Origin of the sequence: Streptomyces microflavus, from assembly GCF_014650075.1 — a bacterium.
GTDB classification, from domain to species: Bacteria; Actinomycetota; Actinomycetes; order Streptomycetales; family Streptomycetaceae; genus Streptomyces; species Streptomyces microflavus.
Genome location: NZ_BMUG01000012.1, coordinates 114,723 through 167,448, shown reverse-complemented (window position 1 = coordinate 167,448; position 52,726 = coordinate 114,723). Strand labels below are relative to the sequence as shown.

Sequence of the window (52,726 nt, the reverse complement as noted above, 5' to 3'; positions counted from 1 at the left end):
CCGGCCCCACTCCGTCTACCGCAAGTTCGGCCTGTGCCGCGTGTGCCTTCGTGAGATGGCTCACCGTGGCGAGCTGCCGGGCGTGACCAAGAGCTCCTGGTAACTCCCCTCTGCCCTCGGGCAAAGGGAAGTTCCGGAGACTCTCGGTAAGTATCTGGTCGGCAGGAGCCCCTCCTTTCATGCCGTAGGCTTGAAGGGTTGGGCGCCTGCCGCCCAAGACCGACTTACTACGCCGTAGGTCCCCGCACCGCACCCGTCCCGCCACTGAGTGGGGAGAGGGATGGCGCATACAGGAAACCCCGGCGAGAGAGGCCGAAGGCCAACTCATGACCATGACTGATCCCATCGCAGACATGCTCACGCGTCTGCGTAACGCGAACTCGGCATATCACGACGATGTCTCGATGCCGCACAGCAAGATCAAGTCGCACATCGCGGAGATCCTCCAGCAGGAGGGCTTCATCACCGGCTGGAAGGTCGAGGACGCCGAGGTCGGCAAGAACCTCGTCCTCGAGCTGAAGTTCGGCCCGAACCGCGAGCGCTCGATCGCCGGCATCAAGCGGATTTCGAAGCCGGGTCTGCGTGTATACGCAAAGTCCACCAACCTGCCGAAGGTCCTCGGCGGTCTGGGCGTGGCGATCATCTCCACGTCCCACGGCCTCCTGACCGGCCAGCAGGCAGGCAAGAAGGGCGTAGGTGGGGAAGTCCTCGCCTACGTCTGGTAGTCGGGAAAGGAAGGAAAGCTCATGTCGCGAATCGGCAAGCTCCCCATCCAGGTTCCCGCCGGTGTGGACGTCACCATCGATGGCCGTACGGTCGCCGTGAAGGGCCCCAAGGGTTCCCTCACGCACACCGTTGCCGCGCCGATCGAGGTCTCCAAGGGTGAGGACGGCGTGCTCAACGTCTCCCGCCCGAACGACGAGCGTCAGAACAAGGCCCTCCACGGCCTGTCCCGCACGCTGGTGGCGAACATGATCACCGGTGTGACCACGGGTTACAGCAAGGCGCTCGAGATCAGCGGTGTCGGTTACCGCGTCCAGGCGAAGGGCTCCAACCTGGAGTTCGCCCTGGGCTACAGCCACCCGATCCTCATCGAGGCTCCGGATGGCATCACCTTCAAGGTCGAGTCGCCCACGAAGCTCAGCGTCGAGGGCATCGACAAGCAGAAGGTCGGCGAGGTAGCCGCCAACATCCGCAAGCTGCGGAAGCCCGACCCGTACAAGGCCAAGGGCGTCAAGTACGCGGGCGAGGTCATCCGCCGCAAGGTCGGAAAGGCTGGTAAGTAGCCATGGCATACGGTGTGAAGATCGCCAAGGGCGACGCGTACAAGCGTGCCGCTCTCAAGCGCCGCCACATCCGCGTCCGCAAGCACATCTCCGGTTCGCCGGAGCGTCCCCGCTTGGTCGTGACGCGTTCCAACCGCCACATCGTGGCCCAGGTCATCGACGACATCGCGGGCCACACGCTCGCGTCGGCGTCGACCCTGGACACCTCGATCCGTGGTGGCGAGGGTGACAAGAGCGCTCAGGCCCAGCAGGTCGGCGCCCTGGTCGCCGAGCGTGCCAAGGCCGCAGGCGTCGAGGCCGTCGTGTTTGACCGCGGTGGTAACCAGTACGCCGGGCGGATTGCCGCTCTGGCTGACGCCGCCCGTGAAGCCGGGCTGAAGTTCTAAGCCCCGGTTCCTACGCACAGCGGACGTAACAGAGAGAGGTAAATCCAATGGCTGGACCCCAGCGCCGCGGAAGCGGTGCCGGTGGCGGCGAGCGGCGGGACCGGAAGGGCCGTGACGGTGGCGCCAGCGCCGCCGAGAAGACCGCGTACGTCGAGCGCGTCGTCGCGATCAACCGCGTCGCCAAGGTTGTGAAGGGTGGTCGTCGCTTCAGCTTCACCGCGCTGGTCGTGGTGGGCGATGGTGACGGCACCGTCGGTGTCGGATACGGCAAGGCCAAGGAAGTTCCCGCGGCCATCGCCAAGGGCGTCGAAGAGGCCAAGAAGAGCTTCTTCAAGGTTCCGCGTATCCAGGGCACCATCCCTCACCCGATCACGGGCGAGAAGGCTGCGGGCGTCGTCCTGCTCAAGCCGGCTTCCCCCGGTACCGGCGTTATCGCCGGTGGCCCGGTGCGCGCCGTTCTGGAGTGCGCCGGCGTTCACGACATCCTGTCGAAGTCGCTTGGCTCGTCCAACGCGATCAACATCGTGCACGCGACCGTGGCGGCCCTTCAGGGCCTGCAGCGTCCCGAGGAGATCGCGGCCCGCCGCGGTCTGCCCCTCGAGGACGTCGCCCCCGCGGCTCTGCTCCGTGCTCGCGCGGCAGGTGTGTGATGGCTCGCCTCAAGATCACGCAGACGAAGTCGTACATCGGCAGCAAGCAGAACCACCGCGACACCCTGCGTTCGCTCGGGCTCAAGCGCCTGAACGACTCGGTTGTCAAGGAGGACCGCCCCGAGTTCCGCGGAATGGCCAACACCGTCCGCCACCTCGTGACGGTTGAGGAGGTTGACTGACATGGCGGAGAACAGCCCGCTGAAGGCCCACAACCTCCGGCCTGCCCCGGGCGCCAAGACCGCCAAGACCCGTGTGGGTCGTGGTGAGGCGTCCAAGGGTAAGACCGCAGGCCGTGGTACCAAGGGTACGAAGGCTCGTTACCAGGTTCCGGAGCGCTTCGAGGGTGGCCAGATGCCCCTCCACATGCGTCTCCCGAAGCTCAAGGGCTTCAAGAACCCGTTCCGCACGGAGTACCAGGTCGTGAACCTGGACAAGCTCTCGACGCTCTACCCCGAGGGTGGAGAGGTCACGGTGGCCGACCTGGTCGCCAAGGGCGCTGTGCGCAACAACCACCTCGTCAAGGTCCTCGGACAGGGCGAGATCTCCGTAGCGCTGCAGGTTTCGGTTGACGCCGTCTCCGGCTCCGCCAAGGAGAAGATCACCGCCGCCGGCGGTACGGTCACCGAGCTCGTCTGAGCCGCGGGACAGAACTGAGCCTGGCCGGCTGCCTCTTCGGAGGTGGCCGGCCAGGCTTTTTCGTGTTTGTGGCGCTGTACGGGAACCGTAAAGGCTCGGGAAAGGTTGAACGGGTGTCCACCGCACCGGCGGTGGGGGAGCCGAGGGGCTTTCACGTCCTAAATGGTGTGGCTTGGCCGGTCTTTCACGGCGTGGGGCGGGGAGTGGGCGTTGCACCGGTGTGCAGTGCGTGTTTCCTGCTCAGTCCCGGGCCGGGTAGGGTGGCGCCGTTAATCTTTTGTGGCCTCCTTACGATGTAGGGCTGCCTTGTATCCGATCCCATCCAGTCCCATCCAGACCCGTCGCCTCTGACGCATAGCGCGGGGGTCGCAGGAGGCACCGTGTTCACCGCGTTCGCCCGAGCGTTCAAGACGCCCGACCTGCGCAAGAAGCTGCTCTTCACGCTCGGCATCATCGTGCTCTACCGGCTCGGGGCTCACATCCCGGCGCCCGGAGTCGACTACGCGAAGGTCCAGCAGTGCATCGACCAGGCCGATTCGGGTGGCCTGCTCGGTCTGATGCAGATGTTCAGCGGTGGCGCCCTGTTGCAGATCACCATCTTCGCGCTCGGCATCATGCCGTACATCACGGCCAGCATCATTCTTCAGCTGCTGACCGTGGTGATCCCCCGACTGGAAGCCCTCAAGAAGGAGGGACAGTCCGGCACGGCCAAGATCACGCAGTACACGCGTTATCTGACCGTCGCGCTGGCCATCCTCCAGGGCACCGGCCTCGTCGCGACCGCCCGGAGCGGGGCGCTGTTCCAGAACTGCTCCGTCGGCGACCAGATCGTGGCCGACAAGTCCATCTTCACGACCCTGGTCATGGTCATCACCATGACCGCCGGTACCGCCGCCGTCATGTGGCTCGGTGAGCTCATCACCGACCGAGGCATCGGCAACGGCATGTCGATCCTCATGTTCATCTCGATCGCCGCCACGTTCCCCGGTGCCCTGTGGGCCATCAAGGAGAGCGGCAAGCTGGCCGACGGCTGGATCGAGTTCGGCACGGTCATCCTCATCGGCTTCGTCATGGTCGCCCTCGTCGTCTTCGTCGAGCAGGCCCAGCGCCGGATCCCGGTCCAGTACGCGAAGCGCATGATCGGTCGCCGGTCCTACGGCGGTACGTCCACGTACATCCCGCTGAAGGTGAACCAGGCGGGTGTGATTCCCGTCATCTTCGCCTCGTCGCTGCTCTTCATCCCGTCACTGATCGTCCAGTTCTCCGGCTCCACCGCGGGCTGGGCCACCTGGATCCAGGACCACTTCGTGACGGGTGACCACCCGTATTACATCGCGGTGTACTTCGTACTCATCGTGTTCTTCGCCTTCTTCTACGTGGCCATTTCGTTCAACCCCGACGAAGTCGCCGACAACATGAAGAAGTATGGTGGCTTCATCCCGGGCATCCGGGCAGGTCGACCTACTGCCGAGTACCTGAGCTACGTGCTCAACAGGATCACTTGGCCGGGCTCGCTGTACCTGGGCCTGATCGCTCTTGTGCCGACGATGGCGTTGGCAGGCTTCGGCGGTGCGAACCAGAACTTCCCGTTCGGCGGGACGAGCATCCTCATCATCGTGGGTGTCGGTCTGGAAACCGTGAAGCAGATCGAGAGTCAGCTCCAGCAGCGCAATTACGAAGGGTTCCTCCGCTGATGCGAATCGTCCTCGTCGGGCCTCCGGGTGCCGGCAAGGGAACGCAGGCTGCGTACCTTGCCAAGAACCTGTCGATTCCGCACATCTCCACGGGCGACCTCTTCCGCGCCAACATCAGCCAGGGCACCGACCTTGGCAAGCAGGCCCGCGCCTACATGGACGCAGGCCAGCTGGTGCCGGACGAAGTCACCATCGGGATGGCCAAGGACCGCATGGCCCAGTCGGACGCCGTGAACGGCTTCCTGCTGGACGGCTTCCCGCGGAATGTGGGCCAGGCCGAAGCCCTTGACGTGATGCTCAAGGACGAGGGCGTGAAGCTCGACGCGGTCCTCGATCTCGAGGTCCCCGAGGAAGAGGTCGTGAAGCGGATCGCGGGTCGCCGCATCTGCCGCAGCGACAGCGCGCACGTCTTCCACGTGACGTACAACCCGCCGAAGACCGAGGGCGTCTGCGACGCCTGCGGCGGCGAGCTGTACCAGCGGGACGACGACAGCGAGGAGACGGTCCGGACCCGGCTGGAGGTCTACCACACGCAGACCGAGCCGATCATCGACTACTACCGGGCCCAGGGCCTGGTGGTGACCATCTCCGCGCTCGGCAAGGTCACCGAGGTGACCGCCCGCGCCATGGAGGCGCTGAAGTCCGACGAGGGCTGAGCCCCACCCCGTACCACCGCTGTGCAGTCGGCCGCGGCGCCCCAGGGCGCCGCGGCCGACTGCTTGCGCCCGTATCGTTGAGTGGGCCCGCAGCGGACCCGTAACCCGTCACCGTCACCCGTCGATGCAGAGAGGCGCCGAGCAATGGTGCAGATCAAGACCCCCGAGCAGATCGCGAAGATGCGCGAGGCCGGGCTGGTGGTCGCTGCCATTCACGCGGCCACCCGTGAGGCGGCCGTGCCCGGCGCCACCACGAAGGACCTGGACCAGGTCGCCCGCAAGGTGATCGCCGACCACGGAGCGAAGTCGAACTTCCTCGGTTACGGCGGGTTCCCCGCGACCATCTGCACCTCGGTCAACGAGGTGGTCGTCCACGGCATCCCGGACGACAAGACGGTCCTCAAGGACGGCGACATCATCTCGATCGACGCCGGCGCGATCGTGGACGGCTGGCACGGCGACGCCGCGTACACCGCCTTCGTGGGCACCGGTCACGCTCCGGAGCTGGTCGAGCTCTCCCGGGTGACGGAGGAGTCGATGTGGGCCGGGATCGCCGCGATGAAGGTGAACAACCGCCTCGTCGACATCTCCAAGGCGATCGAGTCCTACATCCGCCGCCAGCCCCGCCCGGCCACCGGTAAGTACGGGATCATCGAGGACTACGGCGGCCACGGCATCGGTACCGAGATGCACATGGACCCGCACCTGCTGAACTACGTCTCCCGCAAGCGCGGCAAGGGCATCAAGCTGGTCCCGGGCGTCTGCCTGGCGATCGAGCCCATGGTCTCGCTGGGTACGGCGCAGACGGAGGTCCTGAGCGACGACTGGACGGTCCTGACGACGGACGGCACCTGGTCCTCGCACTGGGAGCACTCCATCGCGCTCACCGAGCAGGGCCCGCTGGTCCTGACCGCCCCGGACTGCGGCCGGGCGAAGCTCGCGGAGTACGGCATCGAGGCGGCGCCCGACCCGCTGGCCTGAGCCCGGATGGCCTGATGCAACCCTTCCGGTAGGTCTAAGGATCACCGGTAGTGGGCAAACTTGACGGATTCGTCTTTTGGAGTCCGCTGACGTAGACTGACTCGTCGGCTCTGGTGCATCCGTGTGTCTGCATGCAATCACATGTACGGCACAAGATCGCAAGAGCCGATCAAGGTAGCCGATTCGAAAGGCGAAGCGTGGCCAAGAAGCAAGGTGCCATCGAGATTGAGGGCACCGTGATCGAGTCCCTCCCGAACGCAATGTTCAAGGTGGAGCTCCAGAACGGTCACAAGGTCCTGGCGCACATCAGCGGCAAGATGCGGATGCACTACATCCGTATTCTCCCGGATGACCGGGTCGTGGTGGAGCTCTCTCCGTACGACCTGACGCGTGGCCGGATCGTCTACCGATACAAGTAGATCTTGCCGGCACCCCGTTTCGGCGGGTGATGGCACTGACCCGGAGAACCTGACATCCCATGAAGGTCAAGCCGAGCGTCAAGAAGATCTGCGACAAGTGCAAGGTGATCCGCCGTCACGGTCGGGTCATGGTCATCTGCGACAACCTGCGCCACAAGCAGCGCCAGGGCTGACGCACGACCGCCTGCATCTCGCAGTTCTTCGCGCGACGCACGTAATACGTACATACGCAGTGCCCGTCCAAGCCACGGCTGACGACACCTCCGGCGGGGGCCGGAGACCCGGGCGTACCACCTCTCCCAGTGAGCGGTCGGCGGTCGGGAGTGGCATTGCGGAAGACCCCCGAAATAACAACTGGAGCCATTGAATGGCACGCGTTTCAGGTGTTGACATCCCGCGCGAAAAGCGCGTGGAGGTTGCCCTCACCTACGTCTTCGGTATCGGGCGCACCCGGTCCAAGGAGATCCTCGCCAGCACCGGCGTGAACCCGGACGCCCGCGTTCGCGACCTTGCCGAGGAAGACCTCGTCAAGATCCGCGAGTACGTGGACGCCAACCTCCGCACCGAGGGTGACCTCCGCCGCGAGGTCCAGGGCGACATTCGCCGCAAGATCGAGATCGGCTGCTACCAGGGCATTCGTCACCGCCGTGGTCTGCCGGTCCACGGTCAGCGCACCAGCACGAACGCGCGTACCCGCAAGGGCCCGCGTCGCGCCATCGCCGGTAAGAAGAAGCCGGGCAAGAAGTAGTCCTCAGCGGACGCACTGCGCAATCCGGGTTTCCGGACCACCGCAGCATCCAGCGGTCTTCGCTGTAGGACCGATCACCTCCCCTCTCCATCTGGAGTCAAGACATGCCCCCCAAGGGTCGTCAGGGCGCAGCCAAGAAGGTGCGTCGCAAGGAAAAGAAGAACGTCGCTCACGGGCACGCGCACATCAAGAGCACGTTCAACAACACCATCGTCTCGATCACGGACCCCTCGGGCAACGTGATCTCCTGGGCCTCCGCCGGCCACGTCGGCTTCAAGGGCTCGCGCAAGTCCACCCCCTTCGCCGCGCAGATGGCCGCCGAGTCGGCCGCCCGCCGCGCGCAGGAGCACGGCATGCGCAAGGTCGACGTCTTCGTCAAGGGTCCCGGCTCCGGCCGTGAGACCGCGATCCGCTCCCTCCAGGCCACGGGCCTCGAGGTCGGTTCGATCCAGGACGTCACCCCGACGCCGCACAACGGCTGCCGTCCGCCGAAGCGTCGCCGCGTCTGATGCGCCGCGGCCGGTGACGGCCGTGCGTCAGTAGCGCCGGGTCCGGGCGGTACGCCTCATATGGGGCGTACCGCCCGTACCCTTGTTACATCTGTCGGGCATCAAATAGTGGGTGCCCCTGACTGAAGGATCACCACATGCTTATCGCTCAGCGTCCGTCGCTGACCGAAGAGGTCGTCGACGAATTCCGCTCCCGGTTCGTGATCGAGCCGCTGGAGCCGGGCTTCGGTTACACCCTCGGCAACTCCCTCCGCCGTACCCTCCTCTCCTCGATCCCCGGTGCCGCTGTCACCAGCATCCGGATCGACGGGGTCCTGCACGAGTTCACCACCGTGCCGGGCGTCAAGGAGGACGTCACCGACCTCATCCTCAACATCAAGCAGCTGGTCGTCTCCTCGGAGCACGACGAGCCCGTCGTGATGTACCTGCGCAAGCAGGGCCCGGGTCTGGTCACCGCCGCCGACATCGCGCCCCCGGCCGGTGTCGAGGTGCACAACCCCGACCTCGTTCTCGCCACGCTCAACGGCAAGGGCAAGCTGGAGATGGAGCTGACCGTCGAGCGCGGTCGCGGCTACGTCTCCGCCGTCCAGAACAAGCAGGTCGGCCAGGAGATCGGCCGGATCCCGGTCGACTCGATCTACTCGCCGGTGCTCAAGGTCACGTACAAGGTCGAGGCGACCCGTGTCGAGCAGCGCACCGACTTCGACAAGCTGATCGTCGACGTCGAGACCAAGCAGGCCATGCGTCCCCGTGACGCCATGGCGTCGGCCGGTAAGACCCTGGTCGAGCTGTTCGGTCTGGCGCGCGAGCTCAACATCGACGCCGAGGGCATCGACATGGGCCCGTCCCCGACGGACGCCGCTCTCGCCGCCGATCTGGCTCTGCCGATCGAGGAGCTGGAGCTCACGGTCCGCTCGTACAACTGCCTCAAGCGCGAGGGCATCCACTCCGTGGGTGAGCTCGTGGCCCGTTCCGAGGCGGACCTGCTCGACATCCGCAACTTCGGTGCGAAGTCGATCGACGAGGTCAAGGCGAAGCTGGCCGGTATGGGCCTCGCGCTGAAGGACTCGCCTCCCGGCTTCGACCCGACCGCCGCGGCGGACGCCTTCGGCGCCGATGACGATGCGGATGCGGGTTTCGTGGAGACCGAGCAGTACTGATCGCCTCCGGCGGGGGGTGCCCGGTTTTGAGGGTGCCCCCGTGCCGGGATGAGGCTTTGTCCTCAATCGCCGGACGGGCTTGAATTTGGCTGATGTCCGGCAGCTATGACTTCCGTGAGGCGTCCGCTTCACGGGAACTGACACCGGTACCTGATACGGCCGGTGCAGCACACAAGGAGAATCACCATGCCGCGTCCCGCAAAGGGTGCCCGTCTGGGCGGCAGCGCCGCGCACGAGCGTCTGCTCCTCGCCAACCTGGCGAAGTCGCTGTTCGAGCACGGCCGCATCACGACGACCGAGGCCAAGGCCCGCCGCCTGCGTCCGGTCGCCGAGCGCCTCGTCACCAAGGCGAAGAAGGGCGACATCCACAACCGTCGCCTGGTGCTGCAGACGATCACGGACAAGAGCATCGTGCACACGCTCTTCACCGAGATCGCCCCCCGCTACGAGAACCGCCCCGGTGGTTACACGCGTATCACCAAGATCGGCAACCGTCGTGGCGACAACGCCCCGATGGCGGTCATCGAGCTGGTCGAGGCGCTGACCGTGGCCCAGCAGGCCACCGGTGAGGCCGAGGCAGCGACGAAGCGCGCGGTCAAGGAAGACACCCTCAAGAAGGACGAGGCCCCCGCGGCCGAGTCCGAGGTCGTCGAGGACGCCAAGCCGGTCGAGAAGGCCGACGAGGAGTCCAAGGACGCCTGAGCGTCTTAAGGACCACGGGACGGGCCCGCATCACCCTTCGGGGCGGTGCGGGCCCGTTCTGCTGACCGGACGGGATAAGGAGATACGGGTGAGTGACGAGGCGGAGCCCGGGTTCGTACGGGTGCGGCTGGACCTGGCCTACGACGGCAAGGACTTCTCCGGCTGGGCGAAGCAGACCAGCCGGCGCACGGTGCAGGGCGAGATCGAGGACGCGCTGCGGACCGTGACCCGGTCGGCCGTGACGTACGACCTGACGGTGGCGGGGCGCACGGACGCCGGGGTGCACGCGCGGGGTCAGGTGGCGCATGTGGACCTGCCGGAGGCGGTGTGGGCGGAGCACGAGGAGAAGCTGCTGCGGCGGCTGGCGGGGCGGCTTCCGCTGGATGTACGGATCTGGCGAGCGGCCCCCGCCCCGGCCGGGTTCAACGCCCGCTTCTCCGCGCTCTGGAGGCGCTACGCCTACCGAGTCGGTGACCGGCCGGGCGGGGTGGACCCGCTGACGCGCGGTCATGTGCTGTGGCACGACCGGCCGTTGGACGTGGACGCGATGAACGAGGCGGCCGCGCTGATGGTGGGGGAGCACGACTTCGCCGCGTACTGCAAGAAGCGCGAGGGCGCGACCACCATCCGCACGCTCCAGAAGCTGAGTTGGGTACGGGATCCGGCTTCGGGTGTCCTCACCGCGACCGTGCAGGCCGACGCGTTCTGCCACAACATGGTGCGGGCGCTGATCGGGGCGGCGTTGTTCGTGGGGGACGGGCGCCGGCCGGCCGCCTGGCCCGCCGAGGTGCTCGCGGCGAAGGTGCGCGACCCCGGGGTGCACGTGGTGCGGCCGCACGGGCTGACGCTGGAGGAAGTGGCGTACCCGGCCGACGAGTTGCTCGCCGCGCGTGCCGCGGAGGCCCGTAACGTCAGGACGCTGCCGGGGGCCGGGTGCTGCTGAGGCCGGGGGTGTTCAACTGCTCCGGCTGCGGCGGCACTCGGCCCTGAAGTGGCGGGCGAAGGCGATGACGCCCCACACGATCAGGACGTTGAGCAGCGCCCCGGCGCCGTGGAACAGGGGGGCGAGGAGGCTGAACCCGGCCTCCTCGGTGCCCGGCCCGTCGCCGGTCAGCGGCGCCGACAGGTACAGCAGGACGAGCAGCGCGATCCCGCCCGGGAAGGTGGCCAGGGTCAGCGGTATCCGGCCGCCCTCCGGCTGTCCGGCGATCTCTTGGGCCAGGGCGGCGGCCGTGACCAGGCCGATGTAGCCGGCGGCGAGGAGGCGGGCCCTGCGGGGGCCGGGGGTGCTCATGGAGTCGTCCTTCGGGCGGTGAGGACGTGCGCCCACGGCTCGTCGACGTCGGCCAGGCCCAGCACGGCGACCACGTTGTCGAGCATCCCGGCACCGAACCAGCGCCGTACGGCCTCGTCGTCGCCGAGCAGTCGGCGCACGGTGTCGACCTGCTTGGCGTAGCACCGGCGTACGGCCTCCGCCACCAGCGGCTCGCCCGTGGCGCAGTTCGCGTGCATGAGGAAACGCAGGATGTTCCGGTCCTCGACGAGCGCGGCGTAGGCGTCGCGCGCCGCGTCCAGTGCCGGGCCCGTCCCGCCCGCCGTCGGCGCGTGCGCGAGGAGGGTCTCGGTCATCACGACGGACACATGGTCGACGGTCGCCGCGAACAGGGCTTCCTTGTTCGGGTACAGCCGGTAGAGATACGGCTGGGAGATGCCGACCCATTGGGCCATCTCGTGCGTCGTCGTGCCGTAGAAACCCTTTTGCGCGAAGCAGTCGACCGCCGCGGCCACCAGGGCCCGACGGCGTTCGTCGCTCTTTGTGCTGGTACCGGCGGCGGGCATGGGCGTCAGTTAAACACGGCCTCCCTCAGCCTCCAAAAGGGCCCTCAGCCTCCGAAAGGAACGCTGAGGCCCTGCTCGGAGGGCGCGTCGTGGGGGGTGAGCGCCTCGATGGCCACGAGCGGGTTCCAGTAGTCCAGGTAGTGGGTGATGCGTGCGTCGTCGTCGGTCCGGACGACGGAGATGCAGGTCTGCTCGTACGGCTTGCCGGTCGGCCGTGCGGTGCCCGTGGAGCGGAACTCGGCGATCACGAGACTCGGGTCGACCGTCTCGTGGAAGACCAGGTCGCCGAACTCGACGTCGAAGGTCTCGGGGAAGTGCCTCATGTGCGCGACCAGCGCGTCCCGTCCCGCCACCCGTCGCTCCACGCCGTCCGGCGCGAACGGGAACTCGAGCACCGCGTCCGGGGCGAACAGCGTCACCCATTCGTCGACGCGTCCCGCGGCGGTGAGGCGCAGGTGTTCGGCCACGGCGTGCTGGGCGGCGGCGCGGCGGTCGGCGTCGGTGTCGTTCTGCTCGGCTGTCATGGCGACTCCTTGGTTAGTGGTCGACCTATAACTTAGCAGCTCACAGAGACCGCGTCGATCGTCGGACGCTGATCGAAGAAGGCCCGGCGGGCGGTGTCCGGCTACTGGGCGGGTTCCGCCGCCGCCTGCGAAGCCTGGACCCGGCCGCGCTGGTGGATCTGGCGGAAGACGAAGTTCGCCAGGTCGTCACCGACCGCGAAGACGTCTCTGTCCTTGGCGGTGACGCGGGTGCCGTCGGTGAAGCCGCCGACGGTGAAGTAGGCGTACCGGCCGTAGGAGTTGGTGGTGCGACGGCAGACCGTGCCGCCGCGGCAGAAGGTGGGCACGCCCGCGCCGCTGAGGGAGGCGAGGCCGCCCGCCGCCTGGTCGACCGTCTTCCGTGCGCGGGCCTCGGTGTCGAAGACCGCGATGCCGACGGTGACGGCCACCCCGTCCTTGCTGTACGTCGCGCGGATGAGCTGCTTGCAGCCGTTCTTCGTGAGGACCGCGCCGAGGGCGCCCTGGGTGCCGGTCGCGCAGTCGGTGGTGCGGCCGGTGGCGCCCTTGGTGTGGACGCGGTCGCCCATGGCGAGCTTCCTGCCGGGGAAGAAGCCGTCGACGGTGATCGGCGCCTTGTCCTTGTCGGCGCTCGTTATGTATTCCTTCGGGTCCGGCGGGGGCGGCGGAGCCACCGACGAGAAGGACGGCGCGGGCGCCGAGGTGTCCTCGGGCAGTTCGGCCGGCGCCGGCAGTTTGCTCGCGCTGCCCGCCGGATCGCTCTTGCCGCCGCCCGTGGTGACCACGGCGGTCGCCACGATCGCGCCGACCACGGCGGTGGCCAGCACCCCGCCGCCGATCATCAGCCACCGTTTGCGGCGGGCTCGTGCTGCGGACTCCTCGGCGAGCGCGGCCCAGTCCGGAGTCCCGTTGTCCCCTGGCCCCCAGGAGGGCCCCCCTTGCCATGAACTCATGCGCGAATCCTAGGGCCTGCCGTTCGACCGGAAGCGCCGCCTTCGTAAACCGGTTGGGCCATCGCTTCGCGGACCGTGACAATGCTCTGTATGGGACATCTTGAAGCGGGCCACCTGGAGTACTACCTACCGGACGGGCGGGTGCTGCTCGGCGACGCCTCGTTCCGGGTGGCCGACGGAGCCGTTGTCGCCCTCGTCGGGGCGAACGGAGCGGGCAAGACGACCCTGCTGCGGCTGCTCGCCGGGGAGCTCCAGCCCCACGGCGGCACGGTCTCGGTGAGCGGCGGGCTCGGTGTGATGCCGCAGTTCGTGGGCTCGGTACGGGACGAGCGGACCGTACGGGACCTGCTGGTGTCGGTGTCGCAGCCCCGGATCAGGGAGGCCGCGAAGGCCGTCGACGCCGCCGAGGAACGCATTCTCACCGTCGACGACGAGGCCGCGCAGATGGCGTACGCGCAGGCGCTGAGCGACTGGGCCGAGGCGCGCGGGTACGAGGCCGAGACGGTCTGGGACATGTGCACCATGGCCGCGCTGGGCGTCCCGTACGAGAAGGCGCAGTGGCGTGAGGTGCGCACCCTCAGTGGCGGTGAGCAGAAGCGGCTGGTCCTGGAGGCGCTGCTGCGCGGCCCCGACGAGGTGCTCCTCCTGGACGAGCCGGACAACTATCTGGACGTCCCCGGCAAGCGCTGGCTGGAGGAGAAGCTCAAGGAGACCCGTAAGACGGTCCTGTTCGTCTCGCACGACCGCGAGCTGCTGTCCCGGGCCGCCGAGAAGATCGTCAGCGTCGAGCCGAGCGCGGCGGGCAGCGACGTATGGGTGCACGGTGGCGGCTTCGCCACCTACCACGACGCCCGCAAGGAGCGGTTCGCCCGCTTCGAGGAGCTGCTGCGGCGCTGGCAGGAGGAGCACGCCCGGCTGAAGGCGCTCGTCCTGCGGATGCGGCAGCAGGCGGCGAACAGCCCCGACATGGCCAACCGCTACCACGCGATGCAGACCCGCTTCAAGAAGTTCGAGGAGGCAGGCCCGCCGCCGGAGCCGCCGCGCGAGCAGGACATCAGGATGCGGCTGCGCGGCGGGCGGACCGGGGTGCGGGCGGTCACCTGCAAGAACCTGGAGCTGACCGGGCTGATGAAACCGTTCGACCTGGAGATCTATTACGGGGAGCGGGTCGCCGTCCTCGGTTCCAACGGGTCGGGCAAGTCGCACTTCCTGCGGCTGCTGGCGGGGGAGCCGGTGGCGCACACGGGGGAGTGGAAGCTCGGGGCGCGGGTCGTGCCGGGGCACTTCGCCCAGACCCACGCGCATCCGGAGCTGCTCGGCAAGACGCTGGTGGAGATCCTCTGGTCCGAGCACGCCAAGGACCGGGGCGGCGCGATGTCGGTGCTGCGGCGGTACGAGCTGGAGCGCCAGGGCGACCAGGCCTTCGAGCGGCTCTCCGGCGGGCAGCAGGCGCGGTTCCAGATCCTGCTCCTGGAGCTGGCGGGCACCACCGCGCTGCTCCTGGACGAGCCGACGGACAACCTGGACCTGGAGTCGGCGGAGGCGCTGCAGGACGGCCTGGAGGTGTACGACGGCACGGTGATGGCCGTCACGCACGACCGGTGGTTCGCGAAGTCCTTCGACCGGTACCTGGTCTTCGGTTCGGACGGGGTCGTACGGGAGACGTCGGAGCCGGTGTGGGACGAGCGGCGGGTCCAGCGGGCGCGGTGACCTCGGCGGTCGGCGGGGTGGTGGGGGTGCGGGGTGCCGTGCGGGGCCGTTGCGGGGGCGCTGCCCCCGGACCCCCGCGCCTCAAACGCCGGCGAGGCTGTAAAGGCGATCCCGAGCGCCAGCGGGGCTGGAAAGGCGGTCCCGAGCGCCGGTGGGGCTGGAGAGGCGGGGCCGGCAGGGGCCGGGCCGTTTTGACCCGTCCGGGGCACGGCGGGTACTGTCGAGGTTTGTTATACGTATCGGGTCGTCGTTCTCACGAGGCGGACCCCTGCGTAGGTTCTCTGGAGCAGTTACCAGTGGCTCGCATACGGGCAGCGTCCCGGCAGTGTGAGCCCCAGCTGCATGATCGCTTCAGGGGTGCCATGTGTTGTCTGGACCTCATCCACTAAGAAGCGAAGGCTACGAAGTGCGTACGTACAGCCCCAAGCCCGGCGATGTCACTCGCCAGTGGCACATCATTGACGCTCAGGACATCGTCCTGGGCCGTCTGGCCACCACGGCCGCGAACCTCCTCCGAGGCAAGCACAAGGCGATCTACGCCCCCCACATGGACATGGGCGACTTCGTCATCATCATCAACGCCGACAAGGTTCACCTGTCCGGCAACAAGAAGACCCAGAAGATGGCGTACCGCCACTCGGGCTTCCCGGGCGGTCTCCGTTCGGTGCGCTACGACGAGCTTCTCGCGAAGAACCCCGAGAAGGCCGTCGAGAAGGCCATCAAGGGCATGATCCCCAAGAACACCCTGGGCCGTCAGATGATCTCGAAGCTCAAGGTCTACGCGGGCGACCAGCACCCGCACGCTGCTCAGCAGCCGGTCCCGTTCGAGATCACCCAGGTCGCGCAGTAGTTCCGGCCACCCCCTAAGACATACAGAAAGATCTGAGGAGCATCGTGGCCGAGACCACTGTTGAGACGACCACCGACGACACGGTGGGCACCGAGGGCGAGGAGACGTTCGCCGAGGTGACCACCTTCGAGTCCGAGGTCCCCGTCGAGGGTGAGTACACCTCCGAGTCGCTCGCGGGCCGCTTCGGCGACCCGCAGCCCGCCGCCGGCCTTGGCCGTCGCAAGAACGCCATTGCCCGCGTCCGGATCATCCCGGGCACCGGCAAGTGGAAGATCAACGGTCGCACCCTTGAGGACTACTTCCCCAACAAGGTGCACCAGCAGGAAGTCAACGAGCCCTTCAAGGTGCTCGAGCTCGACGGTCGCTACGACGTCGTGGCCCGCATCTCGGGTGGTGGCGTGTCCGGTCAGGCCGGCGCCCTGCGCCTCGGTGTGGCCCGCTCGCTGAACGAGGCGGACGTGGACAACAACCGCGCCACGCTGAAGAAGGCCGGCTTCCTCTCCCGCGACGACCGTGCGGTCGAGCGCAAGAAGGCCGGTCTCAAGAAGGCCCGTAAGGCCCCGCAGTACAGCAAGCGCTAAATCGCCTGCTCGTCCGCGTTACACGTTCGCCCCGGCGGCACACTCCGTGCTGCTGGGGCGTTCGTTTATCGGGCCCCGCAGGCGTATAACGGCATAAGACGTTCATCGGCCCGCACTCTCGTACTCCGCGCACACCTCGCGCGCGTGAGCCGCGCCATGCCGCCCGCCCGGCCGTTTTGCTGTTTTCGTAGTTGTGGTTGTTTAGTTTCGCTTTGCTTTGGTTTTTGTGGTTTCGGAGCACCTCGGAGGACACCAGTGGGACGACTCTTCGGTACGGACGGAGTGCGCGGTGTCGCCAATGCGGATCTGACGGCCGAGCTCGCGCTCGGTCTTTCGGTCGCGGCGGCGCACGTACTCGCCGAGGCGGGCACCTTCGCCGGCCATCGCGCGACCGCCGTGGTCGGCCGCGACCCCCGGGCATCCGGAGAGTTCCTGGAAGCCGCCGTCGTGGCCGGTCTGGCCAGCGCGGGCGTGGACGTCCTGCGCGTCGGCGTGCTGCCGACGCCGGCCGTCGCGTACCTCACCGGCTCGCTCGGCGCGGACATCGGCGTGATGCTCTCCGCGAGCCACAACGCGATGCCCGACAACGGCGTCAAGTTCTTCGCCCGCGGCGGCCACAAGCTCGCCGACGAGCTGGAGGACCGGATCGAGACGGTCTACGAGCAGCACCGCACCGGTGAGCCGTGGACCCGCCCGACCGGCGCGGGCGTCGGCCGGGTCACCGACTACACGGAGGGCTTCGACCGTTACGTCGCCCACCTCATCGGCGTCCTCCCCAACCGGCTCGACGGGCTGAAGGTCGTCCTGGACGAGGCGCACGGCGCTGCCGCCCGGGTCTCGCCCGAGGCGTTCGCCCGGGCCGGGGCCGAGGTCGTCACCATCGGCGCCGAGCCGGACGGCCTGAACATCAACGACGGCTGCGGCTCCACCCACCTGGAGCTGCTGCGCGCCGCCGTCGTCGAGCACGGCGCCGACCTCGGCATCGCCCACGACGGCGACGCCGACCGCTGCCTGGCCGTGGACGCGGCGGGCGAGGAGGTCGACGGCGACCAGATCCTCGCCGTACTGGCCCTCGCCATGCGGGAGGCCGGGCAGCTCCGCAAGGACACCGTCGTCGGCACCGTGATGTCGAACCTCGGCTTCAAGATCGCCATGGAGCGCGAGGGTATCCACCTCGTCCAGACGGCGGTCGGCGACCGTTACGTCCTGGAGTCGATGAAGGCCGAGGGCTTCGCGCTCGGCGGCGAGCAGTCCGGCCACGTCATCGTCCTGGACCACGCCACGACCGGCGACGGCACGCTGACCGGCCTGATGCTGGCGGCCCGGATCGCCGCCACCGGCCGCGGCCTCGCCGAGCTGGCCGGGGTCATGCAGCGCCTGCCCCAGGTGCTCATCAACGTCCCCGACGTCGACAAGTCCCGGGTCACCACCTCGCCCGAGCTGGCCACCGCGGTGACCGAGGCCGAGCGCGAGCTCGGCTCGACCGGGCGGGTGCTGCTGCGCCAGTCGGGTACGGAGCCGCTGGTACGGGTCATGGTCGAGGCCGCCGACATCGAGCAGGCGCGCGCGGTCGCGGGCCGGCTGGCCGATGTGGTGAAGTCCGCGCTGGGCTGAGCCGCCGCCTCATCGACGTACGGAAGCCCCGTAGGCGTACGGAAGTTTCATGGACGTACGGAAGCCCCCGGCGTGCTCGCCGGGGGCTTCTGCGCGCGCCGGGCCCGCCACAGCGCCTTCTCCAGCAGCAGCGTCAGCGTGCCGGCGAGGACGATCCCGCCGAGGTTGGCGAGCAGCTGCTGCCCGGAGCCGATCGTTTGCTGGTAGTCGGAGTAGCTGAACGCGACGGCCGCGTTGGCGGCGGCCGGGACCGTCGTCACGGAGATCGCCACGCCGATCAGGGCCCCGGACTTCGCCGACGTCAGGGAGAGCGTCCCGGCGATGCCCGCCAGGAACGCCACGATGAACGACATCCAGTCCGGCTGCCAGATGAACCCGGTGATGGGCCGCTCCGCCTCGATCATCGACTTCTCGAACAGCCCGAAAACGTCCAGCAGCCAGGAGAACCCCGCGGTGACGATCATCGCCAGCGCGAAGCCGCCGATCAGCGCCCACAGTGAGCGCACCACCAGCCGGGGCGCGCGCTGCACGATGGCCGTGGAGATCCCGGCCAGCGGGCCGAACTCCGGGCCGACCGCCATCGCGCCCACGATCAGCACCGCGTTGTCGAGCATCACCCCGCAGGCGGCGAGCATGGTGGCGAGGGCGAGGAAGGAGACGTAGGTGATGGAGAACGTCGACTCCTCGTGCGTCGCCTCCGTCAGCTCCTCCCACAGCACCGCGTCGGCGCCGTCGCCCGGCGCCTCGTGCTCGGCCTTGTCGGCGTGCGAGGAGAGCGTCAGGTCGAGGTGCTCGACGCTGATCGCCCCGGACTCGGCGATTCCCAGGCGGCGCAGCGCACCGATCAGCTCGTCACCGGCCTCGCGCGCCACATCGCACATCACCACGTCCCCGGCGGGGGAGCGGGCCGCGCCGGGCAGGACCACGAGGTGGGCGGTGCCGACGGTGGACTCCAGGAGCGTGACGACCTCGTCGGTGGTCGTGTCGGGCACGATGAGACGCAGATGCAGCACGCGGCCGGCCCTCCCGGGGCTGAGCGGTCAGAGCTTGCGCAGGGACAGCTTCTGGACCTTGTGGTCCGGGCCCTTGCGGAGCACCAGGGTGGCACGGCCGCGCGTCGGAGCCACGTTCTCCAGCAGATTCGGCTTGTTGATGGTCCGCCACATGGTGCGCGCGTAGTCCAGCGCCTCCTCCTCGGAGACCTGGGTGTACTTGCGGAAGTACGAGGACGGGTCCTGGAACGCCGTGTCGCGCAGCTTGCGGAAACGATTCAGGTACCAGGTCTCGATGTCGTCGGCGCGCGCGTCCACGTACACGCTGAAGTCGAAGTAGTCGGCGAGCCCGACCCTCGTACGGCCGTCCCGGCCCGGCAGGGCGGGCTGGAGGACGTTGAGCCCCTCCACGATGAGGATGTCCGGGCGGCGCACGGTGAGCCGCTCGCCGGGGACGATGTCGTAGATCAGGTGCGAGTAGACGGGCGCGGTCACCTCGTCCTTGCCCGCCTTGATGTCCGCGACGAACCGGGTCAGCGCCCGCCGGTCGTAGGACTCCGGGAACCCCTTGCGCGAGGTCAGCCCGCGCGAGCGGAGCTCCTTCATCGGCAGCAGGAACCCGTCCGTGGTCACCAGCTCGACGCGCGGGTGCTCCGGCCAGCGGGCGAGCAGGGCCTGGAGGATACGGGCGCTGGTGGACTTGCCGACGGCGACACTGCCCGCGACCCCTATGACGAACGGGGTGCCGCGCTGCGCCCCGTGCCCGTTCCCGGCGTCCCCGAGGAAGGTGTTCAGCGCCCCGCGCAGCCCGGAGGTGGCCTGGACGTACAGGTTGAGGAGCCGGGAGAGCGGCAGGTAGACGTCCCGCACCTCGTCCAGGTCGATGACGTCGCCGAGCCCCCGCAGCCGCTCCACCTCGTCGGCGGTCAGCGGCAGCGGGGTCTTGTCCCGCAGGGCGCTCCATTCGTCGCGTGAGAGGTCGACGTAGGGGGTCGGCGCATGCTCGGTGCGGCGCTGCGGGCTCCGTGCGGGCGAAGTGATCACGTCTTCATTGTTGCGGGAGTTTTAACGGAGTGGGGGGTGGGGTCGGTCACGTGGGTGCCTGGCCGGTGGCCCGGGGACGGCACGCGGGTCCGGTGTCCGCTCCCCTGTGCCGGACACCGGACCCGTGTGCTTCCGCCGGGACGGCCGTACGGTCAGGGCTTCTGCCCCTTGCGGTCGACGACAGCGGCGTGGGTGCGGGCGACGTCGATGAGCACGTCGCCGCGCTTCTGGACCGTGTCCGGGGCGCCGCTGTCCCCGGGGATCGTGTGCGTCCTGGTGACGACGTCACGGTTTCCCGCGTAGCTGTAGTCCACCGGGTCGATGAGGATCTCGCGTCGGCTGTCGCCCTCGTCGTACTTACGGGTCACGGCGATGACCTCGCGGCCGGAGGCGTCCCGGATCAGGTGGCCGGTCACCTTCACGCCCCCCACCGTGGCCATCGCCCGGTAGATCCGGGCCAGCGCGTCCGGCGGGATCGGGTACGACTCCAGCAGGACGGACAGGGCGCGGAAGGTGTGCTCGTCCTCGGCCTCGGGAGGCCCGTCGGGCCCGCTGCCGGTGGGGAAGACCTCGCGCAGCCGCGCGAGGAGCGCCTCCGGGTCCTCCGGCAGGGCGGCGGCGATCCGGTAGGACTCGCGGGCGGTCCGGTAGTCCGTGTCGGACTCGTCGTTCTCGGCGGCCTTGTCGTCGTAGGGGACCCACCGCTCGGGGCTGTACGCCATGGGGATCTTCTTCCGGATCTCTTCCGGCAGCTCCTCCCACTGCTGCGCCTGCTGGGCGTCCACCTCCCGGAGGTAGATCCACTGGTCGGGGCGCGGCTCCGACGGCACCTCCTGCCGCTCCAGGTAGTCGGCGGCCCGGTTCAGCGCGGCGGCCGGGCTGGACAGGTCGAGGTCGCCCGCGACGGTTGCCGGGGCCGAGGGTTCGGGGGCGGAGGTGCCGACGACCTGGGTGAGGACCAGGGCCGCCGCGGTGACCGCCACCACCGCGCCGAGCGAGGCGATCCGCCAGTCCCGCAGCATCGGCCTCAGCCTCAGCGCGAGGGTGCGGCGCTCGCCGTTGCCCGCGATGGCGTCGGTCAGGCGCTCGCGGCCGGGGGCGAGGCCGGCCCGGTCGGGTACGGGGGCGTCGGCGCGCAGCTCGCGCAGCCGGGTCATTTCGTCCATGACGGGTTCAGCTCCTGTCCGGCCGGGGCGGGCGACGGGTCGAGTGCCGAGGTGAAGGCGGGGTCGGTGCTCAGCGCCTCACGGACCTTGCGGCGGGCCCGGTTCAGCCGGGACCTGACCGTGCCGAGCGGTATCCGCAGCGCGTCGGCCACTTCCTGGTAGCCGAGGTCGGCCCAGGCGACGAGCAGCAGGACGTGCCGGTCACCGGGCGACAGCGCGGCGAGCGCCCCCGCCAGTGGCGCCTGCACGGCGATCCGGTCATCCGCCCGGTCGCTCCAGGACGCGGCGACGGGGTCGTGTCCGGTACGGGCCAGGGCCTTCAACGCCCGTACCTCGGTACGCCGGTGCTTGCCGATCAGGTTGGCGGCGATGCCGTACAGCCAGGGCCGGGCCAGCCGGTGCGCGGTGTCGTAGCGGTCCCGGGTGCGGAACGCGATGAGGAACGTCTCCGCCGTGATGTCGTCCGCCGGGCCCTCCCCGAGCCGGCGGGCCGCGTAGCGGTGGATGTCCGGGGCGTGCCGGTCGTAGAGCCCGGCGAAGAGCTCGGGCTCGGCGAGGGACCGGGCGATGACGTCCGCGTCGTCGGCGGGGCGGGTGACGCCGGTGTCGTCCCCGCCGTCGCTTCCGGCGTCGGTGCCGGGGCGTGCCGGAGGTGGTCCGGTCACTGCGCCTCCAGGGGTGAGTCGGTCGGTGTGTCGGGTCACCCCTGTTGCCCGCAGCGGCCGGAAAGGTTCACGGGCGCGTGGCACCCGCCGCCACGCGCCCGTGAACCCTCCTGCCTCAGGTGGTCTGCCTCAGGCGTCCTGCGGATACCAGCGCAGCTCGACGGTGTTGCCGTCCGGGTCGTACACGTACAGGGAGGTGGCCGAGCCCCGGGCTCCGGAGCGGCGGCCAGGTCCCTCCTTCACGTCGAAGACGCCGGAGTCGATGACCTCCTGCCAGTCGAGCGGCTCGACGGCGAGGCAGATGTGGTCCACGTTCGACTCACCGCGCGGGCGGCTGAAGAAGTCGATGATCGTGTTCGGGTTGATGCGGACCGAGGGGAACGAGACCTTGCCGGCCCGCCACTCCTCGACCCGTACGGGCGCGAGGCCGAGCAGCCCGCAGTAGAACGTGAGGGACCGCTCGACGTCCTGCACGTTGAGGACGATGTGGTCGAGGTCCTTGACCCGCACGGCGGGGGATACGGACACGGCTCAGCCCTCCGAGGCGTACGTGACGAAGTCCGCCCAGGCGGCCGGGGTGAAGCCGAGGTGGGGGCCGCCGGTGGGGAGTTGCTTGGAGTCGCGTACGTGGACGGCGGCGGGGGCGGTGGCGACCTCGACGCAGTCGGGGCCGTCGTTGGTGCTGTAGCTGCTCTTGAACCACGTCAGCTCGGTGGCGCTCATGTCTCTCCCAGCAGTTTCTCGATGAATTCCCGCGACAGCCGGGGCGTGAGGGCCTGTGACCGGATGAGGTTGTAGCGCATCTCCAGGATCTGCACCTGCCTCGGATCGGTGATCAGCCCGCTGATGAGCTGAACCTCGTTGTGCCCGACGGTCTTTCCGTCCTTGAGCTTAAGGATGCGGTGCGAGCCACCGAGGCCCGCGTGCTCCTCCGCCTCCGTCGGCATGACCTGGATCTCGACATGCCGCAACTGGCTCAGATCAAGCAGATGTTCGAGCTGTCGTCGCAGGACCATTCTGCCTCCGGTCCGCCGCCGGAGTGTCGCCTCTTCCTGGACAAAGGTCAGCAGCGGAGCGGGGCGGCGGTCGAACACCACCTGCCGGGCCATCCGAGCGGTCACCAAGCGTTCGATGTCGTCCTCGGCGTACGCGGGCCGACGCTGTGCGTACAGCGCGCGGGCGTACTCCTCGGTCTGGAGCAGCCCGTGGATCACCACCCCTGCATACGCGCCGAGTTCGATCGCCTCCGCCTCCAGCTTCGCCAGGTCGCGGACCTTCCTCGGATACCGCGCCTCCTCCACGTCCTTCTTCATCGCCGAGACCTTGCCGTTCGCCCCGACGGCCGCGTCCGTCTTGTCCAGGAACTCCGGCTTGGGGATACGCCTCCCGCCCTCGACCTTGAAGACGAGGTTCTCGCTGTAGCCGATGATCGAGCCCAGCTCGGCTGCGCGTAATCCGGCTCCTTCGCGCCACAGCTTGATCTGCCGTCCCACGGCTGCGATGACCGCGCCGGAGTCGTCCTCCAGGCCGAACTCCCGGTCCTCTTCGGTTCCGTCGATCATCTGCCGTACCCGCCTTCATTCCGTGCGCCCGCGCGGCGGACGCCGTACCTACGGGGACAGCCCTGTACACACCAGGGACAGTGACGGTCCGTACCCGTGTCAGCACTTCTCAGCGTAGATACGCGCGGCCACGCTGAGTGACGTGAACCGAAAAATCACCCAACCGCGTGCACGCACCGGACAGTTCGCCGTCCAGCTCTCCGCCACCCGCCGGGGCGCCCGCCTCGCCCGGCTGCTCGCCACCGAGCAACTGCGCTCCTGGGGGCTGCCGCTGGAGGACGCGAGCCTCGTCATCGGTGAGCTGGCGACCAACGCGGCGCTGCATGGCTACGTCCCGGGGCGGGACTTCCGGATCCTGCTGAGCGTGTACGACGACGTGCTGCGCATCGAGGTGGCCGACACCCGGGGCGACAGCCTCCCGCAGAAGCAGGAGCCGGCCGCCGACTCCGAGAGCGGGCGCGGGCTGCTGCTCGTGGAGGCGCTGTCGGTGCGGTGGGGCACGGAGCACGGCCCGTTCCCGCGCAAGACGGTCTGGGCGGAGGTGGCCCTCACCGGATCGTGACTGCCGCGACCCGGTGGACCGGGATCCGGTGAGCCGGGACGTGGGTGACCGCGACGTGGTGGACCGCGTCGTGGTCGGCCACGACGTAAAAGCTTTTAAGTACTTGCTTTAAGTACTGGAGAAATAACCCAACCCAACCCAACCCGGGGCGCCGTCACCCACACGGGTGAAGTGTGCCAACCGGGCTGGATTTTGGCCCGGTTGGCGGGCATATGCTCACGCTGACCACCACCACAGACATGAGACGGCCCCCGGCCGGGACTGGCATCCCGACCGAAGGCCTGACCACCGAGGAAGTAGGAGCTTCCCGATGGATACCCAGCAGATTAGCGCGCCCTCGCGCGCCCCGTCCTCCGGCGTCGTGCACATCAACATCCGCCTCACCGACGGCTACACGATCATCTCCAACCGCCTCTCCCAGCACCGGGGCATGTCCCTGCTGGCGATCGGCCTCGGCACCCACATCCAGTCGCTGCCCGCCGGAAGGCGCATCGGCATCAAGGTGCTGGCCGCGACCTTCCCGGAGAGCGAGGCGGCCATCGCGGCCGGGCTGCGGGAGCTGGAGCACCACGGCTTCCTGCGCCGCACCCGGGAGCGGGTGGGAGGCGGCCGGGTGGCCACGCGCACGGAGTCGTACAACCACCCGGAGGCGGCGGCCCGGCGCGCGGGCCCGACTCCCGTACGGGACCGTGGGCCCGTTCCCGTACGGGAGCCTGGGCCCGTTCCCGTACGGGACCGTGGGCCCGTTCTCGCACCGGAGCCTGAGCCCGAACCCGTACGGGAGCCTGAGCCCGAACCCGTACGGGAGCCTGAGCCCGAACCTGTACGGGAGTCGGAGGCCGAACCCGTACAGGAGAAGCCCGCCCCCGCCCCCCGGCTCGTCCCGCCGCCCACCGCGCCCAAGCCACCGCCCCCGGCGCTGCCCGGTCCGTGCCGTCCCAGCGAGGCGCTGTACGCGGCGGCGGCCGACCTGCTGGCCGGGCTGCGACGTACGGCGCCCGTCTTCGTCCTCTCCGAGGACGACGTGCGGCGGCTCGTTCCCGGTGTCGCCGCCTGGCTGGAGCGGGGGATGCGGCCCGATGCCGTACGGGAGGTGCTCACCGACGACCCGCCCGTACCGCTCCGGCACCCGGCGAAGCTGCTCCGCCACCGCCTGACCGCGCTTCTCCCGCCGCCGTTGCCCGTCGCCGCGCCGGTTGTCCCCCTCCAGACCTGTGAGGACTGCGACCGGGCGTTCCGGTCATCGGTTCCCGGGGTGTGCCGGGGGTGCGGTGACGCTCGTGCGGACGGTGCCGAGCCACTTCGCCTGAGCGCGTGAAAGAGAAGAAGAGGAAGCCAGTGATGTCCGTACGTGTGAACCGGGTGGATGCCCGGCGAGGGCCTGCTGATGCCGCCCAGCTCTATCATGGGCTCCGACGGGGCGTGACCGTCACCAGTGGAGAGGTGCATGCCATGAGTTCTGCGGATTCCGAGCAGCCGATCCACCCGCCGACCCGCCCGCGACAGACGGTCGAGGAGCTGCTGGCTGCGAAGGGGACGCGACCGATCGCTTCCCTGGATGACCTCACAGCCGACACTTTCGGGACGGACGAGGAGGTCGAGGAGTTTGTGGCCTTCACCTACTCCGAGCGCCGACGCGACGTCGCCTGAGCCGCCGGAGACCCCTCATCACCTTCGTCACCCTCGGCGAGCTGACGCAGTGGGCGGAGATCCGGAACTGGGGCGGCCCGCGCCGCCAAGAGCTTGCCGACTGGGTTTCCGCGATTCCCGTCCTGCCCGCTGACGAGGCGGTGGCCGCGACCTGGGGCAGGCTCTCCGCCGCAGGGCGGAAGGCCGGGCTGCCCCAGCCGGTCAACGACATGTGGATCGCAGCCTGCTGTCTCACCTACGACCTGCCTCTTGCGACGCTGAACCTGAAGGACTACGCGTATTTCAGGGAGCACCACCGGCTGCGCATTCTCGGCGAGCAGTAAAACTTCGGGCGGCGTGTCGATCGGGGGCCGGCCCGTTCGTCGTCATCGTGTAAGGCGACCCGCACCCGGCGGGCGCTCCACACAGGTGACAGGAGTCGGACCATGAAGTACATGCTGCTGATCCACAGCGGGGCCGTCGACGAGCAGGGCGGGGCGCCGCAGTGCACCGTCGAGGACTGGATGGCCTACGACAAGGACGTACGCGACGCGGGGATCCTCGTCTCCGGGGAGTCCCTGGCCGATCTGGTGACCGCGACCACCGTGCGGGTCTCGCCGGCCGGGGAGCGGACCGTGACGGACGGGCCGTTCGCGGAGACGCGGGAGCTGCTGGGCGGGTTCCTCGTCATCGACGTGCCGGATCTCGACACCGCCCTCGACTGGGCCGCCCGCTGTCCCGGCGCGCGGGACGGCGGCTCGGTCGTCGTCCGGCCGGTCGCGGACTTCGGGGGCTGAGAGCGGTGGCGGACGAGGGAGTGCCCTCGGGGGAGGACGCGTTCTCCGGACAGGCCGGTGCGGCCGTCGAGGCCGTGTTCCGGGAGGAGCGCGGGCTGCTGCTCGCCTCCCTCGTACGCCGGTTCGGGGATCTCGACCTGGCCGAGGAGGTGACGTCCGAGGCCATCGAGGCGGCCCTGCGCCACTGGCCCGCCGAGGGCGTCCCCGCCCAGCCCGGGGCCTGGCTGCTGACGACCGCGCGGCGCAAGGCCGTGGACCGGCTGCGGCGGGACCAGGCGTACGCGGCGCGGCTCGCCGTCCTCCAGGCCGACGCGGAACGGGACGAGGCCGTCGCCGCACCGGCCGGGACGGGTGAACTGCCGGACGAGCGGCTCCAGCTGTTCTTCACCTGCGCCCACCCCGCGCTCGCCGCCGAGGACCGCACCGCCCTCACCCTGCGCTGCCTCGCCGGGCTCACCACGCCCGAGGTGGCGCGGGCCTTCCTCGTGCCGACGGCGACCATGGCCCAGCGGATCGTGCGGGCGAAGAAGAAGATCCGTGAGGCCCGGATCCCGTTCCGGGTGCCCGGCGCCGACGAGCTGCCCGAGCGGCTCCCCGGGGTGCTGCAGGTCGTCTACTCGGTCTTCACGGAGGGGTACGCGGCCAGCTCCGGCCCCCGTCTCCAGCGGCCGGCCCTGGCCGAGGAGGCGATCCGGCTGGCCCGGATACTGCACCGCCTGCTCCCCGCCGAACGGGAGAGCGCCGGGCTCCTCGCACTGCTGCTCCTCGTCCACGCCCGGCGCGCGGCGCGGACCGGTCCGGAGGGGGAGCCGGTGCTCCTGGAGGACCAGGACCGGGGGCTCTGGGACCGGGCGATGATCGAGGAGGGGCGTGCGCTGGTGGTACGGGCGCTGACCGGGGGGCCCGCCGGGCCGTACGGGGTGCAGGCCGCCATCGCCGCCCTGCACGACGAGGCGGCGGAGGTGGAGTCGACGGACTGGCCGCAGATCGTGGCCCTGTACGACGTGCTGCTCACCCTCACGCCGTCCCCCGTGGTCGCGGTGAACCGCGCCGTGGCGGTGGCGATGAGGGACGGGCCGGGGGCGGGTCTGGCGCTGCTCGACGCGCTGGGCGGGGAGCCCCGGCTGCGGGCGTACCAGCCGTACGCGGTGGCGCGGGGGGACCTGCTGAGCCGCCTGGGGCGGGGCGGGGAGGCGGCTGCGGCGTACCGGGAGGCGCTGGAGCTGGCGGGCACCGAGCCGGAGCGGGCTGTGCTGCTGCGGAAGCTGGGGGAGGGGCCGGAGGGGCGGTGAGGGAGCGGGGCGGGGCGGGGCGGCGGGCTCGCGCGCAGCTGATGCCGGGCGACCCTCAGCCCTTGACCGTGAACCCCGCCGCCTTCGGCACGAACGTCCTGCCGCCGTCCTCCGCGGAGGCCAGGACCGCCACGTGCCAGGGGCCCTTCGGCGATTCGGCCGCCTCCGCGGCGGTGACCTTGACGGTGTACGTGCAGAGCGTGGCCTTGTCCCCGGAGGGCCCGGACGGCTCGCAGGTGGCGGACTCCACGTGGGCCATCTCCTTCGCGTCCGGGGCGGGCGCCATGCTCCCGGGCCAGGCCAGCACCTTCAGGTTCCGGACGCCGGAATCGTCGGAGACCCGGGCGGTGAAGGTGAGCGAGCCGTCCTTGCCCTGACCCGGTGCGACGTACGCGACGGAGCCCTTCGTGACCGCGGGCCCGTCGCTCCCGGTCTCCCCGGCGAACGCGTAGGCGCCCGCCCCTCCCAGCAGGGCGACACCGGCGAGTGCGGAGATGGTGACGACACGCTTGGACATGGGGGCTCCTCGGTGGTGGTGCGGGCAGGGGCGCCGGGTTCGTGGCGCTGGGTCCATGGTGGTGCGGCTGAGGGGCCCGGGGCGTGAGTACACGTGCTCATTCGTCGTACTCAGCAGTCCATATGACTCATGTGACGGTGTGTCCGGACCGGGGCGGGCGGGGCGTGGCCGGAATCCGATTCTTGACCCGGTCATGACATGGCTCCATCCTGTGCCCGTCGCACAGCTCCACCCCCCACCCCGACGGACTCAGGAGACTGCCAGCATGCGACCAGCCAACGCACGGAATTCCCGGCCCAGATCCCGGTCGGCGAAGGCCAGACGGAACGCCACCCTCGCGATCCTGCTCGCGCTCGGCCTCGCCGCCCCAGCGGGCGCCGTCGCCACCGCCGAGACCTCCGCCCCGAACGCGGTCGTCGCCGCGGACGAGCGGACGCTCCAGTACGAGATCACCGGGCGCACCACCCCTGCCGCCCGCACCGAGATCGCCCGCGCGGGCGTCTCCATCGACGAGGTGCACGACCACGGCATCGTCATCACCGCGGACGCCGCCCAGGCCAGGAAGCTCCGGGCCAAGGGGCACGTCCTGGAGGCGCTGCCCGCGCCCGAGGCCCAGGCGAAGGGGGCCGACGGCGTCAGCGCGCTCGACTTCCCGCCGGCCGACTCCCGCTACCACAACTACGCCGAGATGACCGCGGCGATCGACGCGCGCATCGCGGCCAACCCCTCGATCATGAGCAAGCGCGTCATCGGGAAGACCTACCAGGGCCGGGACATCATCGCGGTCAAGGTCAGCGACAACGTCGCCACCGACGAGGCCGAGCCCGAGGTCCTCTTCACCGCCCACCAGCACGCCCGCGAGCACCTGACCGTCGAGATGGCGCTCTACCTGCTCCGCGAGTTCGCCACGGGGTACGGGAGCGACTCCCGGATCACCCAGGCGGTCAACGGCCGCGAGCTGTGGATCGTGCCGGACATGAACCCCGACGGCGGCGAGTACGACATCGCCTCCGGCTCGTACCGCAGCTGGCGCAAGAACCGGCAGCCCAACTCCGGCTCCAGCGCCGTGGGCACCGACCTCAACCGCAACTGGGCCTTCAAGTGGGGCTGCTGCGGCGGCTCCTCCTCCAGCCCGTCCTCGGAGACGTACCGCGGCAGCGCCGCCGAGTCCGCGCCCGAGACGAAGGTCGTGGCGGACTTCGTCCGTACCCGGGTGGTCGGCGGGAAGCAGCAGATCACCGCTGCCATCGACTTCCACACCTACAGCGAGCTGGTGCTCTGGCCGTTCGGCTACACGTACAACGACACCGCCCCAGGCCTGACCGCCGACGACCGCAACGCGTTCGCCACGGTGGGCCGCAAGATGGCGGCGAGCAACGGGTACACCGCCGAGCAGTCCAGCGACCTCTACATCACGGACGGGTCGATCGACGACTGGCTGTGGGGCTCGCAGAAGATCTTCGGCTACACCTTCGAGATGTACCCGCGCTCGTCCTCCGGCGGCGGCTTCTACCCGCCCGACGAGGTCATCGAACGCGAGACCTCCCGCAACCGGGACGCGGTGCTCCAGCTGATCGAGAACGCGGACTGCATGTACCGGTCGATCGGCAAGGAGGCGCAGTACTGCTAGTGGTGGGCTGAACCTGCTCCGGTGCGGAACTCCGCGTGGGCCCGCACCGGAGATTCAGGCCACGTCGTGAACGCTGTGCTCGCCGAGATCCGGGGCGTGCCGGGCGACCGTGCGGTAGTCGAGGTCGTCATGAAGGACCGTCAGCCCGTGATGGGCAGCCGTGGCGGCAATGATGAGGTCCACGGCGGAGGCGCTGCGGTGCTGCCCGGCGCGTGCCATGCGGTGCTGGACCGAGGTGATCCAGCGTCCCGCACTCTTCGGTACGGAGACGTCCGGGTAGAGGTCGGTGAACACCTCCACGATCTCGTCGTACTCGCGCGCGTTCCGGGCGCCGTACAGGAACTCGGCACGCTGCGGGTAGCAGGAGGCGATCGTTCCGGCTTCGATCGCATCGGACCACGCCGACTGCAGGGTGATGTCGGAGAGCAGTCGCACGAGGCCCGAGGTGTCGAGCAGGTAGATCACTGGCCGTCCTTCTCCGCCCGGTGCCGCCGCTCGGCGTCCTCGACCGCGCCCCAGTTGCGGGCCCGCTCGAAGTGGCGGCTGATCCGCGCCGCGCGCTCCTGCTGCTCCGCGTAGAAGCGGAGGGCGAGGTTCACGGTCTCCTTCTTCGTCCGGGCCTTGGAGAGAGCCATCGCCCGCTCCAGGGCTTCATCGTCTATGTCGATCTGGGTCACCGACATGTGCGGCCGCCCTTCATGTTGGTCATGTACAGAGAATTGTACGTCACCAACATTCCTCGCGCGAGCCGCTTCCGGCCTTAGGGTGCCGCTATGTGCGGAATCGTGGGTTATGTCGGTGGGCAGTCGGCGCAGGACGTCGTCGTCGCAGGACTCAAGCGCCTCGAATACCGGGGCTACGACTCGGCGGGTGTCGCCGTTCTCGCGGACGGCGGGCTGGCCGCCGCGAAGAAGGCGGGCAAGCTCGTCAATCTGGAGAAGGAGCTGGGGGACCGGCCGCTGCCGGCCGGGCGGACCGGGATCGGGCACACGCGTTGGGCGACGCACGGGGCGCCCAACGATGTGAACGCCCACCCCCACCTGGACAACGCGGGCCGGGTCGCCGTCGTGCACAACGGGATCATCGAGAACTTCGCGGCCCTGCGGCGCGAGCTGACCGGGCGCGGGCACGCCCTGGAGTCGGAGACGGACACCGAGGTCGTCGCGCATCTGCTGGCCGAGGCGTTCTCGGCGGGCGGGGACCTGGCGGACGCCATGCGGCAGGTGTGCCGGCGGCTGGAGGGGGCGTTCACCCTCGTCGCCGTCCACGCCGACCAGCCGGACGTGGTGGTCGGCGCCCGGCGCAACTCGCCGCTCGTCGTGGGCGTGGGACAGGACGAGTGGTTCCTCGCCTCCGATGTCGCCGCCTTCATCGCGCACACCCGCTCCGCCATCGAGCTCGGCCAGGACCAGGTCGTCGAGCTGAGCCGCGAGGGCGTCACCGTCACCGGGTTCGACGGGGACCTCGCCGAGGTGCGCGAGTACCACGTCGACTGGGACGCCTCCGCCGCCGAGAAGGGCGGCTACGCCTCCTTCATGCTCAAGGAGATCGCCGACCAGCCCCAGGCCGTCGCCGACACCCTCCTCGGCCGGATCGACGGCGAGGGATCGCTGACACTGGACGAGGTGCGTATCCCCGACGCCGAACTCCGCGAGGTCGACAAGGTCGTCATCGTCGCCTGCGGGACCGCCTTCCACGCCGGGATGATCGCCAAGTACGCCATCGAGCACTGGACCCGGCTGCCCTGCGAGACCGAGCTCGCCAGCGAGTTCCGCTACCGCGACCCGATCCTCGACCAGCGCACCCTCGTCATCGCCATCTCCCAGTCCGGCGAGACCATGGACACCCTGATGGCCCTGCGGCACGCCCGCGAACAGGGCGCCAAGGTGCTCGCCATCTGCAACACCAACGGGTCGACGATCCCGCGCGAATCCGACGCCGTGCTCTACACGCACGCCGGGCCCGAGGTCGCCGTCGCCTCCACCAAGGCCTTCCTCACCCAGCTCGTCGCCTGCTACCTCGTCGCCCTGTACCTGGGCCAGTTGCGCGGCACCAAGTGGGGCGACGAGATCCGCACGGTGGTGCGCCAGCTCTCCGCGATCTCCGGCGAGGTCGAACGCGTACTGGAGACCATGGAGCCCGTCCGCGAGCTGGCCCGCTCCCTCGCCCACCACGACACCGTGCTCTTCCTCGGGCGCCACGTCGGCTACCCGGTCGCCCTCGAAGGCGCGCTCAAGCTCAAGGAGCTCGCCTACATGCACGCCGAAGGGTTCGCGGCCGGGGAGCTCAAGCACGGGCCCATCGCCCTCATCGAGGAGGGCCTTCCGGTCGTCGTCATCGTGCCGTCCCCGCGCGGGCGTTCCGTCCTCCACGACAAGATCGTCTCCAACATCCAGGAGATCCGGGCCCGGGGCGCCCGCACCATCGTCGTCGCCGAGGAGGGCGACGAGGCCGTCGTCCCGTACGCCGACCACCTCATCACCGTCCCCGCAACGCCTACGCTGCTTCAGCCGCTGGTCGCCACCGTGCCGCTCCAGGTCTTCGCCTGCGAGCTGGCGACGGCCCGCGGCAACGAAGTGGACCAGCCGCGCAACCTGGCGAAGTCCGTGACCGTGGAGTGAGCCGGGGCGCGCGCCCCGCGTGATGGGGATGGCGAGGGTAGGTTCGTGATCATCGGAGTCGGGATCGACGTGGCCGAGATCGAGCGGTTCGGCGCCGCGCTGGAGCGTACGCCCCAGCTGGCCGACCGGCTCTTCGTGGCGAGTGAGCTGACACTGCCCAGCGGCGAGCGGCGCGGAATCGCCTCGCTCGCCGCCCGGTTCGCCGCGAAGGAGGCCCTGGCCAAGGCGCTCGGCGCGCCGGGCGGGCTGCTGTGGAGCGACGCCGAGGTCTGGGTCGAGGAGAGCGGGCAGCCCCGGCTGCGGGTGAGCGGCACGGTGGCCGCCCGCGCGGCCGAACTGGGCGTGCGCGGCTGGCACGTCTCGCTCAGCCATGACGCGGGGGTGGCGTCGGCGGTGGTGATCGCGGAGGGGTGAGGCCCGTGCCGCGTGCGGCCGGGCGGGGGTCACCGTGGAGCCTGTGTGCCCCGGTGGGGGTGGCGTTCGGTCCCGTGATCGCACAGGGTTGGTCCCATGCGACGTGCCTACAGCGTGGAGACCGTACGGGCCGCCGAGGCCGCCCTCATGAAGCGGGTGCCGGAAGGCGCCCTGATGCAGCGCGCCGCCGCCGGCCTCGCCGTGGCCTGCGGTGATCTGCTGCGGCGCACCGGCCGGGTGTACGGGTCCCGGGTCCTGCTCCTGGTCGGCAGCGGCGACAACGGCGGCGACGCCCTGTACGCCGGCGCGCGCCTCGCCCGCCGGGGCGCCGCGGTGCGCGCTCTCCTCCTCTCGCCCGACCGGGCGCACGCGGGCGGCCTCGCCGCGTTCCTGGCCGCCGGGGGACAGGTGGCCGAAGGGGCGGACGGGCTCGGTGCGCTCGATCTCGTCGTGGACGGCATCACCGGGATCGGCGGGCGCGGCGGGCTCCGCGAGGACGCCGTCGCGCTGCTGCGGGCGGTGACCCGGGACCGGGACCGTACGCCCGTCATCGCCGTCGACCTGCCCAGCGGGGTGGAGGCCGACAGCGGGGAGGTGCACGGCGAAGCCGTGACGGCCGACGCGACCGTCACCTTCGGCACGTACAAGCCTGGCCACCTGATCGACCCGGCCGCCGAACACGCGGGCGCCCTGCGGCTGGTGGACATCGGGCTCGGGCCGGAGCTGCCGGAGCCGCCGGACCTGGAGGCGCTCCAGTACGCGGACGTGGCGGCGCTGCTGCCGGTGCCGGGCGGCGAGAGCGACAAGTACAGCCGGGGCGTCGTCGGCGTCGTCGCCGGGTCCGAGCGCTACCCGGGCGCGGCGGTCCTCGCGGTCGCGGGCGCGCTGCGCGGCGGGGCGGGGGCCGTGCGGTACGTCGGCCCCGGCGCGGACGCGGTGATCGCCCGCTTCCCGGAGGCGCTGGTGCACGCCGGGCCGCCGTCGAAGGCCGGACGCGTCCAGGCCTGGGTGGTCGGGCCCGGCCTCGGGGACGGCCGGTGGGCGGAGGAGGCCGTCGCCGACGTGCTCGGCGCCGACGTCCCCGTACTGGTCGACGCGGACGGGCTGCGGCTGCTGGACGCCGAGACCGTACGGACCCGGACCGCCGCCACCGTCCTTACCCCGCACGCCGGGGAGGCCGCCGCCCTGCTCGGCGTGGCGCGCGAGGAGGTGGAGGCCGGGCGGCTCGCCGCCGTACGGGAGCTGGCCGCCCGCTACCGCGCCACCGTGCTCCTGAAGGGGTCCACGACCCTCGTCGCGGAGGCCCGGGACACCCCCGTACGGGTCAACCCGACCGGGACCGCCTGGCTCGCCACGGCGGGCAGCGGCGATGTGCTGTCCGGGCTGACCGGGTCCCTGCTGGCGGCCGGGCTCGCCCCGCGCGACGCCGCGTCCGTCGGCGCCTACCTGCACGGACTCGCCGCCCGGCACGGCTCCGGCGGGGCACCGGTCTCCGCGCAGGACGTGGCGGACGGCATCCCGGCGGCCTGGCGCGACGTGCGGGCGGGGTGAGCGGGGGCCATCGTGGAGGCCCCGGCAGAAGGGCGGTCCAGGCCGTGAGCGGCAGCGAACCCGTACGCGTACGCAGGGTCTACGACCCGCCCGAGGACGGCGACGGCACTCGCGTCCTCGTCGACCGGCTCTGGCCCCGGGGCGTCTCCAAGGAGCGGGCCGCGATCGACGTGTGGCTGAAGGACGTCACCCCCTCGGACGAGCTGCGCTCCTGGTACCACCAGGACCGCTCCGGCGCGCGCCGCGACACCTTCGTGGACCGCTACCGCACCGAGCTGGGCGACCCGGCGCACACCGAGGCCGTCGACCGGCTGGTGGGGATCGTGCGCGAGGGCGGTCCCGTCACGCTGATCACCGCCGTGAAGGATGTCGCGGACAGCCATGTGCCCGTCCTGGTCGACCACCTCCGGCATGTGATGAAACGTACATAGGTGTGGATACCGGCGTGCACTGCCCGGGAGGCGGCAGGCGCCTCTGAGACACTGAACGCGATGAACGAGACAGCGTCCCTGAGAGCCCGTGCCGAGATCGACCTCGCCGCGCTGCGCGCCAATGTGCGCGCCCTGCGCGAGCGCGCGGCCGGGGCACAGCTCATGGCCGTGGTGAAGTCCGACGGGTACGGGCACGGGGCCGTGCCCTGCGCCCTGGCCGCGCGCGAGGCCGGGGCGACCTGGCTGGGCACCGCGACCCCGCACGAGGCCCTCGCCCTGCGGGCCGCCGGTCTCGACGGCCGGATCATGTGCTGGCTCTGGACGCCCGGCGGCCCCTGGCGCGAGGCGATCGAGGCCGACATCGACGTGTCGGTCAGCGGTCTGTGGGCCCTGCGCGAGATCGTCGCGGCCGGGGCCGACCGCCCGGCCCGCGTCCAGCTCAAGGCCGACACCGGCCTCGGCCGCAACGGCTGCCAGCCCGCCGACTGGCCGGAACTCGTCGCCGAGGCCCGCGCCGCCGAGCGGGCGGGCACCATCCGGATCACCGGCCTCTGGTCCCACTTCGCCTGCGCCGACGAGCCCGGCCACCCCTCGATCGCCGCCCAGCTTTCCGCGTTCCGGGACATGGTCGCCTACGCCGAGAAGGAGGGCGTCGAGCCGGAGGTGCGCCACCTGGCCAACTCCCCGGCCACGCTCACCCTCCCCGAGGCCCACTTCGACCTCGTACGGACCGGCATCGCGATCTACGGCATCTCGCCCGCCCCCGAGCTGGGCACCCCCGCCGAGCTGGGCCTGCGCCCGGTGATGACGCTCACCGCCGCCGTCGCCCTGGTCAAGGACGTCCCGGCCGGACACGGCGTCAGCTACGGCCACCACTACGCCACGCCCGCCGAGACCACGCTCGGCCTGATCCCCGTCGGCTACGCGGACGGCATCCCGCGCCACGCCTCGGGCAGGGGCCCCGTCCTGGTCGGCGGCAAGGTCCGTACGGCGGCGGGCCGCGTCGCCATGGACCAGTTCGTCGTCGACCTCGGCGGCGACCGGCCCGAACCGGGCGCGGAGGCGGTGCTGTTCGGACCGGGCGACCGGGGCGAGCCGAGCGTCGAGGACTGGGCGGTGGCCGCCGACACGATCGGGTACGAGATCGTCACCCGGATCGGGGCCCGGGTACCGAGGGTGTACGTCAACGGCACAGCCGATCCGACGGGGAGCGCTTCACAGTGAGCGAGAGCAGTGCGGGCGCGGGGGACATCGTGGCGGCCGCCGCCACGACGGCGGCCGGCTGGCGCCGGGCGGGCGTGGCCGGGGCCGCGATAGGAGTGCTCGCCGCCGGTGCGGCGGCCGGGGTCGCCGTCGAGCGGCTCACCGTCGGGCGCGGGATGCGCAAGAAGGCCCGCCTCGCGCTGGACGCGACCGGGCCCTACGGCTCGCTGCGCGGGACGCCGGGCCGGGCCCTCGCCGACGACGGGACCGAGCTGTACTACGAGGTCGACGAGGTGGAGCCCGCGGAGCCGGCCGACGGCGCCGGATCCGACCGGAGCGCCCCGGGCCGTACGACCGCTTCCGGCACCCGCCGCCGCCGGCTCTTCGGGCGCAAGGCCCCGGCCCCCGTCACCGTCGTCTTCAGCCACGGCTACTGCCTCGGCCAGGACTCCTGGCACTTCCAGCGCGCCGCCCTGCGCGGCCTCGTCCGCGCCGTCTACTGGGACCAGCGCAGCCACGGCCGCTCCGAGCGCGGCCGGGCCCAGGCGGACGGGGTGCCGGTCGGCATCGACCAGCTGGGCCGCGACCTGAAGGCCGTCATCGACGCGGCGGCCCCCGAGGGGCGGATCGTGCTCGTCGGCCACTCCATGGGCGGCATGACGATGATGGCGCTGGCCGACCAGTACCCGGCCCTGATCCGCGACCGCGTCGCCGCCGTCGCCTTCGTCGGCACCTCCAGCGGCAAGCTCGGCGAGGTGAACTTCGGGCTGCCGGTGGCGGGCGTGAACGCGGTGCGCCGGGTGCTGCCGGGGGTGCTGCGGGCGCTGGGTTCGCAGGCGGAGCTGGTGGAGAAGGGGCGCCGGGCCACGGCCGACCTCTTCGCCGGGCTGATCAAGCGGTACTCCTTCAGTTCGAAGGACGTGGACCCGGCCGTCGCCCGGTTCGCGGAGCGGCTGATCGAGTCGACCCCGATCGACGTGGTCGCCGAGTTCTACCCGGCCTTCACCGAGCACGACAAGAGCGGCGCGCTGCCCGCGTTCCGGGACGTGCCCGTGCTGATCCTGGCCGGGGAGAAGGACCTGGTCACCCCCAGCTCGCACAGCGAGGCCATCGCCGACGTACTGCCGGACGCCGAGCTGATCCTGGTGCCGGACGCCGGACACCTGGTGATGCTGGAGCACCCGGAGACGGTCACCGACCGGCTGGCCGACCTGCTCGTACGCGGCGGAGCGGTGGCTGCCGCTAACGTTGGCGAGCATGGAAGCACCGCACAGCAGCCCGGCCGCCGATAGCCGGGAGACGGCCGTTCCCGAAGTCGTCACCGAGGCCGTTCCCGGGGCCGTCACCGTGACGATCACCGTCGAGTCCCCCGAACAGATGCAGGACCTGGGCCGCCGCCTCGCCCGGGTCCTGGCCCCCGGCGACCTGGTCATGCTCACGGGCGAGCTGGGCGCCGGGAAGACGACGCTGACCCGGGGCCTCGGCGAGGGCCTCGGCGTGCGCGGCGCGGTCACCTCGCCCACCTTCGTCATCGCCCGGGTCCACCCCTCGCTGGTCGAAGGTCCGGCCCTGGTCCACGTCGACGCGTACCGCCTGGGCGGCGGCCTCGACGAGATGGAGGACCTCGACCTCGATGTGTCGCTGCCGGAGTCGGTGGTGGTCGTCGAGTGGGGCGACGGCAAGGTGGAGGAGCTCTCCGACGACCGGCTGCGGGTCCTCATCGACCGGGCGACCGGCGACACGGACGACGAGCGGCGCGAAGTCACCCTGGTGGGCATCGGGGAGCGCTGGAAGGGGCTGCGCGAGGACCTGGTGTAGCCGGGGCGTGACGCGGAGGTCGCCTTCCCGACGGGCTGTCGGTAAATTGTTGCGCACGGGACCGTGGTCGTGGTCACATGGGTACGAGACCTGGTTAGGTCTACCTAACCACGACCTCCACCGGAGCCCCCAGGAGGCATCCATGCCGACGCCCGAGCGTGCGGAGCAGCCGCGGCAGCAGCCGACGCCGTCCGCCCTGTCCATGAAGGACCTGCTGGCCGCGGGCGCGGCGGCCACCGCGGTCTCCACCCCACCGAGCGAGCCGGAACCTGCCGACGGGGACGAAGAGGCCGGTGCCGAGCGCGCTGTGCGGCGCCGGGCGGCGTAAGAACGCATGACGGGCCCGAGGCCGTGATGCGCCGTGCCCTACGGGACGACGACCACCTTGGCGCCGACCGTCGCGAAGGTCCACATCGCGTTGCCGTCCGCCCGCTTCATCCGTACGCCGCCGGTCTTCGACTCCGGGTCGGGGGCCTCCATCGAGCCGTCCTGCGCCGCGCTGAAGCCCACCGCGACCTCGCCGACGTTGGCGAAGCGCACCACGTGCTCGATCGGGACGCCGTCCGAGCCCTGGACCGTGCCCGAGCGCGAGGTGACCTGGTGGACGCCGGGCGGCGGGCTCACCGGGCTCGGCATCACGGTGAACGTGCGGAGCGCCTTGTCGTTCCCGTCCACCAGCCACACCCGCCGGTCCTGCAGCGCGTAGACGACGCGCTCACCGGTGCCCGAGTCCGCCGGGACGGCCAGAGCGTCCTTCGTGGGCTTCGGCTTCGCCGTCGGCTGCGCGGAGGCGGAGGCCGAGGCCTTCGGGGTGGCGGAGGAGGACGACGCCACCGAATCGGGCGCGTTCGCCGATGCCTGGTAGGCGAGAACGGCGACCACGACGACCGCCGCCGCAGTGAGCCCGGCCACCATTCCCGAGCTTCCCCTTGCCACCGTGAACTCCCCTTTCGTCTGCCGTCTGCCGCCTGGCGTACCAACGTTGTCGTACAAGCGCCGTAAGGGCGTTGTCGTACAAGCGTTTACGTCGTACCCGCGGATATCCGGTGACGGTAGCAGCAGGGGGCGGGCAGGCCGGGACGCCGTACGGACGCCGTACCGCCGTCGGCGGAGCCGTAGGCTGTTTGCGTGCTCTTGCTCGCCATGGATACCGCCACGCCCGCCGTCACCGTCGCCCTGCACGACGGTGCGTCCGTCATCGCCTCCTCCGGCCAGGTCGACGCCCGCAGGCACGGTGAACTGCTGCTGCCCGCCGTCGACCGGGTCCTCGCCGAGGCCCGGGTGAAGCTCGACGCCGTGACGGGCGTGGTCGTGGGCGTGGGCCCCGGCCCCTACACCGGGCTGCGGGTCGGCCTGGTCACCGCCGCCACCTTCGGCTCCGCCCTCTCCGTACCCGTGCACGGCCTCTGCACCCTGGACGGCCTCGCGTACGCCGCCGGGCAGGGCGGCCTGGAAGGGCCCTTCGCCGTGGCGACGGACGCGCGCCGCAAGGAGGTCTACTGGGCGCGGTACGAGGACGCCCGCACCCGTACGGGCGACCCCGCCGTCGACCGGCCCGCGGACATCGCCGCCGAACTGGCGGGGCTGCCGGTGGTCGGCGCGGGCGCGGTGCTCTACCCGGAGGCCTTCCCGGACGCGCGCGGCCCCGAGCACGTCGCCGCCGGGGCGCTCGCCGCACTCGCCGCCGAACGGCTCGCCGCCGGGCAGGAGCTGCTGGAGCCCCAGCCGCTCTATCTGCGCCGGCCCGACGCGCAGGTCCCCAAGAACTACAAGGTGGTCACCCCGAAGTGAGCGCCGCGACCACGGCCGGTACGGCCGGCACGGCCGTACTGCGCGAGATGCGCTGGTGGGACATCGAGCCCGTCCTGGAGCTGGAGCGCGCCCTGTTCCCGGACGACGCCTGGTCGACCGGCATGTTCTGGTCCGAGCTGGCCCACGCCCGCGGCCCCGGCGCCACCCGCCACTACGTCGTCGCCGAGGACCCGGCCACCGGCCGGATCACCGGGTACGCAGGGCTCGCCGCCCTCGGTGACCTCTCCGACGTCCAGACCATCGCGGTCAGCCGCGAGGCCTGGGGCACCGGCCTCGGCTCCGAACTCCTCACCGACCTCCTGAAGGCCGCGACCGCCTTCGAGTGCGCCACCGTGCTCCTTGAGGTCCGGGTCGACAACGCCCGCGCACAGAAGCTGTACGAGCGGTTCGGCTTCGAGCCCATCGGCTTCCGGCGCGGCTACTACCAGCCGGGGAACATCGACGCCCTGGTCATGCGCCTCACCATGCAAGAAGAAGCAGTGCACGAGCACGCACCAGAGACCGGGACTGAATGATGGCTGCCGACGAACCCCTCGTACTCGGCATCGAGACCTCCTGCGACGAGACCGGCGTCGGCATCGTGCGCGGGACGACCCTGCTCGCGGACGCCGTCGCCTCCAGCGTCGACACCCACGCCCGCTTCGGCGGCGTCGTCCCGGAGATCGCCTCCCGCGCCCACCTGGAGGCGATGGTCCCCACCATCGAACGCGCCCTGAAGGAGGCCGGGGTCAGCGCCCGCGACCTCGACGGGATCGCGGTCACCTCCGGCCCCGGGCTCGCGGGCGCCCTGCTCGTCGGCGTCTCGGCGGCGAAGGCGTACGCGTACGCCCTGAACAAGCCGCTCTACGGGGTCAACCACCTCGCCTCGCACATCTGCGTCGACCAGCTGGAGCACGGCCCGCTGCCCGAGCCGACCATGGCGCTCCTGGTCAGCGGCGGCCACTCCTCCCTCCTGCTGGCCCCCGACATCACCAGTGACGTCCGGCCGCTCGGCGCGACCATCGACGACGCGGCGGGCGAGGCGTTCGACAAGATCGCCCGGGTGTTGAACCTCGGCTTCCCCGGCGGCCCGGTCATCGACCGCCTCGCGAAGGAGGGCGACCCGAAGTCCATCGCCTTCCCCCGCGGCCTGACCGGCCCGCGCGACGCCCCGTACGACTTCTCCTTCTCCGGCCTGAAGACCTCGGTCGCCCGCTGGATCGAGGCGAAGCGCGCGGCGGGCGAGGAGGTGCCGGTACGGGATGTGGCGGCGTCCTTCCAGGAGGCCGTGGTGGACGTGCTCACCCGGAAGGCGGTCCGGGCCTGCAAGGACGAGGGCGTCGACCATCTGATGATCGGCGGTGGGGTGGCCGCCAACTCCCGGCTGCGCGCCCTGGCCCAGGAGCGCTGCGAGCGGGCCGGTATCCGGCTGCGGGTGCCGCGTCCCGGCCTCTGCACGGACAACGGCGCGATGGTCGCGGCGCTCGGCGCGGAGATGGTCGCCCGCAACCGGCGCCCCTCCGACCTGGAGCTGTCGGCGGACTCGTCGCTGCCGGTGACGGAGCCGCACGTTCCGGGGGCCCACCCTGAGCACTCCCACGACCACGTGCACGAGATCAGCAAGGACAACCTCTACTCATGAGCGCCGCGACCATCGTCCTGATGTGGGAGGCCCGAGCGGTGGAGGGCCGCGGCGCCGAACTCCTGGAGTGGGCCCGCGCCCGGTCCGCCGAGCTGTCGCGCGAACCGGCCCGCCGCGAGCTGCTCCGCGCCCCGCAGGACCGGGTGCTGGTCATGACGTGGTGGGAGGGAGCGTCGTACGCCGACGACCTCCCCGAACTCCCCGAGCCCGACGCGGCCCTGATCACCCGGCCGGTGCACCGGTGGCGGTTCGAAGCGGTGGACTGAGCGGCGCCCTTCAGCCCCGCGTACCCCGGCTGATCAGCCCCTCCACGATCGCGTCCAGCTCGGCGGCGGTCTCGTAGTCGGCGGCGTACTCCCGCCAGTGCTCCTTCACCTCGGTGAGCCGGGGCAGCTCCGCCGTGTCCTTCTCCGTAATCATCTCCGGGAAGAACTCCCGGCGGGAGGGCTGCTCCGCCCGGCGGGCCGCCGCCCTGCGGAAGACCAGGTCGCCGTAGACGTAACTCCAGATCGTCCGGTACGCGCGCACCGAGCGCGCGGGGGAGAGGCCGCAGGCCAGGGCGCAGTCGATGATCTCCTCCACCATCCACAGCGCGTTCCGGTCGGTCAGCTCGCCCAGCGCCAGGATGTCCAGCACCCAGGGGATCTGGCCGATGATGTCGTGCATGTGCACGGCCACCGCCACCAGCCGCTCGCGCGGGTCCTCGGGCAGCTCCGGGCGCGGGAAGGCGGCCGCGGTGCCGGAGAGGGTGAGCATCAGCAGCTCGTCCTTGTCCTGCACGTAGTGGTAGAGCGCCATCGGCGTACTGCCCAGCTCCTTCGCCACCCGCCGCATGGACAGGGCCGCCACGCCCTCCTCCTCGACGATGCGGCGCGCGGTGGCGACCATCACGTCCGGGTCCAGCCGGCGGGGGCGGCCCACCGGTTTCTTCTTCGTGGCCTTCGCGGTCTTTTCGGTCTTCTCGCTGCCTGACACCTGGGCATTCTCCCCTTCCGGGTCATGTTCCGTACCGGCGGGTTTATTTTCTATACGTGTATGGTAATTATTCGATCGAGGGTGGCCAAGGGGAGGGCGCGTCATGGACGGCAAGGTGGCAAGCGGGTCGGGGACGGACGGGGCGGACGGGACGGCGGGGCATGCGCGGTGGCTGCTGGTGGTGGCGCTCACCGTGCAGTTCCTGGTGTCGCTGGACATGTCCGTGGTGAACGTCGCGCTGCCCGACATCCGCAGCGACCTCGGTTTCGGGCGGGACGGGCTGCTCTGGGTCGTGAACGCGTACGCCCTCGCCTTCGGCGGGCTCCTCATGCTCGGCGGCCGGCTCGCCGACCTGGCCGGTCCGCGCCGGGTCCTCACGGCGGGGCTGGTCCTCTTCGGGCTCGCCAGCCTGGCCGGCGGCCTCGCCTGGTCACCCGGGTCGCTGGTGGCGGCGCGGGCCGTCCAGGGCGTCGGCGCTGCGGCCCTCGCCCCGGTGGCGTTCGCCCTGATCACCCTGGCCTTCCCGGCCGGGCCCGCCCGCTCCCGCGCGCTCGGGCTCTGGGGCATGGCGGGCGCGGCGGGCGGCGCGGTCGGGGTGCTGGCGGGCGGCGTGCTCACCGACGTGGCGGGCTGGCGGTCCGTGATGCTGGTCAACGTGCCGATCGTGGCCTTCGCCCTGGCCGCCGCCGCGCGCACCGGACCCGTCGGCGGCCAACGGCGGGCCGGTGCGCGGCTGGACATCGCCGGGGCGCTCCTGGCGACGGGCGGGACCACGCTGCTGGTCCTCGGACTGGTGCGGGCCTCGGACGACGGCTGGACCTCGGCCACCACAGCGGCCACCCTGGGCGCGGCGGTGATCCTGCTGGCCGCCTTCGTCGCCGTCGAACTCCGTACGGCATCGCCCCTGCTGCGCCCCGGGCTGCTGAGGCAGCGGCCGGTGCTCACCGCCAACCTGTTCTGTCTGCTGCTGGCCTCGGCCCAGTTCGGCGCGTTCTACTTCGTCTCGCTCTACATGCAGCTGGTCCTGGGGTACGGGCCGACCGCCGCCGGTTTCGCGTTCCTGCCGTTCTGCGTGGGCGTCGTCGCGGGCTCGATCCTCGCCACCCGCGCGGTCGCCGTCCTCGGGATCCGGCGGCTGATGGCGGTGGGCGGCACGCTCGCGGCGCTCGGGATGGCCTGGTTCGCGGCGACCGCCACGGTCGAGGGCTCCTTCCTCACCTCGATCCTCGGCCCGTCGCTGCTCTGCTCCCTGGGCATCGGCCTCTGCTTCGTCCCGCTCGGCACGGCGGCCACCGCCGACGTGGTGCCCGGCGAGACCGGCATGGCGTCCGGGCTGCTCAACAGCTCCCGCCAGGTCGGCGGTTCGCTGGGCCTCGCGGTCCTGGTCACCGTCGCCGCCCAGGTCACGGGCGGTGCCACGGGGGTCGACGGCCTGTCCTCGGGGTACGCGGCCGCGTTCTGGGTCGCCGCCGGGCTCCTGGCGGCCGCCGCACTGGCTGCGTACGTCCTGCTGCCGGGGGAGCGGGGTGCCCCCGGCGGTCCGGGTCCGGTGGCTGCCCGGGCGGACGCGGCGGAGCATGAGGAGGACGCCGCCGGCCGATGAGTCCGGGCGCCCGGGCCGGTCTACCTTCCACCGGGCCCGCGAGGCCCACGACGGCCACGAAGCCCATGACGTCCGGACCGGCCGGTCCGGACGCGGGGCGGCCCGAAGAGGAGACGACGACCATGCAGAAGATCACCCCCTGTCTCTGGTACGACGGCACGGCGAAGGAGGCCGCCGAGCACTACGTCGCGATCTTCGGCGGCGACTCCCGGATCCTGGACGTCAGCTACTACGGCGAAGCCGCCCCCGGTGAGACGGGCTCGGTCCTCACCGTCACCTTCAGCCTGGCGGGCCAGGAGTACATGGGGCTCAACGGCGGCCCCCAGTTCCCCTTCACCGAGGCCATCTCCCTCTCCGTGGACTGCGCCGACCAGGCCGAGGTGGACCGGCTCTGGGCCGCGCTCTCGGAGGGCGGCGAGGAGAGTCAGTGCGGCTGGCTCAAGGACAAGTACGGCGTCTCCTGGCAGATCGTCCCGAACGAGCTGCCCCGGCTGCTGGCCGACCCGGACCCGGCGAAGGCGGAGCGGACGATGAAGGCGATGCTCGCCATGGGCAAGCTGGACATCCAGGCGCTCCGGGACGCCTGAGGTCACCGCTCCTCGGCCCGTCCGAGGTGCCGGGCTACGACTCCTCGACCGCGATCGCGTTGCGCCACACGGTCACGTCCAGCGTCATGTAGTTGCTCGCCGCGTTCTCCGTCGGCAGGGCGCGTACGACGATCAGGCCCAGGTGCCCGTTCTCCGTACGCACACAGATCTGGGTGCCCCGCACCAGCCGGTCCAGCTCCAGCTCCGTGGAGAACCGGGTCTCGGACCGGCAGGTCCGGAGGTCGCCCTGCTGCCCGGGGTTCAGCAGCACCATCGACCCGTCCGTGCGCACCACATCGCTGACCGAGCTGTACGAGAAGTCACCGCTGCCGCTGCCGTTGAGCGGGCTGTCCGTGCTGTCCGCGAACGACAGGTGGTAGCCGCCGGTCAGATCGATGGACTTGTACGGGACCGGCTCGGGGTCCGGCAGCGGTGCGGCGCCGCTTCCCTCGTCGTCGTCCGGCAGCTCGGCACCGGCCGACGGAGTGCTCGCGGCGGGCTCCTTCTCCTGCGGCTTCGCCGTGTCGCCCGCCTGGCTCTGCTCCTGCTTCCGGTCGTTGCCGCTGTCCGTGTCGCCCTTGGGGCCGAACAGCGCGTACCCGCCGCCGGCGCCGACGAGGAGGGCGGTGACGACGGCGATCGTGACGAAGAGGCCGGTGCGCTTCTTCTTCGGCTTCTCCGGCGCGGGCGTCTGGTGGGTCTGGTGCGGCTGCGGAGGCTGGTGAGGCTGCTGGCCGGTGGGCGGGTACGCGGTCGGGTAGCCGCCGGTGGCGTAACCCCCGGCGGGCGAGCCCGTCTGCGGGTAGCCGTACGGGCCGGGCTGTTGCTGCGCGGGCCCCGCGTGGGCCGGGTAGCCGTACGCGCCCTGCGGCTGCGTCGGGTACCCGTACGCGCCGGGCGCCGGGTTCGCCGGCACGGTCGGCTGCTGGTGGGCCCCGGGCGGGGCGGCGGGCGCGGCCGGTGCGGGTCCGGCAGTCGGCTGCTGGGCCACCGTCACCGGTGCGGTCGCCGGGGGCGTCCCGGGCGCGGTGGGCGGGGCCGCCGGAGTCGTGGGCGGGGTGGCCGGAGGCGGCGGGGTGCGGTCGGGGGCGGGCGCGGCCGCCCGTACGGTGATGTCGGCGGCCACCGCACCCGGCAGCCAGTCCTCCGGGCGGCGCAACTGCGTCTCGCTGTTGGCGTTGCGGCACAGGTCGATGACCTCGGCCACCGACGGCCGGTCCTCGGGGGACTTGGCCAGACAGCGGGTGACCAGCTCCCGCAGCTCCTCCGGAACCCCCGTCAGATCCGGCTCCTCGTGCACGATCCGGTACAGCACCCCGTGCGAGGTGCCCTCGCCGAAGGCGGGCGCGCCGGTCGAGGCGTAGGAGGCGACCTGCCCGAGGGCGAAGATGTCGGTCGCCGCCGTCACCGCCCTGCCCGCCGCCTGCTCCGGGGCCATGAACGCCGGGGTCCCGACGGTGACCCCGCTGCCGGTGAGCGAGGTCGCGTCGGCGGCCCGCGCGATGCCGAAGTCGATCACCCTCGGCCCGTCGGCCGCCAGCAGCACGTTGGACGGCTTGAGGTCGCGGTGGACGATGCCCGCCCCGTGGATCACGTGGAGCGCCTCGGCCATGCCCGCGATGAGCAGCAGGATCGCGGGGACCGGCAGCGGTCCGTGCTCGGCGACCGCCGCGGCGAGGGACGGGCCCGGCACATAGGCGGTGGCGAGCCACTGCTGCGCGCTCTCGGTGTCACTGTCGATGACCGGCGCCGTGTACAGGCCCTGGACCCGCTGGGCGGCCTGGACCTCCTGCTGGAAGCGGCGGCGGAACTCGGCGTCCTCGCTGAAGTCCGGCCGGATCACCTTGATGGCGACGGGCCGCCCGCCGGGCGTGTACGAGAGGTAGACCTTGCCCATCCCGCCGGAGCCGAGCTTCGCGGTCAGCCGGTAACCGGCCACCGTCCGTGGATCGCTCTCCTCCAACGGCTGGAAAACCCCGTCGCGGCCCTGCTGTTGACTGGTCATCGTGCTGCTTCCCCCGACGGCGCGTGTTGTCCTGAAACGAGCCGTACTGTATCCGCAACAGGGCTGCTCCGGGGGAGCGTTCCGGCGGTCGGTAGTGTCCGGTACATGCAAAACCGCCCCTCGCTGCCGCCGCGCCCGCCGCCCGTGGAGATCAGGTCCTGGCCCGACCGTGAGGCGATGCTCTCCGACCGGGCGCTGATCCTGGGCGCACTGGTGCGGATGCATGTGGGGCCGGGGCGGCTCGGCGTGCTGGTGATGTGGGCCGGGCTGGCCGCGTTCGGCTGGCTGCTGGTGGGGTCGGCGTTCGTCCTGTTCGAGCAGGCGCAGGACGTCTTCGGCGGGCTGGCCGGACTCCTGTCCCTGCTCCTCGGGGTGGGGGCGATGGTGCCGGGCACCGCCTTCGTCTGCCTCTACGTCGCCCGCGACCGGAAGGTCCGCGCGCTGCTCGTGGAGTGGGGTGCGCTGGACCGCGACCCGGAGCGTGACCGGGAACTGCGGCTGCCCGGGGTGAGCCTGGTGTGGCTGCTGCTGTCGTTCGCCCTGGGCGCGACGGGGCTGGCGCTCTGCGTGATCGGCCCGGCGAGCGCCCGGCCCGGCGACGACACGTACGGCACGGTCGCCCTGACCATGGGTCTGGGCATGGTCGCCTGGCTCACCGGACTCATCGGCGCCGTCAAGGCGTTGGCGCACCGCCGCTGGGTGCTGCGCGTCCTGACCGCGCCCGCCCCGGACCGGCTCACCCCAGCGGGTGGCCGATCAGCATCGTCGGAGCCCCGGCCACCCGGGTCAGGAACACCGTCGCCGAGTTCGGACCGCTGAGCTTCATCCGGCGGCGCAGCTCCTCCGGTTCGACCGCCGAGCCGCGCTTCTTGACGGTCAGTACACCCACCCCGCGCTCCCGCAGCAGCGCCTTCAGCTTCTTCAGGCCGAACGGCAGCCGGTCGGTGATCTCGTACCCGGCGACGTACGGGGAGGAGTACGGCTCGTCGCTCGTGATGTACGCGATCGTCTCGTCCACCAGCCGCCCGCCGCACCGCTCCACGACGTCGGCGACCAGATGGGCCCGGATCACCGCGCCGTCCGGCTCGTACAGATAGCGCCCGACCGGGCCCACCGGCGGGGCGGGCAGCGGGGCCGGGGCGGTGAGGGTGGCCCCGGACGGCAGCAGGGTGGCCCGGAACGAACCGGGTGCGAAGCCGTCGCCGTACCAGAGCACCGCCTCCTTCACATCGCCCCCGTCGGAGATCCACTCCGCCTCGGCCTCCGGCCCGATCGCCTCGTGGGGGACGCCCGGGGCGATCTTCAGCGCGGCCCGGGGCGCCTTGAGCGCGGCGGCCGTCGCCCAGGACAGCGGCGGTGAGTAGGCCTCCGGGTCGAAGATCCTGCCCCGGCCGCCGCGCCGGGCGGGGTCCACGAAGACGGCGTCGTACGGGGAGGTGTCGATCTCCGTGACGTCGGCGCACCGCACCTCGATCAGCGCGGCGAGCCCGAGCGCCTCGGCGTTGGCGCGGGCCACCTCGGCGGTGAGCGGGTCGCGGTCCACGGCGAGGACGGCGATCCCGGCGCGGGCCAGCGCGATGGCGTCGCCGCCGATGCCGCAGCACAGGTCCGCCACGCTCCGCACGCCGAGCCCGGCGAACCGGGCGGCGCGGTGGGTGGCGACCGAGGTCCGGGTGGCCTGCTCGACGCCGTTGGGCGTGAAGTACATGCGGTACGCGTCCTCGGCCCCGAACTTGGCCACCGCCCGCTGCCGCAGCCGGGCCTGGCCCAGGGCGGCCGACACCAGCTCCGCCGGGTGCGTGCGGCGCAGCCGGGTCGCGGTGGCCAGCTCCTCGGCGGGGTCGTGGTCCCGCAGCTCGGCCAGCAGGTGCTCGCCCTCGGGGGTGCGCAGGGCGGCGAAGGCGGCGCGGGCGGGGTCGTCGGCCGGGGCGGCGGGGGTCGATGCGTTCACCCGGCCCATTGTCGCCGGTGCGCGGACGGGGGCCCCTATGGGGCGACGCGCGTCCCTGTAGGCCGACGCGGGCGCCCATGGGCCGGTCGGGGGACGGGTCCGGTCCCCTCGCGGTGTCGGGGCTGGAGGCGGGCTGGTGGCTGGCAGGATGCGGCGCCATGCAGCTAGTACGACAAAAAGGAAAATCACCCATGAAGCGGCACCGGCCGGTCTCCGTCGTGCTGGCGGCCCTCCTGGCCGCCACCGTCACCTCGGCCTGCGCGTCGGAGACGGCCGGCGGCGGTACGGGAGCCCCTGGCGGACCGGCGAAGCCCGCCGCCGGACAGCAGGGCGAGGCCGCCCAGCAGGCCGGGCCCGCCCGCGCCCTGGACACGTACGCCGAGCAACTCAAGAAGAAGCAGGCCGCACGGGCCGTCGCCGCGAAGAAGTGGGGCCTGGCAAAGGTGCCGCTCGCTGCCCCCGAACCGCCGAAGGTGAAGCCGCGCATCACCACCCGCAAGGGGTTCGAGGTCCGGGACGACGAGGGGCTGCCGCCCGTCTTCACCACCGTCCCCACCAAGGAGAAGATCGTCTTCCTCACCATGGACGACGGGGCGGAGAAGGACCCCGCGCTGCTGCGGATGATGACCGAACTCGACATCCCGTACAGCGCGTTCCTCAGTGACTACGTCACCAACGACGACTACGGCTACTTCAAGAAGATGCAGCAGCGCGGGGTGGTCATCAGCAACCACACGCTCAACCACCGCTATCTGCCCGGCCTCTCCTACGCCGAGCAGAAGCGGGAGATCTGCGGCCAGCAGGAGAAGATCCTCAAGAACTACGGGAAGCGGCCCACCCTCTTCCGCCCGCCCTACGGGAACTACAACCGCGACACCCTCGTCGTCGCCAAGTCCTGCGGCATCACCGCCGTACCCCTGTGGTCCGCCGAGGCCTTCGCCGACCACATGGAGTGGCGCGAGTGGGACCGGGACCTGCACCCCGGCGACATCGTCCTCACCCACTTCCGGGGCAAGGGCGACTGGAAGGGCACCATGCCCGACATGATCCGCCTGGTCATGAAGACCATCACGGACAAGGGGTACGCGGTGGCGAAGCTGGAGGACTACGTCTGATCCCCGCCCGCCCGACGTCCTGATCCCCGACCGGCGTACGGCCCCGAATGCGCGCTCAGCCCCCGCTGCGCGCGCATTCCTCGCTGTCGCCCCCGCTGCGGCAGGGCGGGGGGTTCCAGGCGGGGGCCGGGGGCGCGTCGACGTCGGCCCGGGACACGGACGTCAAGGTCAACGTGCACAGGGCCACGGCCACGAGCACCTGGATGCCGCCCGCCCAGTACCACCGGTCACGCAGCAGCATGGCGGCGAGGACGACGACCACGAGGGCCAGGACGCCGAACGCGATGGTGGGGACCCAGTCGGTCTCCGCTCCGGAGTCGGAGGCCGAGGGCGCGCCGCTGTCGACGGGCGCATGGGACCGCCCCAGGCCGCGCAGCCCCAGCCATACCAGCAGCACGGCGAGGACGACCGCCTCGGAGATCGTGAGCAGCAGGCCCACGGCGGGATCGGCGCAGCCGCCGGGCCGCTCGTCCGGGGCCCGCTCCGCCGGTCTTCCGGGCAGGTCGCTCTCGGGATGCGTCATCTCCGTACCGTCGTACGGAACACCCGGCTCCGCCCCCGCGTTGTCCGGACGGTGATCCGACGGAGCCCCGATCGAGACGGCGCGAGGGTGGTGAATTGGCACTCCGCTTGACCGAGTGCTAATCGCGGTCATAGTCTCGGGTCTGGCACTCCCCCCTGGAGAGTGCCAGCACCACACTGTGCGACAGGGCAGGTCCGGCACCCGCGACGACGGATCGGTCTGGTCGCCGCCCAATGACTGCTAAACCCCGTGAGATCTCCGAAGGGGGAGACCGGATCGTGTCGACCACCAGCTCCAAGGTTGCGATCAAGCCGCTTGAGGACCGCATTGTGGTCCAGCCGCTCGACGCCGAGCAGACCACGGCTTCCGGCCTGGTCATTCCGGACACCGCGAAGGAGAAGCCCCAGGAGGGCGTCGTCCTCGCCGTGGGCCCGGGCCGCTTCGAGAACGGCGAGCGTCTTCCGCTCGACGTCAAGACCGGCGACGTCGTCCTGTACAGCAAGTACGGCGGCACCGAGGTGAAGTACAACGGCGAGGAGTACCTCGTCCTCTCGGCCCGCGACGTTCTCGCGATCGTCGAGAAGTAATTCACCCACGTTTGCTTGTGTTCTGCGCCCCTGGCCCCCTGCGAAATAACTAGCCGGGCGGCGAGGGGCGCAGTTCGTCCGAGAGGGAAGTACAGCCCATGGCGAAGATTCTGAAGTTCGACGAGGACGCCCGTCGCGCCCTTGAGCGCGGCGTCAACAAGCTTGCCGACACGGTCAAGGTGACGATCGGCCCCAAGGGCCGCAACGTCGTCATCGACAAGAAGTTCGGCGCACCCACCATCACCAACGACGGCGTCACCATCGCGCGCGAGGTCGAGCTCGACGACCCGTACGAGAACCTCGGTGCCCAGCTCGTCAAGGAGGTGGCGACCAAGACCAACGACGTAGCGGGTGACGGCACCACCACCGCGACCGTCCTGGCCCAGGCGCTCGTCCGCGAGGGCCTGCGCAACGTCGCCGCGGGCGCCTCCCCGGCCGCCCTGAAGAAGGGCATCGACGCCGCGGTCAAGGCCGTGTCCGAGGAGCTCCTCGCGACCGCCCGCCCGATCGACGACAAGTCCGACATCGCCGCCGTGGCCGCGCTCTCCGCGCAGGACACCCAGGTCGGCGAGCTCATCGCGGACGCGATGGACAAGGTCGGCAAGGACGGTGTCATCACCGTCGAGGAGTCCAACACCTTCGGTCTGGACCTGGAGTTCACCGAGGGCATGGCCTTCGACAAGGGCTACCTGTCCCCGTACATGGTGTCCGACCAGGAGCGTATGGAGGCCGTCCTCGACGACCCGTACATCCTGATCCACCAGGGCAAGATCGGCTCCATCCAGGAGCTGCTCCCGCTCCTGGAGAAGGTCATCCAGGCCGGCGCCTCCAAGCCGCTCCTGATCATCGCCGAGGACGTCGAGGGCGAGGCGCTCTCCACCCTCGTCGTCAACAAGATCCGTGGCACCTTCAACGCCGTCGCGGTGAAGGCCCCGGGCTTCGGTGACCGCCGCAAGGCCATGCTCGGCGACATCGCCACCCTCACCGGTGCGACCGTCATCGCCGAAGAGGTCGGCCTCAAGCTCGACGGCGCCGGTCTCGATGTGCTGGGCACCGCCCGCCGCGTCACCGTCTCCAAGGACGACACGACCATCGTCGACGGCGGGGGCAACTCCGACGACGTCAAGGGCCGCGTCAACCAGATCAAGGCCGAGATCGAGTCCACGGACTCCGACTGGGACCGCGAGAAGCTCCAGGAGCGCCTCGCGAAGCTGGCCGGCGGCGTGTGCGTCATCCGCGTCGGTGCCGCCACCGAGGTGGAGCTCAAGGAGAAGAAGCACCGCCTTGAGGACGCCATCTCCGCCACCCGCGCCGCGGTCGAGGAGGGCATCGTCTCCGGCGGTGGCTCCGCTCTCGTCCACGCCGTGAAGGTCCTGGAGGGCAACCTCGGCAAGACCGGCGACGAGGCCACCGGTGTCGCGGTCGTCCGCCGCGCCGCCGTCGAGCCGCTGCGCTGGATCGCCGAGAACGCCGGCCTGGAGGGTTACGTCATCACCTCCAAGGTCTCCGAGCTCGACAAGGGCCAGGGCTTCAACGCCGCCACCGGCGAGTACGGCGACCTGGTCAAGGCCGGCGTCATCGACCCGGTCAAGGTCACCCGCTCCGCCCTGGAGAACGCCGCGTCCATCGCGTCGCTGCTGCTCACGACCGAGACCCTGGTCGTCGAGAAGCCGGCCGAGGATGAGGGCGACGCCGGTCACGGCGGCCACGGCCACTCCCACTAGTACGCGCAGTACCTTTCGGTACGCATGAGGCCCGGTACCCCCGTCGCGGGGGCACCGGGCCTCGGTGCGTTCCGGGCCTCCGCCCCGCCGCCTACGCCATGCGGGCCAGCCCGTCCGGGGTGACCGGGTCCGCGAACGGCAGCCCCTGGACGTAACGCGCCACCTCGTCCAGCGCGAAATCCCCCATGCGGTGGATCTCGTCCCCCAGGGAGCCCGCCACATGCGGGGTCAGCAGGACGTTCTCCAGGTCGTACAGCGGGGATCCGGCCGGCGGAACCTCCGGCTCCGTCACATCGAGGACCGCGTTCAGCCGCCCCGACACCAGCTCGGGCAGCAGCGCGTCCCCATCGATCAGCGAACCCCGCGAGGTGTTGACCAGCGTGGTGCCGTCCGCCATCGCCGCGAGCTGCGCGGCGCCGATCATGTGCCGG

At 71.0% G+C, this 52,726-nt stretch carries 66 protein-coding genes (2 of these 66 only partly in view); 46 read left to right on the top strand and 20 right to left on the bottom strand.

The genetic code is table 11. The features are described from left to right. The 17 genes from IE264_RS31280 to truA all read left to right on the top strand — a co-directional run. Positions 1-103, top strand: the 3' portion of a protein-coding gene (locus IE264_RS31280) for a type Z 30S ribosomal protein S14 (protein WP_003948630.1). 83 nt of this gene lie to the left of the window's left edge; the window shows 103 of its 186 coding nt (coding positions 84-186); the start codon falls outside the window, past its left edge; it ends in the stop codon at positions 101-103. Positions 104-326: 223 nt separating this feature from the next. Beyond that, complete coding sequence (gene rpsH / locus IE264_RS31275; RefSeq protein WP_007446728.1) at positions 327-725, top strand: 30S ribosomal protein S8; 399 nt, start codon at positions 327-329, stop codon at positions 723-725. 21 nt (positions 726-746) lie between these two features. Continuing rightward, on the top strand, positions 747-1,286 hold the full coding sequence (gene rplF / locus IE264_RS31270; protein ID WP_015610731.1) for a 50S ribosomal protein L6: 540 nt from the start codon (positions 747-749) through the stop codon (positions 1,284-1,286). 2 nt (positions 1,287-1,288) lie between these two features. Beyond that, on the top strand, positions 1,289-1,672 hold the full coding sequence (gene rplR / locus IE264_RS31265; RefSeq protein WP_015610732.1) for a 50S ribosomal protein L18: 384 nt from the start codon (positions 1,289-1,291) through the stop codon (positions 1,670-1,672). 47 nt (positions 1,673-1,719) lie between these two features. Continuing rightward, on the top strand, positions 1,720-2,322 hold the full coding sequence (rpsE, locus tag IE264_RS31260; RefSeq protein WP_015610733.1) for a 30S ribosomal protein S5: 603 nt from the start codon (positions 1,720-1,722) through the stop codon (positions 2,320-2,322). Then, complete coding sequence (gene rpmD, locus IE264_RS31255) at positions 2,322-2,504, top strand: 50S ribosomal protein L30 (protein WP_015610734.1); 183 nt, start codon at positions 2,322-2,324, stop codon at positions 2,502-2,504. Before rpsE ends, rpmD begins: the two co-directional genes overlap by 1 nt. Before the next feature lies 1 nt (position 2,505). Then, positions 2,506-2,961 carry a 50S ribosomal protein L15 gene (rplO, locus tag IE264_RS31250; protein WP_015610735.1) on the top strand — a complete coding sequence of 152 codons (456 nt, stop codon included), beginning with the start codon at positions 2,506-2,508 and terminating at the stop codon, positions 2,959-2,961. 380 nt (positions 2,962-3,341) lie between these two features. Beyond that, entirely contained in the window at positions 3,342-4,655 is a 1,314-nt protein-coding gene (gene secY / locus IE264_RS31245; RefSeq protein ID WP_032756447.1) for a preprotein translocase subunit SecY, read from the top strand. Next, a complete protein-coding gene (locus tag IE264_RS31240) occupies positions 4,655-5,311 on the top strand; it encodes an adenylate kinase (protein WP_032756445.1) in 657 nt (218 codons plus the stop codon). The genes secY and IE264_RS31240 overlap by 1 nt, the downstream gene beginning before the upstream one ends. A gap of 144 nt (positions 5,312-5,455) precedes the next feature. After that, complete coding sequence (gene map / locus IE264_RS31235; RefSeq protein WP_032756443.1) at positions 5,456-6,292, top strand: type I methionyl aminopeptidase; 837 nt, start codon at positions 5,456-5,458, stop codon at positions 6,290-6,292. Between the two features lie 197 nt (positions 6,293-6,489). Further along, a complete protein-coding gene (gene infA / locus IE264_RS31230) occupies positions 6,490-6,711 on the top strand; it encodes a translation initiation factor IF-1 (protein ID WP_003956442.1) in 222 nt (73 codons plus the stop codon). A gap of 59 nt (positions 6,712-6,770) precedes the next feature. Then, positions 6,771-6,884, top strand: coding sequence for a 50S ribosomal protein L36 (gene rpmJ / locus IE264_RS31225; protein WP_003956441.1), 114 nt, complete (start codon positions 6,771-6,773; stop codon positions 6,882-6,884). A 194-nt stretch (positions 6,885-7,078) separates the two neighbouring features. Further along, positions 7,079-7,459 carry a 30S ribosomal protein S13 gene (gene rpsM / locus IE264_RS31220; protein ID WP_007446719.1) on the top strand — a complete coding sequence of 127 codons (381 nt, stop codon included), beginning with the start codon at positions 7,079-7,081 and terminating at the stop codon, positions 7,457-7,459. Between the two features lie 104 nt (positions 7,460-7,563). Further along, a complete protein-coding gene (gene rpsK / locus IE264_RS31215; protein WP_003956432.1) occupies positions 7,564-7,968 on the top strand; it encodes a 30S ribosomal protein S11 in 405 nt (134 codons plus the stop codon). 137 nt (positions 7,969-8,105) lie between these two features. After that, positions 8,106-9,128: a DNA-directed RNA polymerase subunit alpha gene (locus tag IE264_RS31210; RefSeq protein WP_003966937.1), complete on the top strand. Its 1,023-nt coding sequence runs from the start codon at positions 8,106-8,108 to the stop codon at positions 9,126-9,128. Positions 9,129-9,314: 186 nt separating this feature from the next. Beyond that, the gene (gene rplQ / locus IE264_RS31205) at positions 9,315-9,830 is read left to right on the top strand and encodes a 50S ribosomal protein L17 (protein ID WP_015610740.1); all 516 of its coding nucleotides are present in this window, start codon (positions 9,315-9,317) and stop codon (positions 9,828-9,830) included. A gap of 88 nt (positions 9,831-9,918) precedes the next feature. Further along, complete coding sequence (gene truA / locus IE264_RS31200) at positions 9,919-10,773, top strand: tRNA pseudouridine(38-40) synthase TruA (RefSeq protein ID WP_031127470.1); 855 nt, start codon at positions 9,919-9,921, stop codon at positions 10,771-10,773. Between the two features lie 12 nt (positions 10,774-10,785). Here the strand turns inward: truA and IE264_RS31195 are convergent, their stop codons facing one another. From IE264_RS31195 to IE264_RS31180, 4 genes are all read right to left on the bottom strand, one after another. Beyond that, on the bottom strand, positions 10,786-11,124 hold the full coding sequence (locus tag IE264_RS31195; protein WP_051821792.1) for a hypothetical protein: 339 nt from the start codon (positions 11,122-11,124) through the stop codon (positions 10,786-10,788). Continuing rightward, complete coding sequence (locus IE264_RS31190; RefSeq protein WP_015610743.1) at positions 11,121-11,669, bottom strand: TetR/AcrR family transcriptional regulator; 549 nt, start codon at positions 11,667-11,669, stop codon at positions 11,121-11,123. The genes IE264_RS31195 and IE264_RS31190 overlap by 4 nt, the downstream gene beginning before the upstream one ends. A 44-nt stretch (positions 11,670-11,713) precedes the next feature. Beyond that, positions 11,714-12,193 carry a nuclear transport factor 2 family protein gene (locus IE264_RS31185; RefSeq protein ID WP_032756439.1) on the bottom strand — a complete coding sequence of 160 codons (480 nt, stop codon included), beginning with the start codon at positions 12,191-12,193 and terminating at the stop codon, positions 11,714-11,716. A gap of 101 nt (positions 12,194-12,294) precedes the next feature. Next, the gene (locus IE264_RS31180; RefSeq protein WP_078657432.1) at positions 12,295-13,143 is read right to left on the bottom strand and encodes a hypothetical protein; all 849 of its coding nucleotides are present in this window, start codon (positions 13,141-13,143) and stop codon (positions 12,295-12,297) included. A gap of 90 nt (positions 13,144-13,233) precedes the next feature. Between IE264_RS31180 and IE264_RS31175 the strand changes: the two genes are divergently transcribed. The 4 genes from IE264_RS31175 (at position 13,234) to glmM (ending at position 17,898) form a co-directional block, all read left to right on the top strand. Further along, entirely contained in the window at positions 13,234-14,853 is a 1,620-nt protein-coding gene (locus IE264_RS31175) for an ABC-F family ATP-binding cassette domain-containing protein (protein ID WP_032756434.1), read from the top strand. Between the two features lie 406 nt (positions 14,854-15,259). Next, positions 15,260-15,703: a 50S ribosomal protein L13 gene (gene rplM, locus IE264_RS31170; RefSeq protein ID WP_007453147.1), complete on the top strand. Its 444-nt coding sequence runs from the start codon at positions 15,260-15,262 to the stop codon at positions 15,701-15,703. A gap of 44 nt (positions 15,704-15,747) precedes the next feature. Beyond that, the gene (rpsI, locus tag IE264_RS31165; protein ID WP_015610747.1) at positions 15,748-16,284 is read left to right on the top strand and encodes a 30S ribosomal protein S9; all 537 of its coding nucleotides are present in this window, start codon (positions 15,748-15,750) and stop codon (positions 16,282-16,284) included. A gap of 255 nt (positions 16,285-16,539) precedes the next feature. Then, on the top strand, positions 16,540-17,898 hold the full coding sequence (glmM, locus tag IE264_RS31160) for a phosphoglucosamine mutase (protein ID WP_032756432.1): 1,359 nt from the start codon (positions 16,540-16,542) through the stop codon (positions 17,896-17,898). A 47-nt stretch (positions 17,899-17,945) separates the two neighbouring features. On the opposite strand, the gene IE264_RS31155 is transcribed toward glmM, so the two are convergent. The 7 genes from IE264_RS31155 to IE264_RS31125 form a co-directional block, all read right to left on the bottom strand. After that, positions 17,946-18,911: a DUF389 domain-containing protein gene (locus IE264_RS31155; protein ID WP_032756430.1), complete on the bottom strand. Its 966-nt coding sequence runs from the start codon at positions 18,909-18,911 to the stop codon at positions 17,946-17,948. Positions 18,912-18,938: 27 nt separating this feature from the next. Beyond that, positions 18,939-19,934 (bottom strand): type I pantothenate kinase, encoded by a 996-nt coding sequence (coaA, locus tag IE264_RS31150; protein ID WP_015610750.1) that lies wholly within the window; start codon positions 19,932-19,934, stop codon positions 18,939-18,941. A 152-nt stretch (positions 19,935-20,086) separates the two neighbouring features. Continuing rightward, entirely contained in the window at positions 20,087-21,100 is a 1,014-nt protein-coding gene (locus tag IE264_RS31145) for a CU044_5270 family protein (RefSeq protein ID WP_032756427.1), read from the bottom strand. Further along, entirely contained in the window at positions 21,088-21,765 is a 678-nt protein-coding gene (locus IE264_RS31140) for an RNA polymerase sigma factor (protein WP_032756424.1), read from the bottom strand. Before IE264_RS31140 ends, IE264_RS31145 begins: the two co-directional genes overlap by 13 nt. Before the next feature lie 129 nt (positions 21,766-21,894). Beyond that, complete coding sequence (locus IE264_RS31135; RefSeq protein WP_032756547.1) at positions 21,895-22,275, bottom strand: VOC family protein; 381 nt, start codon at positions 22,273-22,275, stop codon at positions 21,895-21,897. A gap of 21 nt (positions 22,276-22,296) precedes the next feature. Further along, positions 22,297-22,488, bottom strand: a complete 192-nt coding sequence (locus IE264_RS31130) for a DUF397 domain-containing protein (RefSeq protein WP_032756422.1) — start codon at positions 22,486-22,488, stop codon at positions 22,297-22,299. Beyond that, positions 22,485-23,327: a helix-turn-helix domain-containing protein gene (locus IE264_RS31125; RefSeq protein ID WP_032756420.1), complete on the bottom strand. Its 843-nt coding sequence runs from the start codon at positions 23,325-23,327 to the stop codon at positions 22,485-22,487. The genes IE264_RS31130 and IE264_RS31125 overlap by 4 nt, the downstream gene beginning before the upstream one ends. Before the next feature lie 142 nt (positions 23,328-23,469). Here IE264_RS31125 and IE264_RS31120 point away from each other — a divergent pair, with 142 nt between their 5' ends. The 6 genes from IE264_RS31120 to IE264_RS31095 all read left to right on the top strand — a co-directional run bounded on the left by IE264_RS31120 (position 23,470) and on the right by IE264_RS31095 (position 27,607). Then, entirely contained in the window at positions 23,470-23,889 is a 420-nt protein-coding gene (locus IE264_RS31120) for an ATP-binding protein (protein ID WP_015610756.1), read from the top strand. Positions 23,890-24,199: 310 nt separating this feature from the next. After that, entirely contained in the window at positions 24,200-25,207 is a 1,008-nt protein-coding gene (locus IE264_RS31115) for a hypothetical protein (protein WP_032756417.1), read from the top strand. Continuing rightward, positions 25,204-25,539 (top strand): hypothetical protein, encoded by a 336-nt coding sequence (locus IE264_RS38185; RefSeq protein WP_229887855.1) that lies wholly within the window; start codon positions 25,204-25,206, stop codon positions 25,537-25,539. The genes IE264_RS31115 and IE264_RS38185 overlap by 4 nt, the downstream gene beginning before the upstream one ends. Further along, positions 25,536-25,862 (top strand): PIN domain-containing protein, encoded by a 327-nt coding sequence (locus tag IE264_RS38750; protein WP_051821791.1) that lies wholly within the window; start codon positions 25,536-25,538, stop codon positions 25,860-25,862. Before IE264_RS38185 ends, IE264_RS38750 begins: the two co-directional genes overlap by 4 nt. Positions 25,863-25,964: 102 nt before the next feature. After that, positions 25,965-26,315 (top strand): YciI family protein, encoded by a 351-nt coding sequence (locus IE264_RS31100; protein ID WP_015610760.1) that lies wholly within the window; start codon positions 25,965-25,967, stop codon positions 26,313-26,315. Between the two features lie 5 nt (positions 26,316-26,320). Then, positions 26,321-27,607 (top strand): RNA polymerase sigma factor, encoded by a 1,287-nt coding sequence (locus tag IE264_RS31095; protein WP_032756413.1) that lies wholly within the window; start codon positions 26,321-26,323, stop codon positions 27,605-27,607. Positions 27,608-27,662: 55 nt separating this feature from the next. On the opposite strand, the gene IE264_RS31090 is transcribed toward IE264_RS31095, so the two are convergent. Further along, a complete protein-coding gene (locus IE264_RS31090) occupies positions 27,663-28,124 on the bottom strand; it encodes a DUF5707 domain-containing protein (RefSeq protein WP_015610762.1) in 462 nt (153 codons plus the stop codon). A 265-nt stretch (positions 28,125-28,389) separates the two neighbouring features. Between IE264_RS31090 and IE264_RS31085 the strand changes: the two genes are divergently transcribed. Continuing rightward, a complete protein-coding gene (locus IE264_RS31085; RefSeq protein ID WP_032756411.1) occupies positions 28,390-29,754 on the top strand; it encodes a M14 family metallopeptidase in 1,365 nt (454 codons plus the stop codon). A 54-nt stretch (positions 29,755-29,808) separates the two neighbouring features. Here the strand turns inward: IE264_RS31085 and IE264_RS31080 are convergent, their stop codons facing one another. Both IE264_RS31080 and IE264_RS31075 read right to left on the bottom strand, forming a co-directional pair. Continuing rightward, positions 29,809-30,219, bottom strand: a complete 411-nt coding sequence (locus IE264_RS31080) for a PIN domain-containing protein (RefSeq protein ID WP_032756409.1) — start codon at positions 30,217-30,219, stop codon at positions 29,809-29,811. After that, complete coding sequence (locus IE264_RS31075; RefSeq protein ID WP_015610765.1) at positions 30,216-30,437, bottom strand: type II toxin-antitoxin system VapB family antitoxin; 222 nt, start codon at positions 30,435-30,437, stop codon at positions 30,216-30,218. Before IE264_RS31075 ends, IE264_RS31080 begins: the two co-directional genes overlap by 4 nt. Positions 30,438-30,527: 90 nt before the next feature. Here IE264_RS31075 and glmS point away from each other — a divergent pair, with 90 nt between their 5' ends. From glmS to IE264_RS31035, 8 genes are all read left to right on the top strand, one after another. After that, a complete protein-coding gene (gene glmS / locus IE264_RS31070) occupies positions 30,528-32,375 on the top strand; it encodes a glutamine--fructose-6-phosphate transaminase (isomerizing) (RefSeq protein WP_015610766.1) in 1,848 nt (615 codons plus the stop codon). A 45-nt stretch (positions 32,376-32,420) separates the two neighbouring features. Then, entirely contained in the window at positions 32,421-32,789 is a 369-nt protein-coding gene (locus IE264_RS31065; protein ID WP_015610767.1) for a holo-ACP synthase, read from the top strand. 96 nt (positions 32,790-32,885) lie between these two features. After that, positions 32,886-34,340 (top strand): NAD(P)H-hydrate dehydratase, encoded by a 1,455-nt coding sequence (locus IE264_RS31060; RefSeq protein WP_032756406.1) that lies wholly within the window; start codon positions 32,886-32,888, stop codon positions 34,338-34,340. A 44-nt stretch (positions 34,341-34,384) separates the two neighbouring features. After that, positions 34,385-34,771 (top strand): DUF488 domain-containing protein, encoded by a 387-nt coding sequence (locus IE264_RS31055; protein ID WP_015610769.1) that lies wholly within the window; start codon positions 34,385-34,387, stop codon positions 34,769-34,771. Positions 34,772-34,831: 60 nt separating this feature from the next. Next, positions 34,832-35,995, top strand: coding sequence for an alanine racemase (alr, locus tag IE264_RS31050; protein WP_032756405.1), 1,164 nt, complete (start codon positions 34,832-34,834; stop codon positions 35,993-35,995). Continuing rightward, entirely contained in the window at positions 35,992-37,266 is a 1,275-nt protein-coding gene (locus tag IE264_RS31045) for an alpha/beta fold hydrolase (protein ID WP_015610771.1), read from the top strand. The genes alr and IE264_RS31045 overlap by 4 nt, the downstream gene beginning before the upstream one ends. Then, the gene (gene tsaE, locus IE264_RS31040; protein WP_032756402.1) at positions 37,232-37,792 is read left to right on the top strand and encodes a tRNA (adenosine(37)-N6)-threonylcarbamoyltransferase complex ATPase subunit type 1 TsaE; all 561 of its coding nucleotides are present in this window, start codon (positions 37,232-37,234) and stop codon (positions 37,790-37,792) included. The genes IE264_RS31045 and tsaE overlap by 35 nt, the downstream gene beginning before the upstream one ends. A gap of 142 nt (positions 37,793-37,934) precedes the next feature. Beyond that, positions 37,935-38,120 (top strand): hypothetical protein, encoded by a 186-nt coding sequence (locus IE264_RS31035; protein WP_032756399.1) that lies wholly within the window; start codon positions 37,935-37,937, stop codon positions 38,118-38,120. Positions 38,121-38,158: 38 nt separating this feature from the next. Here IE264_RS31035 and IE264_RS31030 read toward each other — a convergent pair whose 3' ends face one another. Continuing rightward, positions 38,159-38,707, bottom strand: coding sequence for a hypothetical protein (locus tag IE264_RS31030; protein ID WP_032756396.1), 549 nt, complete (start codon positions 38,705-38,707; stop codon positions 38,159-38,161). Between the two features lie 228 nt (positions 38,708-38,935). Here IE264_RS31030 and tsaB point away from each other — a divergent pair, with 228 nt between their 5' ends. From tsaB to IE264_RS31010, 4 genes are read left to right on the top strand one after another with little or no spacing between them, the layout of a single operon-like run. After that, entirely contained in the window at positions 38,936-39,583 is a 648-nt protein-coding gene (gene tsaB / locus IE264_RS31025) for a tRNA (adenosine(37)-N6)-threonylcarbamoyltransferase complex dimerization subunit type 1 TsaB (RefSeq protein ID WP_032756542.1), read from the top strand. Positions 39,584-39,630: 47 nt separating this feature from the next. Then, positions 39,631-40,119 carry a ribosomal protein S18-alanine N-acetyltransferase gene (gene rimI / locus IE264_RS31020; protein ID WP_032756540.1) on the top strand — a complete coding sequence of 163 codons (489 nt, stop codon included), beginning with the start codon at positions 39,631-39,633 and terminating at the stop codon, positions 40,117-40,119. Further along, the gene (tsaD, locus tag IE264_RS31015) at positions 40,119-41,225 is read left to right on the top strand and encodes a tRNA (adenosine(37)-N6)-threonylcarbamoyltransferase complex transferase subunit TsaD (RefSeq protein ID WP_032756394.1); all 1,107 of its coding nucleotides are present in this window, start codon (positions 40,119-40,121) and stop codon (positions 41,223-41,225) included. The genes rimI and tsaD overlap by 1 nt, the downstream gene beginning before the upstream one ends. Next, on the top strand, positions 41,222-41,491 hold the full coding sequence (locus tag IE264_RS31010; protein WP_032756391.1) for a hypothetical protein: 270 nt from the start codon (positions 41,222-41,224) through the stop codon (positions 41,489-41,491). Before tsaD ends, IE264_RS31010 begins: the two co-directional genes overlap by 4 nt. Before the next feature lie 10 nt (positions 41,492-41,501). Here the strand turns inward: IE264_RS31010 and IE264_RS31005 are convergent, their stop codons facing one another. Beyond that, positions 41,502-42,200: a TetR/AcrR family transcriptional regulator gene (locus tag IE264_RS31005; RefSeq protein WP_015610779.1), complete on the bottom strand. Its 699-nt coding sequence runs from the start codon at positions 42,198-42,200 to the stop codon at positions 41,502-41,504. A 103-nt stretch (positions 42,201-42,303) separates the two neighbouring features. On the opposite strand from IE264_RS31005, the gene IE264_RS31000 reads away from it, so the two are divergent. Next, a complete protein-coding gene (locus tag IE264_RS31000) occupies positions 42,304-43,803 on the top strand; it encodes an MFS transporter (protein ID WP_032756388.1) in 1,500 nt (499 codons plus the stop codon). A gap of 122 nt (positions 43,804-43,925) precedes the next feature. After that, positions 43,926-44,390 (top strand): VOC family protein, encoded by a 465-nt coding sequence (locus tag IE264_RS30995; RefSeq protein ID WP_032756538.1) that lies wholly within the window; start codon positions 43,926-43,928, stop codon positions 44,388-44,390. Between the two features lie 34 nt (positions 44,391-44,424). Here the strand turns inward: IE264_RS30995 and IE264_RS30990 are convergent, their stop codons facing one another. Further along, complete coding sequence (locus IE264_RS30990) at positions 44,425-46,395, bottom strand: serine/threonine-protein kinase (protein ID WP_032756385.1); 1,971 nt, start codon at positions 46,393-46,395, stop codon at positions 44,425-44,427. A gap of 105 nt (positions 46,396-46,500) precedes the next feature. On the opposite strand from IE264_RS30990, the gene IE264_RS30985 reads away from it, so the two are divergent. Further along, the gene (locus IE264_RS30985; RefSeq protein ID WP_051821790.1) at positions 46,501-47,214 is read left to right on the top strand and encodes a hypothetical protein; all 714 of its coding nucleotides are present in this window, start codon (positions 46,501-46,503) and stop codon (positions 47,212-47,214) included. Here the strand turns inward: IE264_RS30985 and IE264_RS30980 are convergent. Next, positions 47,132-48,355, bottom strand: a complete 1,224-nt coding sequence (locus IE264_RS30980) for a THUMP-like domain-containing protein (RefSeq protein ID WP_032756382.1) — start codon at positions 48,353-48,355, stop codon at positions 47,132-47,134. The two genes, IE264_RS30985 and IE264_RS30980, sit on opposite strands and share 83 nt — an antisense overlap. A 182-nt stretch (positions 48,356-48,537) precedes the next feature. Between IE264_RS30980 and IE264_RS30975 the strand changes: the two genes are divergently transcribed. Continuing rightward, positions 48,538-49,461, top strand: a complete 924-nt coding sequence (locus IE264_RS30975) for a polysaccharide deacetylase family protein (RefSeq protein WP_032756381.1) — start codon at positions 48,538-48,540, stop codon at positions 49,459-49,461. 55 nt (positions 49,462-49,516) lie between these two features. Here the strand turns inward: IE264_RS30975 and IE264_RS30970 are convergent, their stop codons facing one another. After that, positions 49,517-49,984, bottom strand: a complete 468-nt coding sequence (locus tag IE264_RS30970; RefSeq protein WP_032756379.1) for a DUF6234 family protein — start codon at positions 49,982-49,984, stop codon at positions 49,517-49,519. Between the two features lie 278 nt (positions 49,985-50,262). Between IE264_RS30970 and groES the strand changes: the two genes are divergently transcribed. Then, entirely contained in the window at positions 50,263-50,571 is a 309-nt protein-coding gene (gene groES / locus IE264_RS30965; protein WP_003966899.1) for a co-chaperone GroES, read from the top strand. Positions 50,572-50,669: 98 nt separating this feature from the next. Continuing rightward, on the top strand, positions 50,670-52,295 hold the full coding sequence (gene groL, locus IE264_RS30960) for a chaperonin GroEL (protein ID WP_015610787.1): 1,626 nt from the start codon (positions 50,670-50,672) through the stop codon (positions 52,293-52,295). A gap of 91 nt (positions 52,296-52,386) precedes the next feature. Here groL and IE264_RS30955 read toward each other — a convergent pair whose 3' ends face one another. After that, positions 52,387-52,726, bottom strand: the final stretch of a protein-coding gene (locus IE264_RS30955) for a hydroxyacid dehydrogenase (RefSeq protein ID WP_015610788.1). Its footprint extends 674 nt past the window's final position; 340 of the gene's 1,014 nt are visible here — the last part of the coding sequence; the start codon falls outside the window, past its right edge — the gene reads right to left on this strand; its stop codon occupies positions 52,387-52,389.

Bases quoted from the DNA above. Each gene is read 5' to 3' on its own strand.
- alr (WP_032756405.1), top strand. From the start codon at position 34,832: ATGAACGAGACAGCGTCCCTGAGAGCCCGTGCCGAGATCGACCTCGCC.
- IE264_RS30990 (WP_032756385.1), bottom strand. From the start codon at position 46,395: ATGACCAGTCAACAGCAGGGCCGCGACGGGGTTTTCCAGCCGTTGGAG.
- IE264_RS31085 (WP_032756411.1), top strand. From the start codon at position 28,390: ATGCGACCAGCCAACGCACGGAATTCCCGGCCCAGATCCCGGTCGGCG.
- IE264_RS31210 (WP_003966937.1), top strand. From the start codon at position 8,106: ATGCTTATCGCTCAGCGTCCGTCGCTGACCGAAGAGGTCGTCGACGAA.
- glmS (WP_015610766.1), top strand. From the start codon at position 30,528: ATGTGCGGAATCGTGGGTTATGTCGGTGGGCAGTCGGCGCAGGACGTC.
- IE264_RS30985 (WP_051821790.1), top strand. From the start codon at position 46,501: ATGCAAAACCGCCCCTCGCTGCCGCCGCGCCCGCCGCCCGTGGAGATC.
- IE264_RS30980 (WP_032756382.1), bottom strand. From the start codon at position 48,355: ATGGGCCGGGTGAACGCATCGACCCCCGCCGCCCCGGCCGACGACCCC.
- rpsK (WP_003956432.1), top strand. From the start codon at position 7,564: ATGCCCCCCAAGGGTCGTCAGGGCGCAGCCAAGAAGGTGCGTCGCAAG.
- IE264_RS31240 (WP_032756445.1), top strand. From the start codon at position 4,655: ATGCGAATCGTCCTCGTCGGGCCTCCGGGTGCCGGCAAGGGAACGCAG.
- IE264_RS31010 (WP_032756391.1), top strand. From the start codon at position 41,222: ATGAGCGCCGCGACCATCGTCCTGATGTGGGAGGCCCGAGCGGTGGAG.
- IE264_RS31125 (WP_032756420.1), bottom strand. From the start codon at position 23,327: ATGATCGACGGAACCGAAGAGGACCGGGAGTTCGGCCTGGAGGACGAC.
- IE264_RS31185 (WP_032756439.1), bottom strand. From the start codon at position 12,193: ATGACAGCCGAGCAGAACGACACCGACGCCGACCGCCGCGCCGCCGCC.
- rpsE (WP_015610733.1), top strand. From the start codon at position 1,720: ATGGCTGGACCCCAGCGCCGCGGAAGCGGTGCCGGTGGCGGCGAGCGG.
- IE264_RS31145 (WP_032756427.1), bottom strand. From the start codon at position 21,100: ATGGACGAAATGACCCGGCTGCGCGAGCTGCGCGCCGACGCCCCCGTA.
- IE264_RS31175 (WP_032756434.1), top strand. From the start codon at position 13,234: ATGGGACATCTTGAAGCGGGCCACCTGGAGTACTACCTACCGGACGGG.
- IE264_RS30975 (WP_032756381.1), top strand. From the start codon at position 48,538: ATGAAGCGGCACCGGCCGGTCTCCGTCGTGCTGGCGGCCCTCCTGGCC.
- rplQ (WP_015610740.1), top strand. From the start codon at position 9,315: ATGCCGCGTCCCGCAAAGGGTGCCCGTCTGGGCGGCAGCGCCGCGCAC.
- rplO (WP_015610735.1), top strand. From the start codon at position 2,506: ATGGCGGAGAACAGCCCGCTGAAGGCCCACAACCTCCGGCCTGCCCCG.
- IE264_RS30970 (WP_032756379.1), bottom strand. From the start codon at position 49,984: ATGACGCATCCCGAGAGCGACCTGCCCGGAAGACCGGCGGAGCGGGCC.
- map (WP_032756443.1), top strand. From the start codon at position 5,456: ATGGTGCAGATCAAGACCCCCGAGCAGATCGCGAAGATGCGCGAGGCC.
- IE264_RS31000 (WP_032756388.1), top strand. From the start codon at position 42,304: ATGGACGGCAAGGTGGCAAGCGGGTCGGGGACGGACGGGGCGGACGGG.
- IE264_RS31035 (WP_032756399.1), top strand. From the start codon at position 37,935: ATGCCGACGCCCGAGCGTGCGGAGCAGCCGCGGCAGCAGCCGACGCCG.
- rplR (WP_015610732.1), top strand. From the start codon at position 1,289: ATGGCATACGGTGTGAAGATCGCCAAGGGCGACGCGTACAAGCGTGCC.
- IE264_RS31030 (WP_032756396.1), bottom strand. From the start codon at position 38,707: ATGGTGGCCGGGCTCACTGCGGCGGCGGTCGTCGTGGTCGCCGTTCTC.
- tsaD (WP_032756394.1), top strand. From the start codon at position 40,119: ATGGCTGCCGACGAACCCCTCGTACTCGGCATCGAGACCTCCTGCGAC.
- IE264_RS31130 (WP_032756422.1), bottom strand. From the start codon at position 22,488: ATGAGCGCCACCGAGCTGACGTGGTTCAAGAGCAGCTACAGCACCAAC.
- groL (WP_015610787.1), top strand. From the start codon at position 50,670: ATGGCGAAGATTCTGAAGTTCGACGAGGACGCCCGTCGCGCCCTTGAG.
- tsaE (WP_032756402.1), top strand. From the start codon at position 37,232: ATGGAAGCACCGCACAGCAGCCCGGCCGCCGATAGCCGGGAGACGGCC.
- IE264_RS31060 (WP_032756406.1), top strand. From the start codon at position 32,886: ATGCGACGTGCCTACAGCGTGGAGACCGTACGGGCCGCCGAGGCCGCC.
- rpsM (WP_007446719.1), top strand. From the start codon at position 7,079: ATGGCACGCGTTTCAGGTGTTGACATCCCGCGCGAAAAGCGCGTGGAG.
- IE264_RS30995 (WP_032756538.1), top strand. From the start codon at position 43,926: ATGCAGAAGATCACCCCCTGTCTCTGGTACGACGGCACGGCGAAGGAG.
- IE264_RS31195 (WP_051821792.1), bottom strand. From the start codon at position 11,124: ATGAGCACCCCCGGCCCCCGCAGGGCCCGCCTCCTCGCCGCCGGCTAC.
- rplF (WP_015610731.1), top strand. From the start codon at position 747: ATGTCGCGAATCGGCAAGCTCCCCATCCAGGTTCCCGCCGGTGTGGAC.
- rpsH (WP_007446728.1), top strand. From the start codon at position 327: ATGACCATGACTGATCCCATCGCAGACATGCTCACGCGTCTGCGTAAC.
- IE264_RS31100 (WP_015610760.1), top strand. From the start codon at position 25,965: ATGAAGTACATGCTGCTGATCCACAGCGGGGCCGTCGACGAGCAGGGC.
- IE264_RS31090 (WP_015610762.1), bottom strand. From the start codon at position 28,124: ATGTCCAAGCGTGTCGTCACCATCTCCGCACTCGCCGGTGTCGCCCTG.
- tsaB (WP_032756542.1), top strand. From the start codon at position 38,936: ATGGATACCGCCACGCCCGCCGTCACCGTCGCCCTGCACGACGGTGCG.
- IE264_RS31075 (WP_015610765.1), bottom strand. From the start codon at position 30,437: ATGTCGGTGACCCAGATCGACATAGACGATGAAGCCCTGGAGCGGGCG.
- IE264_RS31115 (WP_032756417.1), top strand. From the start codon at position 24,200: ATGGATACCCAGCAGATTAGCGCGCCCTCGCGCGCCCCGTCCTCCGGC.
- IE264_RS31190 (WP_015610743.1), bottom strand. From the start codon at position 11,669: ATGCCCGCCGCCGGTACCAGCACAAAGAGCGACGAACGCCGTCGGGCC.
- rimI (WP_032756540.1), top strand. From the start codon at position 39,631: ATGCGCTGGTGGGACATCGAGCCCGTCCTGGAGCTGGAGCGCGCCCTG.
- rpmD (WP_015610734.1), top strand. From the start codon at position 2,322: ATGGCTCGCCTCAAGATCACGCAGACGAAGTCGTACATCGGCAGCAAG.
- rpmJ (WP_003956441.1), top strand. From the start codon at position 6,771: ATGAAGGTCAAGCCGAGCGTCAAGAAGATCTGCGACAAGTGCAAGGTG.
- IE264_RS31180 (WP_078657432.1), bottom strand. From the start codon at position 13,143: ATGAGTTCATGGCAAGGGGGGCCCTCCTGGGGGCCAGGGGACAACGGG.